The 57470-nt window shown below is 67.5% G+C and carries 50 protein-coding genes (1 of these 50 running past the window's edge); 30 read left to right on the forward strand and 20 right to left on the reverse strand.

What is annotated here, in order from left to right; genetic code table 11:
• Positions 1 to 233: 233 nt before the first annotated feature.
• From ABZ827_RS27840 to ABZ827_RS27855, 4 genes are all read right to left on the reverse strand, one after another.
• Complete coding sequence (locus ABZ827_RS27840) at positions 234 to 1583, reverse strand: HAMP domain-containing sensor histidine kinase (RefSeq protein ID WP_357242766.1); 1350 nt, start codon at positions 1581 to 1583, stop codon at positions 234 to 236.
• Entirely contained in the window at positions 1580 to 2299 is a 720-nt protein-coding gene (locus ABZ827_RS27845; protein ID WP_357242769.1) for a response regulator transcription factor, read from the reverse strand. Before ABZ827_RS27845 ends, ABZ827_RS27840 begins: the two co-directional genes overlap by 4 nt.
• Positions 2300 to 2793: 494 nt before the next feature.
• Positions 2794 to 3192: a hemophore-related protein gene (locus ABZ827_RS27850; RefSeq protein WP_357242772.1), complete on the reverse strand. Its 399-nt coding sequence runs from the start codon at positions 3190 to 3192 to the stop codon at positions 2794 to 2796.
• 95 nt (positions 3193 to 3287) lie between these two features.
• On the reverse strand, positions 3288 to 5234 hold the full coding sequence (locus ABZ827_RS27855; protein ID WP_357242775.1) for an AMP-binding protein: 1947 nt from the start codon (positions 5232 to 5234) through the stop codon (positions 3288 to 3290).
• 313 nt (positions 5235 to 5547) lie between these two features.
• Here ABZ827_RS27855 and ABZ827_RS27860 point away from each other — a divergent pair, with 313 nt between their 5' ends.
• The 5 genes from ABZ827_RS27860 to ABZ827_RS27880 all read left to right on the forward strand — a co-directional run bounded on the left by ABZ827_RS27860 (position 5548) and on the right by ABZ827_RS27880 (position 12285).
• Positions 5548 to 9324 carry an ATP-binding protein gene (locus ABZ827_RS27860; protein WP_357242778.1) on the forward strand — a complete coding sequence of 1259 codons (3777 nt, stop codon included), beginning with the start codon at positions 5548 to 5550 and terminating at the stop codon, positions 9322 to 9324.
• Positions 9321 to 9734 carry a roadblock/LC7 domain-containing protein gene (locus ABZ827_RS27865; RefSeq protein WP_030522784.1) on the forward strand — a complete coding sequence of 138 codons (414 nt, stop codon included), beginning with the start codon at positions 9321 to 9323 and terminating at the stop codon, positions 9732 to 9734. Before ABZ827_RS27860 ends, ABZ827_RS27865 begins: the two co-directional genes overlap by 4 nt.
• A gap of 7 nt (positions 9735 to 9741) precedes the next feature.
• Positions 9742 to 10116 (forward strand): DUF742 domain-containing protein, encoded by a 375-nt coding sequence (locus tag ABZ827_RS27870; RefSeq protein WP_357242781.1) that lies wholly within the window; start codon positions 9742 to 9744, stop codon positions 10114 to 10116.
• A complete protein-coding gene (locus tag ABZ827_RS27875; RefSeq protein ID WP_357242784.1) occupies positions 10097 to 10699 on the forward strand; it encodes an ATP/GTP-binding protein in 603 nt (200 codons plus the stop codon). Before ABZ827_RS27870 ends, ABZ827_RS27875 begins: the two co-directional genes overlap by 20 nt.
• Positions 10700 to 10770: 71 nt before the next feature.
• The gene (locus ABZ827_RS27880; protein WP_357242787.1) at positions 10771 to 12285 is read left to right on the forward strand and encodes a carboxyl transferase domain-containing protein; all 1515 of its coding nucleotides are present in this window, start codon (positions 10771 to 10773) and stop codon (positions 12283 to 12285) included.
• 92 nt (positions 12286 to 12377) lie between these two features.
• Here ABZ827_RS27880 and ABZ827_RS27885 read toward each other — a convergent pair whose 3' ends face one another.
• On the reverse strand, positions 12378 to 12926 hold the full coding sequence (locus ABZ827_RS27885; RefSeq protein WP_357242791.1) for a hypothetical protein: 549 nt from the start codon (positions 12924 to 12926) through the stop codon (positions 12378 to 12380).
• On the reverse strand, positions 12923 to 13201 hold the full coding sequence (locus ABZ827_RS27890) for a helix-turn-helix transcriptional regulator (protein ID WP_357242794.1): 279 nt from the start codon (positions 13199 to 13201) through the stop codon (positions 12923 to 12925). Before ABZ827_RS27890 ends, ABZ827_RS27885 begins: the two co-directional genes overlap by 4 nt.
• 100 nt (positions 13202 to 13301) lie before the next feature.
• Here ABZ827_RS27890 and ABZ827_RS27895 point away from each other — a divergent pair, with 100 nt between their 5' ends.
• From ABZ827_RS27895 to ABZ827_RS27920, 6 genes are all read left to right on the forward strand, one after another.
• The gene (locus ABZ827_RS27895; RefSeq protein ID WP_357242796.1) at positions 13302 to 14159 is read left to right on the forward strand and encodes an aldo/keto reductase; all 858 of its coding nucleotides are present in this window, start codon (positions 13302 to 13304) and stop codon (positions 14157 to 14159) included.
• A 147-nt stretch (positions 14160 to 14306) separates the two neighbouring features.
• On the forward strand, positions 14307 to 15032 hold the full coding sequence (locus ABZ827_RS27900) for an enoyl-CoA hydratase (protein ID WP_357242799.1): 726 nt from the start codon (positions 14307 to 14309) through the stop codon (positions 15030 to 15032).
• Positions 15032 to 16177 carry an MBL fold metallo-hydrolase gene (locus ABZ827_RS27905; RefSeq protein ID WP_357242802.1) on the forward strand — a complete coding sequence of 382 codons (1146 nt, stop codon included), beginning with the start codon at positions 15032 to 15034 and terminating at the stop codon, positions 16175 to 16177. The genes ABZ827_RS27900 and ABZ827_RS27905 overlap by 1 nt, the downstream gene beginning before the upstream one ends.
• Before the next feature lie 34 nt (positions 16178 to 16211).
• Complete coding sequence (locus ABZ827_RS27910) at positions 16212 to 16451, forward strand: antitoxin (RefSeq protein WP_357242805.1); 240 nt, start codon at positions 16212 to 16214, stop codon at positions 16449 to 16451.
• A gap of 50 nt (positions 16452 to 16501) precedes the next feature.
• Positions 16502 to 18721, forward strand: a complete 2220-nt coding sequence (locus ABZ827_RS27915) for an ATP-dependent DNA ligase (RefSeq protein WP_357242808.1) — start codon at positions 16502 to 16504, stop codon at positions 18719 to 18721.
• A gap of 86 nt (positions 18722 to 18807) precedes the next feature.
• On the forward strand, positions 18808 to 18990 hold the full coding sequence (locus ABZ827_RS27920) for an antitoxin (RefSeq protein WP_357242811.1): 183 nt from the start codon (positions 18808 to 18810) through the stop codon (positions 18988 to 18990).
• Between the two features lie 4 nt (positions 18991 to 18994).
• Here the strand turns inward: ABZ827_RS27920 and ABZ827_RS27925 are convergent, their stop codons facing one another.
• Complete coding sequence (locus ABZ827_RS27925; protein WP_357242814.1) at positions 18995 to 19729, reverse strand: energy-coupling factor transporter transmembrane protein EcfT; 735 nt, start codon at positions 19727 to 19729, stop codon at positions 18995 to 18997.
• The gene (locus ABZ827_RS27930; protein ID WP_357242974.1) at positions 19726 to 21840 is read right to left on the reverse strand and encodes an ATP-binding cassette domain-containing protein; all 2115 of its coding nucleotides are present in this window, start codon (positions 21838 to 21840) and stop codon (positions 19726 to 19728) included. The genes ABZ827_RS27925 and ABZ827_RS27930 overlap by 4 nt, the downstream gene beginning before the upstream one ends.
• Positions 21841 to 21965: 125 nt before the next feature.
• Between ABZ827_RS27930 and ABZ827_RS27935 the strand changes: the two genes are divergently transcribed.
• Together ABZ827_RS27935 and ABZ827_RS27940 are read left to right on the forward strand one after the other, a co-directional pair.
• Entirely contained in the window at positions 21966 to 22907 is a 942-nt protein-coding gene (locus tag ABZ827_RS27935) for a cation diffusion facilitator family transporter (protein WP_357242816.1), read from the forward strand.
• 41 nt (positions 22908 to 22948) lie between these two features.
• Entirely contained in the window at positions 22949 to 24001 is a 1053-nt protein-coding gene (locus tag ABZ827_RS27940) for an AraC family transcriptional regulator (protein ID WP_357242819.1), read from the forward strand.
• Positions 24002 to 24005: 4 nt separating this feature from the next.
• Here ABZ827_RS27940 and ABZ827_RS27945 read toward each other — a convergent pair whose 3' ends face one another.
• Both ABZ827_RS27945 and ABZ827_RS27950 read right to left on the reverse strand, forming a co-directional pair.
• Positions 24006 to 24782, reverse strand: coding sequence for a metallophosphoesterase (locus ABZ827_RS27945; protein WP_357242822.1), 777 nt, complete (start codon positions 24780 to 24782; stop codon positions 24006 to 24008).
• Positions 24783 to 24902: 120 nt separating this feature from the next.
• Entirely contained in the window at positions 24903 to 25643 is a 741-nt protein-coding gene (locus tag ABZ827_RS27950; RefSeq protein WP_357242825.1) for an RNA pseudouridine synthase, read from the reverse strand.
• Positions 25644 to 26005: 362 nt separating this feature from the next.
• Here ABZ827_RS27950 and ABZ827_RS27955 point away from each other — a divergent pair, with 362 nt between their 5' ends.
• The 6 genes from ABZ827_RS27955 to ABZ827_RS27980 all read left to right on the forward strand — a co-directional run bounded on the left by ABZ827_RS27955 (position 26006) and on the right by ABZ827_RS27980 (position 34589).
• Positions 26006 to 27256, forward strand: coding sequence for a NarK/NasA family nitrate transporter (locus ABZ827_RS27955; protein WP_357242828.1), 1251 nt, complete (start codon positions 26006 to 26008; stop codon positions 27254 to 27256).
• On the forward strand, positions 27249 to 30941 hold the full coding sequence (locus ABZ827_RS27960; RefSeq protein WP_357242976.1) for a nitrate reductase subunit alpha: 3693 nt from the start codon (positions 27249 to 27251) through the stop codon (positions 30939 to 30941). Before ABZ827_RS27955 ends, ABZ827_RS27960 begins: the two co-directional genes overlap by 8 nt.
• Positions 30941 to 32626: a nitrate reductase subunit beta gene (narH, locus tag ABZ827_RS27965; protein ID WP_357242831.1), complete on the forward strand. Its 1686-nt coding sequence runs from the start codon at positions 30941 to 30943 to the stop codon at positions 32624 to 32626. The genes ABZ827_RS27960 and narH overlap by 1 nt, the downstream gene beginning before the upstream one ends.
• Entirely contained in the window at positions 32623 to 33465 is an 843-nt protein-coding gene (gene narJ, locus ABZ827_RS27970) for a nitrate reductase molybdenum cofactor assembly chaperone (protein WP_357242834.1), read from the forward strand. The genes narH and narJ overlap by 4 nt, the downstream gene beginning before the upstream one ends.
• Positions 33462 to 34223 (forward strand): respiratory nitrate reductase subunit gamma, encoded by a 762-nt coding sequence (narI, locus tag ABZ827_RS27975; protein WP_357242837.1) that lies wholly within the window; start codon positions 33462 to 33464, stop codon positions 34221 to 34223. Before narJ ends, narI begins: the two co-directional genes overlap by 4 nt.
• Positions 34224 to 34367: 144 nt before the next feature.
• Complete coding sequence (locus ABZ827_RS27980) at positions 34368 to 34589, forward strand: hypothetical protein (protein ID WP_357242840.1); 222 nt, start codon at positions 34368 to 34370, stop codon at positions 34587 to 34589.
• 106 nt (positions 34590 to 34695) lie between these two features.
• Here the strand turns inward: ABZ827_RS27980 and ABZ827_RS27985 are convergent, their stop codons facing one another.
• A complete protein-coding gene (locus ABZ827_RS27985) occupies positions 34696 to 35163 on the reverse strand; it encodes a DinB family protein (RefSeq protein ID WP_357242979.1) in 468 nt (155 codons plus the stop codon).
• 106 nt (positions 35164 to 35269) lie between these two features.
• Here ABZ827_RS27985 and ABZ827_RS27990 point away from each other — a divergent pair, with 106 nt between their 5' ends.
• The 3 genes from ABZ827_RS27990 to ABZ827_RS28000 all read left to right on the forward strand — a co-directional run bounded on the left by ABZ827_RS27990 (position 35270) and on the right by ABZ827_RS28000 (position 38478).
• The gene (locus ABZ827_RS27990) at positions 35270 to 36001 is read left to right on the forward strand and encodes a GNAT family N-acetyltransferase (RefSeq protein ID WP_357242843.1); all 732 of its coding nucleotides are present in this window, start codon (positions 35270 to 35272) and stop codon (positions 35999 to 36001) included.
• A gap of 218 nt (positions 36002 to 36219) precedes the next feature.
• Positions 36220 to 37116, forward strand: a complete 897-nt coding sequence (locus tag ABZ827_RS27995) for an SDR family oxidoreductase (protein WP_357242846.1) — start codon at positions 36220 to 36222, stop codon at positions 37114 to 37116.
• Between the two features lie 195 nt (positions 37117 to 37311).
• Positions 37312 to 38478, forward strand: a complete 1167-nt coding sequence (locus tag ABZ827_RS28000) for a thiolase family protein (protein WP_357242849.1) — start codon at positions 37312 to 37314, stop codon at positions 38476 to 38478.
• A 122-nt stretch (positions 38479 to 38600) separates the two neighbouring features.
• On the opposite strand, the gene ABZ827_RS28005 is transcribed toward ABZ827_RS28000, so the two are convergent.
• Together ABZ827_RS28005 and ABZ827_RS28010 are read right to left on the reverse strand one after the other, a co-directional pair.
• Positions 38601 to 39116 (reverse strand): C40 family peptidase, encoded by a 516-nt coding sequence (locus tag ABZ827_RS28005; RefSeq protein WP_357242852.1) that lies wholly within the window; start codon positions 39114 to 39116, stop codon positions 38601 to 38603.
• 277 nt (positions 39117 to 39393) lie between these two features.
• A complete protein-coding gene (locus ABZ827_RS28010) occupies positions 39394 to 39975 on the reverse strand; it encodes a helix-turn-helix transcriptional regulator (RefSeq protein WP_357242855.1) in 582 nt (193 codons plus the stop codon).
• Positions 39976 to 40065: 90 nt separating this feature from the next.
• On the opposite strand from ABZ827_RS28010, the gene ABZ827_RS28015 reads away from it, so the two are divergent.
• From ABZ827_RS28015 to ABZ827_RS28035, 5 genes are all read left to right on the forward strand, one after another.
• On the forward strand, positions 40066 to 40656 hold the full coding sequence (locus tag ABZ827_RS28015) for a methyltransferase domain-containing protein (protein WP_357242858.1): 591 nt from the start codon (positions 40066 to 40068) through the stop codon (positions 40654 to 40656).
• Positions 40657 to 40809: 153 nt separating this feature from the next.
• Positions 40810 to 43266, forward strand: coding sequence for a CocE/NonD family hydrolase (locus ABZ827_RS28020; protein ID WP_357242860.1), 2457 nt, complete (start codon positions 40810 to 40812; stop codon positions 43264 to 43266).
• 104 nt (positions 43267 to 43370) lie between these two features.
• On the forward strand, positions 43371 to 44381 hold the full coding sequence (locus tag ABZ827_RS28025) for an adenylate/guanylate cyclase domain-containing protein (RefSeq protein WP_357242862.1): 1011 nt from the start codon (positions 43371 to 43373) through the stop codon (positions 44379 to 44381).
• Positions 44382 to 44506: 125 nt separating this feature from the next.
• Positions 44507 to 44794 carry a DUF1330 domain-containing protein gene (locus ABZ827_RS28030; RefSeq protein WP_357242865.1) on the forward strand — a complete coding sequence of 96 codons (288 nt, stop codon included), beginning with the start codon at positions 44507 to 44509 and terminating at the stop codon, positions 44792 to 44794.
• Positions 44795 to 44985: 191 nt separating this feature from the next.
• Complete coding sequence (locus tag ABZ827_RS28035) at positions 44986 to 45399, forward strand: hypothetical protein (protein ID WP_357242867.1); 414 nt, start codon at positions 44986 to 44988, stop codon at positions 45397 to 45399.
• Between the two features lie 78 nt (positions 45400 to 45477).
• Here ABZ827_RS28035 and ABZ827_RS28040 read toward each other — a convergent pair whose 3' ends face one another.
• The 4 genes from ABZ827_RS28040 to ABZ827_RS28055 all read right to left on the reverse strand — a co-directional run bounded on the left by ABZ827_RS28040 (position 45478) and on the right by ABZ827_RS28055 (position 50459).
• A complete protein-coding gene (locus tag ABZ827_RS28040; RefSeq protein WP_357242870.1) occupies positions 45478 to 46644 on the reverse strand; it encodes a BTAD domain-containing putative transcriptional regulator in 1167 nt (388 codons plus the stop codon).
• Between the two features lie 111 nt (positions 46645 to 46755).
• Positions 46756 to 47199 (reverse strand): hypothetical protein, encoded by a 444-nt coding sequence (locus tag ABZ827_RS28045; protein ID WP_357242873.1) that lies wholly within the window; start codon positions 47197 to 47199, stop codon positions 46756 to 46758.
• 123 nt (positions 47200 to 47322) lie between these two features.
• Positions 47323 to 50145 carry a CHAT domain-containing protein gene (locus ABZ827_RS28050; protein WP_357242876.1) on the reverse strand — a complete coding sequence of 941 codons (2823 nt, stop codon included), beginning with the start codon at positions 50143 to 50145 and terminating at the stop codon, positions 47323 to 47325.
• Positions 50142 to 50459 carry a tetratricopeptide repeat protein gene (locus ABZ827_RS28055; RefSeq protein WP_357242879.1) on the reverse strand — a complete coding sequence of 106 codons (318 nt, stop codon included), beginning with the start codon at positions 50457 to 50459 and terminating at the stop codon, positions 50142 to 50144. Before ABZ827_RS28055 ends, ABZ827_RS28050 begins: the two co-directional genes overlap by 4 nt.
• Before the next feature lie 266 nt (positions 50460 to 50725).
• Between ABZ827_RS28055 and ABZ827_RS28060 the strand changes: the two genes are divergently transcribed.
• Together ABZ827_RS28060 and ABZ827_RS28065 are read left to right on the forward strand one after the other, a co-directional pair.
• A complete protein-coding gene (locus ABZ827_RS28060) occupies positions 50726 to 51649 on the forward strand; it encodes an aldose 1-epimerase family protein (protein ID WP_357242881.1) in 924 nt (307 codons plus the stop codon).
• 188 nt (positions 51650 to 51837) lie between these two features.
• On the forward strand, positions 51838 to 52125 hold the full coding sequence (locus tag ABZ827_RS28065; RefSeq protein ID WP_357242884.1) for a hypothetical protein: 288 nt from the start codon (positions 51838 to 51840) through the stop codon (positions 52123 to 52125).
• Between the two features lie 71 nt (positions 52126 to 52196).
• On the opposite strand, the gene ABZ827_RS28070 is transcribed toward ABZ827_RS28065, so the two are convergent.
• The 3 genes from ABZ827_RS28070 to ABZ827_RS28080 form a co-directional block, all read right to left on the reverse strand.
• Positions 52197 to 52724 carry a hypothetical protein gene (locus ABZ827_RS28070; protein WP_357242887.1) on the reverse strand — a complete coding sequence of 176 codons (528 nt, stop codon included), beginning with the start codon at positions 52722 to 52724 and terminating at the stop codon, positions 52197 to 52199.
• A gap of 84 nt (positions 52725 to 52808) precedes the next feature.
• Complete coding sequence (locus tag ABZ827_RS28075) at positions 52809 to 54086, reverse strand: cytochrome P450 (protein WP_357242890.1); 1278 nt, start codon at positions 54084 to 54086, stop codon at positions 52809 to 52811.
• Positions 54083 to 54367 (reverse strand): ferredoxin, encoded by a 285-nt coding sequence (locus tag ABZ827_RS28080; protein ID WP_357242893.1) that lies wholly within the window; start codon positions 54365 to 54367, stop codon positions 54083 to 54085. The genes ABZ827_RS28075 and ABZ827_RS28080 overlap by 4 nt, the downstream gene beginning before the upstream one ends.
• A 147-nt stretch (positions 54368 to 54514) precedes the next feature.
• Between ABZ827_RS28080 and ABZ827_RS28085 the strand changes: the two genes are divergently transcribed.
• Positions 54515 to 57470 carry the 5' portion of a BTAD domain-containing putative transcriptional regulator gene (locus tag ABZ827_RS28085; RefSeq protein WP_357242896.1) on the forward strand. The gene runs 215 nt beyond the window's last position, so the window shows 2956 of its 3171 coding nt (coding positions 1-2956); its start codon is at positions 54515 to 54517; its stop codon lies beyond the right edge, outside the window.

A 57470-nucleotide genomic window follows, 5' to 3' on the forward strand; every position in this document is an offset into this window, starting at 1 on the left:
CGCGGGGGGGTCGCCCCCAACCACCCCCCCCCCCCGTTCCCCCGTCTTGGTTGGTTGTTTTTGGGGGGTGGGGGGCCCGTTGGTTTTGGGCCCCCCCCGCCCCCCCGGCGCCCCCCCGCGCCGAGTCGTCAGCCGAGTCGTCGAGGGCCCCGCGAAAGGGCCGAGCGGCAGTGCCTCGCGCGGCGAGCCCTCGAGCTGTCCGGCCCCACGACCCAATGCCTTGCCTCTGGAAATCAGCCGCCCGGCAGAACGAGAACCAGCCGCACGCCACCGAGGGTGCCGTCGTCGAAGTACGCCCGCCCGCCGTGTAGCTGAGCCTGTTGCGCGACCAGCGCCAGACCCAGTCCCGACCCACCTTTGTGGGCGCCGCTACCGCGGGCGAACCGGGCGAATACCGATTCCCGCTCGTCGAGTGGCAGGCCGCGGCCGTTGTCGTCGACCGAGATGACGATCGTTTTGTCGGGATGGCGGTGTGCCGAGAGCAATGCCTCCGTAGCCTCGCCGTGCTTCACCGAGTTCTTCAGAGCGTTGTCCACCGCCAGCCGCAGACCCGCGGGCAGGCCCCGGGTGACCAGTTCCGCGTCCGTATCTATGCGGACCGTGAGGCCGGGGTAGTGGCGCATGGCGTCGTGAGCGGCCTGATCGCAGAGTTCGGCGATATCGGTGTCGATGTGGTCGCGTTCGGAGGTCAGATCGCCCGACGCCAGCCGTTCCAGCGCGGCGAGCGTTGTTTCCACCCGCTCCTGACTGCGCTGTAGGTCGCCGAGGATTTCGGTGCGTTGTTCCTCGTTCAGGTCGAGGGTCGCCAGAACTTCGAGGTCGGTCCGCATGGCGGTGAGCGGTGTGCGCAGTTCGTGCGCCGAGACTGCGGCGAAATCCCGCGCCGTCTCGAGCGCGGCCGCCGTATCGGACTGTGCCTGGTCGACCCGGCGCAACATGGTGTTGACCGCGTCCGCCAGTTGTTCGGCCTCCAGGACCCCGGAGCTGTCGACCGGTTCGGGGGCGGCGTCGCGATATCCGGTGCGGGCCCCGACCTGACGGGTCAGTACGGCGATGGGCCGGACCGCCCGGCCGCCGAACAACCAGCCCAGTGCCGCCGACGCGGCGATCGCCGCCAATCCGCCGAACAGTACCCACCGCTGTTGTTCGGCCGTTGCCTTCGCGGCCTCGGTAGCCGGGATACCCAGCGATACCGTCCGGTCCGCGGGCTGGTTCTCGGTGGTGGTCAGTACCCGATACGGTGTGCCGCCCACAGCTACCGTTCGTGAACCGGGATCCAGTTCCGGTAATTCGGTGCCGCTGGATGCCGTGACCCGGCCGTCGTCGCGAACCGTCAGGGCCATCTCGCTGTCTGGGCCCACCAGGTTCACGACCCCGACGGCGATCACCGGGTCGATGACGACCAGCCGGGAGGCGATCCGTAGCTGTTGATCGGCCTGTTGTACGTTGTTGCGCTCGATGGCCGGTACCGCGATAGCGCTCACCAGCATGACGATCAGCACCGACCCGGCGGCCGCCGCCCCGGCGACCCGGGTGCGCAGCGAATACGACCTGCGCCGCCGGTGGGGAGCGTCGTCGCTCACTTCGTATCCCGCAGCACGAACCCGACGCCGCGGATCGTGTGCAGCAGCCTGGGCGTGCCGTCGGATTCCAGCTTGCGGCGCAGATAGCCGACAAAAACATCCACGACGTTCGTATCGGCGGCGAAATCGTAGCCCCACACCAGTTCCAGCAGCCGCTCGCGGCTCAGCACCACCCCCGCGTTGCGCGCCAGCGTGGAGAGCAGTTCGAACTCTCGTTTGGTCAGCTCGATCTCCTGACCGTTCAGCAGGGCCCGATACCCGGCCGTATCGACCTGGAGTGGACCGACCGAGATGGTGTCGGGCGCGCCCGCCGGCGCCGTATCGGTCCGCCGGCGCAGCAGGGCCTTGATCCGGGCCACCAGCTCCGCGAGTACGAAGGGTTTGATCAGGTAATCGTCCGCCCCCGACTCCAGCCCCGCGATCCGGTCACCCACCGAACTCCGCGCACTCAGCACACAGATCGGCACCTCGTTGCCCATCGCCCGCAGCGCCGTGACCACCCCCGCCCCGTCGAGCACGGGCATATTCATATCCAGCACGATCGCATCGGGCGCTTGTTCCGACACCGCCCGCAGCGCCGCCGCCCCGTCCCGAGCGATACTCACCAGGAACCCGGACAGCCGAAGCCCCCTTTCGACGGACGCGAGCACGTCCTCGTCGTCGTCGACAACCAGAACCGCCGGCTTGCTCCGTTCCGCCACATCGCCATTATTCATGGCAGACACCTCCCCAGGCGATCACCCGAGCCCGGCCATGGATTCGGCCGACATGCCCCTGAAGCTTTCAGCCCCACACCCGACCGAACGTCCAACGGTGGCGCCGGGTCCCACAAAGCCCCTCCCAGAGCCTCGCTGAACCCGGCACCCCCTTGGGCAGGTTCGGCCCGACGTGGGCCGAACCTGCCATGGTTCGCTGTCCTCGCCGTCGCCCCCGGGCGCGTTTGATTCCCCTACCGCCAGTCCGTCCGCATCCGATCCTCACCCCCCGTTTCCCGCATGCGACCGGTCAGCGTTGGTGGTTCGGGGCCCGTCTCGTTCTGGAGCGACCAGAGCGAAGGAGCGCAGCGACTGAGCGCCGGGAGTGAAGAACGAGACCAAGGGGGCCCCGAACCCGCGACGCCGGAGGCGGCGCCAAAAAACACAGCACCTTCACCCACCGGCCTGCTTCCCACCTCCACGAACTGCCCCGCTTCCCACCCCCGCACCGAAACTCAGTAGCTGTGACAGCTATCCGCCACACCTTGCAGCGTCGCCTGCAACTGCTGCGCCTGCGGATCGTTCTGCGCCTGCTGCGCCGCCTGCGGGTTCTGGTCCAGGTAGGCCTGCAGTTCCGCACGCCGCTGTTCGACCGGCTGATCGAACTTCGACTGCAGTTGCGCCTTCATATCCGGGTTGTTGTCCAGCATCGCCGCCAGGTCCGGGGCCTGCTCGTGCAGTGCGGCGTCGACCTGGGCGAAAGAGCAATCACTGGTCAGCAGCGGTTCCGCCATTTCCAGCGGTCCCGCCGAGGCGACAGCGGGGCTGAGGAAGGCGGTCGCGGCCGCTGCCGCACCGACGGTCAGTGTCGCGAAGCCGAGCTTGCCGAACCGTCGGTTCGTGGGGTGTGCCATGGGGATTACTGCCTCCTACCGTGTCGAGTCGAGCCGGAAGGCTCGTGGACTCCTCAGACCGTATTGGGCAGGGTTGGCCCGGCTCTGTGGTTTTCTTAAGAGGAGTTTGTGCTTTGTGGCGGTTCGATGATCCGGACCAGTTCGTCGAGGACCGTGAGATCTTCGATGGTGGAGGGTATTTCGTAGGTTTCGCCTGCCGTCATCTGCCGGAGCGTCTTGCGCAGAATCTTGCCGGATCGAGTTTTCGGCAGGGCGGGTACCACGACCGCGTCGTACAGTCCCGCCACGGGCCCGATATATGTCCGCACCCGTTCGCTGAGTTCGTCGCGCAGAGTTTCGATATCGATCCGGGAATCGGATTTCAGTACGACATAAGCGATCGGCCGCTGTCCTTTGAGTTCGTCCGGGAGTCCGATCACCGCACATTCCGCTACCGCCTCGTGCCCGGCGACGGCCGCTTCGATACTGCCCGCGGAAAGGCGATGCCCGGCCATATTGATCACGTCGTCGCTCCGGCCGAGAACGAAGAGGTAACCGTCCTCGTCGAAATAGCCGGAGTCGCCGGTGAGAAAGTGACCGGGGTAGGCGGATAGATAGGAGCGCTGGAAGCGCTCGTCGTCATGCCACAGACCGGCGAGTGCACCGGGGGGCAAGGGGAGACCGATGACGATATTGCCTTCGATATTCGCCGCGACCGGGTTGCCCGAGGAATCCAGCACCCGCAGGCGGTAACCGGGAACCGGCACCGAGGCCGAGCCCGGTTTGATCGGTAGTTGTTGCAACCCGAGCGGGTTGGCGCAGATCGGCCAGCCGGTTTCGGTCTGCCACCAGTGGTCGACGACGGGGCAGTCGTCCCGCCCGGCCAGCAGGGTGTGTGCCGCCCACTCATAGGTCGCGGGGTCGAGTCGTTCACCCGCGCAGAACAGAGAGCGCAGCGAGGAGAGGTCCTGGTCGTGGGCGAGTTCGGCGGCCGGGTCGGCGCGGCGGATGGCCCGGAGCGCGGTGGGGGCCGTGAAGAGGGTGTGCACCCGGTGCCGCGCCACCATCCGCCAGTACACGCCGGCATCGGGGGTGCCGACCGGTTTGCCCTCGTAGAGCAGCGTTGTCGCGCCGACCAGCAGCGGCGCGTAGACGATATACGAATGGCCGACCACCCAGCCCACATCGGATGCGGTCCACATCACCTGTCCGGGGCCGACGTCGTAGATATTGCGCATGGACCAGGTCAAGGCGACGGCATGGCCGCCGTTGTCCCGCACCACGCCCTTCGGTTTCCCGGTTGTACCCGAGGTGTAGAGCACGTACAGCGGGTCGGTCGCGGCCACCGAGACCGGGTCCGCGGGTTCGGCGTGACGTACCGCGACGTCCCAGTCGATCCAGCGAGCGGAGGCCGTATCGGCGGCAGCGGCGCCGAAATCGTGCTCGGGAAATCCGGAACGCTGTTTCACCAGTATGGTGCGCGGTGCCGCGGTTTCGGCCAGGTCGAGGGCCCGGCGGACGATAGGGGGGTAATCGATTGTGCGGTTCGGTTCCAGCCCACCGGAGGCCGTCACGATCAACACCGGTTCGGCGTCGTCGATCCGGGCCGCCAGTTCCGGAGCCGCGAAACCACCGAACACCACCGAGTGCACGGCCCCGATCCGGGCGCAGGCCAGCATCGCCACCACGGCCTCGGGAATCATCGGCAGGTAGATAACGACCCGGTCGCCGACGGTCACGCCCAGTTCACGCATGGCGCCGGCGAACAGGGCGACCCGGTCGAGGAGTTCGGCGTAGCTGTAAACGCTGCTTTCGCCGGTCATCGCCGATTCGTAGATCAGGGCGGATTGCTCGCCCAGTCCAGCGGCCACATGCCGGTCGAGTGCGTTGTAACAGGTGTTCAGGCGAGCGCCGGGAAACCACCGAGAGACGGGTCGTGCGGTATCGATGGCCTGGTCGGGCGGTGTATCCCAATCGATCTCGGCGGCAGCCCGGGTCCAGAACTCGGCGGGATCGACCAGGCTGGTCTGATAGACCGGTCGATACTCGTTCCTCGTGTTCACCCGTGCTCCCTAGCGTCGCAGCAATCCTCGCCTCGATAGATCAGCACGATTGTGGCAGACTTCACGCGACCCCCCGTCGGGTGTCGCGACCATGGCTTATGTCTGTAAAAGGCTGGTCAATGTGCGTAAACCCGGGCTGAGTACACCAAGAAGTTATTGATCCGTTAGAATCTGATGACACGAATTCGGTCCGTCGTAGACGCAATTTCTCGGCCAGCCGCGACCCACGGGCAGCTCCACCCGTCGAGCCACTATGCGAGTGTGGAGTTCTGCTGTGGTGCATGGCTGGGGCCAGGTTGGAAAGTGAGTGGGAATGCGTGACGCCGCTAGGTCCGGCACGAAGCGCTGGGCGCTGAGTAACTGGGACCTTCGCTGGAAGGTTACGGCCGTACTGGCTGTGCCATTGGCGGTCGCGGTCGGACTCGGTGTATCCAGGATATCGGCGGAATGGGGTGAGGCGAACCGCCTGGGCTCCGCCGCCGAGAACGTCAGTCTCGTGCCGGCGGTGCTCGATCTCAGTTCCGCCACGTCGACGGTCGCGGGCTCGCAGGCCATCGCGATCGCACCGAACCGGTCCATGGTCACCGACGACAATCTGAAAACCCTCGATCAGACAATTTCGGCGGCCGAGAGCGCGCTGGCCGATCTCGACGATCTGCCCGGCGCGCACCAGGCATTGTCGGAGATGATCGACCAGGCGAAACAGGTGCGGACCGGCGGTCTGGCGCCGTCCGCTTCGCCGGACGAAGCCGTCGCGGTACTCGAGAAGGCCCGTAACGCGGGCGTGCGCACGGTCGAGGAGATCGTCGGCGAAATCGGCGACCCGTCGATCGACCCGGACAAACTCCGCCTCGTCGACGCACTCAACCTGCGCTCCACCATGGTCGGTGAGATCACCGCGGCCGCCGAACTGCTGCGCAACCAAGAGGCCGGCGAGAAGTCGTATCAGGCAGCGACGAATACCGAACTCGCACTGCTGAACATTCTGAGCCAGCGCTACAACGCCGAAGACACCGATATCGAGATCCTTCGCACAGGTGTCCAGAACCGTCAGGCCATGCTCGAATCGCCGGAGGCGCAGGCGGGCCGGCTGCCGCTGGGCGAAGCCCGTGCGTCGCTGCTGGACAGCACCGGGACCACCGACAAACTGATCGGCGAGGCCACCACTTCGATCGACAACGGTGTGCAGAGGATGGCCGATAAGGCTCTGCGCGATGCCGTCGTCTACTCGATCGTCGTACTGCTGACCATCCTGGCCGCGCTGCTGCTCGCCGTCTTCGTGGCCCGCTCGATGATCGTGCCGCTGCACCGGCTGCGCTTGGCGGCGCTGCGCGTGGCCGAAAGCGACCTGCCCGACGAGGTGGCCCAGCTCCGTACAGGTGCCGCGCCGGAAGAAGTCCCGCTCGAGCCGATGCCCATCCGGTCCGAGGAGGAGATCGGCCAGCTGGCCCGCGCGATCGACGATATCCACGGTCAGGCGCTACGTCTGGCCAGTGATCAGGCGCAGATGCGGTCCCAGGTCAACGATATGTTCGAGACCCTGGCCCGGCGCAGTAAATCGCTGGTCGACCATCAGCTCAGCCTGATCGAGGCGATGGAGTACGACGAGAAGGATCCGCGCCTGCTGGAGAACCTCTTCCGGCTGGACCATCTCGCGGCCCGTATGCGCCGAAACGGCGACAACCTGCTGATTCTCGCCGGTACCAAACAGCGCCGCGCGAAATCGGCGCCGGTCGAGATCGCCGATGTGCTGCGGGCCGCGATCTCCGAGGTCGAGGACTACGAACGCGTCAAGCTGGGTGCCACCCCGCGTGGTGCACTGATCGAACCGGCCGCCTCCGATATGGCGCATCTGTTCGCCGAGCTGCTGGATAACGCCCTGCGGGCCTCGCCGCCGGAAACCGATGTGAAGTTCACCTTCGCGCAGGCGCACGACCAGGGGCTGCTGATCGAGGTCGCCGACCGCGGTATCGGTATGCCGCCGAGTGAGATGGCCGAGATCAACCGTCGGCTCGAGAACACCGCCGAGCCCGGCCCGGACACCGCCCGCCATATGGGTCTGTTCGTTGTCGGCCGGCTGGCCGAACGGCACGGTCTCAATGTCCGGCTGCGGCCGACGTTCGATACCGCGCGCGACCCGGGTGTCACGGTGACCGTGCATGTTCCGATGAGCCTGATCGTCGCCGGGGAGACTCAGATCCTGCCGTTGGCGACAGGTTCGGTCCCGCAGGCGCCGGCTCCCGGCGATGCCGCGAAGAAGGGGAAGCCCGAGGAGTCGGCGGACGAGGCCGCGGCGTCCGCGCTGCGCAATGCCGGGACGTCGGCCATGCAGACCCGCGGTATCAGCCGTACCGCCGACGGCAACGTGATGGTCACCGTCGATCCGGGGATGAGCGGTCCGCTGCCGGCCGTCGAACGTCCCAAACCGCCGGAGCGGCCGTCCGGCCCGCCGCCCGCGGGGCCGGGTGGGCTGCCACAACGGCAGCCCGGTACCGCGATGCCCGGTGGTATGCGCGACGGTGAACAAGGCACCACCAGCCTCCGGCAGGCGAGTGCGGGCAGTGCGCCGCAACGCGGCAAACTGGCCGCGGCCAACCTGCCCAAACGTAACCTCGGTCCCGGTGGCGGCGGTGCCACCCCGACCCTCCCGCCACGCACCCCGGGCGGCGACTCGTCCGCGGGAAGCCCGCCCGCCCGGCCCACCGAAACGGGCTCGACCGGTCTGCCACAGCGGCAGCCGGGTGCCGGTGGTGCGTCGCAGCCGGGGCCGGGTGGATTACCGCAGCGCAGGCCCGGCTCCAACGGAGCACCCGGGGGTTCCCGGGACGCGAGCGGGTCGCAACCGGAAACCGAGCGGCCTACCGAAACCGCGTCGGAGACCTCCGCACCCCCGCGGCCATCCGGGCCTGTGCCGCCCCGCCGCCCGGCCCAGCCGGGGCCGAACGGTCTCCCGCAGCGGGAGCCCGGGGCCGGCAGTGCCCGCGAATCCGGTATCCCGGGTCTGCCGCAGCGTCGTCCCACCGCCGGTGAATCGGGTGGGCGTGAGCAGGAACCGCCACAACCGGCCGATACCACATCCGGTGGCCTGCCCCGGCGGGAACCGACGCGTAACGGTATGCCGGGCCGGGACCATCCCTCCGGTGATCTTCCGGCGCAGCGTGGTCCGGCCGACAGTCCACCGTCGCGGGAATCCTCCGGAGAACTTCCCACCCAGCGCGGCCCGGTCGCGGGCGGCGGTGTGCCGCCCCGGCACGAGGCACCGGAGGGCGGGCTTCCGCAGCGGGGCGCGCGCGGTAATGGTCTCCCGCAGCGGGCTCCCGCCGAGAACGGGTTGCCGCAGCGGTCTCCGGCCGAGAACGGGTTGCCGCAGCGCAGGCCGGTCGAAGATGGTTTGCCGCAGCGCCGGCCGGCCGCGGACGGCCTACCCCAGCGCGGTCCGGGCGAGAACGGGTTGCCACGGCGCGGCGCGGCCGATAACGGTCTGCCGCAGCGGGACAGCGCCGCTCCGCCGCGCCGGTCCCGTCCCGAGGAATCGGGTGGATTGCCGCAGCGGCAGCCGGGCGGATACACCCCCGAGCGGTTCGACAACCCGCCGGGTGTCGCATTGCCCCGGGAAACGGAACGTGCCGAGGATTCCGCCGCGCCGACCCGCGAACCGGGGCGGCACAGCTACAAGTCCAATCCCGCGAAGGCGGCTTCCTTCTTCCAGACCCGGCTGCAGCCGGCGGAGGAGAACGACAGCGTGATGGGCGGTACGCCTATTTTCGCGGAGATGATGTCGGCATGGCTGTCGGATTCGGATACCGATCGCTCCCAGGCCGTCGCGTCCTTCGATTCACCGGGTGACGAGGGCTGGACGGCGGCCCGGAAGGCCAGCGAAGCCGAGCCCGAGACCCGTACGGCGGCCGGTCTGCCACAGCGTAATCCGGGCGGCCGGCTGGTTCCGGGCGCTGTCAACGGCGCCCAGGAACGTACGCCGAGTCGCAATCCCGAGACGATCCGGTCTAGTTTGAGTCGGCACCAGCAAGGTGTTCGGGATGGCCGCGCAATGAGAGCAATGAACCTAACCGGAGACAAAGGAGACCGATGAACCCCGAACTAGGTGGTACGAACCGTCAGTTGGATTGGCTGGTTTCGAACTTCGCAGGCGAGGTTCCTGGCGTAGCCCATGCCGTCCTGGTCTCGGCCGACGGCCTGCTGATGGCGGCGAGTGCCCAGCTACCGGTCGATCGGGCCGAACAGCTCTCGGCTGTGACAGCCGGTCTGGCCAGTCTCTCGGTGGGTGTGTCCAACCTGTTCGAGGGCGGGACCGTTCTGCAGTCCGTCGTCGAAATGGAGCACGGTTACCTGCTGCTGATGGCGGTGGGCGACGGGTCATACCTCGCAGTCCTGACCAATACGTCCTGTGATATCGGACAGGTCGGATACGAGATGGCTTTGTTGGTGGAACGCGTGGGCCAGACAGTTCAGGCCACTCCGCGCGTCACGATGGGTTCCTGATGGTGGGATGGACATAGAAGATCACCGCGTGGGAGGCTCCGAGCCCAGTCTCGTGCGTCCGTACTCGCTGACCGCAGGTCGTACCAGACCCAAGGTGGAGTTGGCGCTCGAGGCTCTCGTCGCGTCCCATCCCATATCGCTCGAACACCAGTACGAACTGAGCAATATCGAGAATTCGATAGTCGAGTTGTGCAGGGAGTCGCCGTCGGTCGCCGAACTAGCGGCGCGACTGGGTATACCGATCGGGGTGGCGCGAGTACTTGTAGCGGACCTGATCGAAGCCGGGCATGTCCGCGTTTCGGCGACTTTGAAAGACGATTCCAGCGACGATGAACGTCGCGAGCTGATCGAAAGGGTTCTCAGTGGACTCCGGCGTATATGATTCGACGGCGCAGGTCGATACCCGTGGCAGCAAACCGACTTCGGCGAAGATCGTGGTTGCGGGCGGGTTCGGCGTGGGCAAAACGACGCTGGTGGGGGCAGTTTCGGAAATCGTCCCGTTGAGAACCGAGGCTCTGGTGACCAATGCCAGTGCCGGGATCGATAGTCTCGCGGGTATCGAGAGTAAATCCACCACCACGGTGGCGATGGACTTCGGCCGGATCAGCCTGGCCGATGATCTGGTGCTGTATCTGTTCGGTACTCCGGGCCAGTATCGGTTCTGGTTCATGTGGGACGACCTGATCCGCGGCGCCATCGGGGCGGTTGTGCTGATCGATACGCGGCGGCTGGAGGACAGCTTCGCCGCGGTCGATTACTTCGAGGCCCGTAACCTGCCGTTCCTCGTCGCGCTCAACCAGTTCGACGACGCCCCGCAGTATCCGATCGAGGATATTCGCCAGGCGCTGGCCGTTCCCGCCGATGTGCCGATCATGCCGATCGACGCCCGGCGCCGGGAACCGGCCAAGGAGGCACTGGTCCGGCTCACCGAGTACGCGTTGCAGAAGGTCACCCGCGGCTACTGATCCGTGCCCGTCATACTGATCTGCGTGCCGGTGTGGACAGTGGTGCCGGGCGTCGGCCCGGTGCGGTTCGGATGACAGGCGTACCCCGGCGGGTCGGCGCCCGGGAACTGCTGGACGCGTTGCTCGACCCGGGTACGTTCGTGAGCTGGGACGCCACACCCGTTCCGGTGGCGCGGACCGGTTCGTACCGGTCCGCGCTGACCGCGGCGGCCGCCGCGGCAGGCACCGACGAAGCGGTCCTGACCGGTGAGGGTCTGCTCCGGGGGCGGCGAATCGCTGTTATCGCGTGCGAATTCTCGTTCCTGGCCGGTTCGATCGGGGTCGCCGCGGCCGAGCGGATAGTCACCGCGGTGGAGCGGGCTACCGCGGCGGGGCTGCCGCTGATCGCGTCGCCGACCTCGGGCGGTACCAGGATGCAGGAGGGCACGCTCGCCTTCGTGCAGATGGTGAAGATCGCGGGTGCGGTCGCCGCCCATAAATCGGCCGGTCATCCTTACCTGGTATATCTGCGTAATCCGACCATGGGTGGTGTTTTCGCCTCCTGGGGGTCGCTCGGGCATATCACCTTCGCCGAGCCGGGGGCGCTCATCGGTTTCCTCGGGCCACGGGTCTACGAGGCGTTGTACGGGCGGCCGTTCCCGGCCGGGGTGCAGACCGCGGAGAATCTGTATCGCACCGGAGTGATCGACGGGGTGGTCGAGATCCGGGTGTTCGGGCGGATCGCCCACCGCGCGCTGAGCGTATTCAGTGGGGTGCCGGACGAGTCGAAGATGACGGTTACCGCTGTTCCTGCGGTAACCGGCCCACATGCCGACCCGGCCGAGGCGTGGGATTCGGTGCGCCGGTCCCGGCGTCCGGACCGGCCGGGTATGCGTGAACTGCTGCGGCAGGCCACTCAGCGGGTGCCGCTCAGTGGTACGGGCCAGGGGGAAAGCGACCGGACGACCGTGCTCGCCCTGGCTCGCTTCCGGGGCCGTCCGTGCGTGGTCTTCGGACACGATCGTGCGAATCAGGGACCTGAGCACACCATGGGCCCGGCCGCTTTGCGCGAAGCGCGGCGCAGTATGCAATTGGCCGGCGAGCTGCGGTTACCTCTGGTCCTGGTTATCGATACGCTCGGGGCCGCCTTGTCGAAGGAAGCCGAGGAGCGTGGCCTGGCACCCGAGATCGCGCGCTGTATCGCCGATCTGGTGACCCTGCGGACACCGACGCTCTCGGTGCTGCTGGGGCAGGGGACCGGTGGCGGTGCGCTGGCACTGCTCCCCGCGGATCGGGTGCTGGCGGCCACCCACGGCTGGCTCGCGCCGCTGCCGCCGGAGGGGGCCAGCGCGATTGTCCACCGCGATACCGAGCATGCCGCGGAATCGGCCGCGCGACAGCGGATTCGGTCGGCGGATCTGCTCGCGGACGGGATCGTGGACCGTATCGTGCCGGAACGCCCCGACGCCGCCGACGAACCGGTCGAGTTCTCGCGCCGCATGGTCACCGCCATCGCCGAGGAGCTCACCGCACTGTGTGCGCGGTCTCCGGAGGATCTACGCGAGATCCGGCACGACCGATACCGTCGCCTCGGGCTTCCGGGCTGAGTACCCGGCCATCGGTACGCCGAATTTCTACAAGGGTATTTGTGCCGGTAGCCGCGGGTGTCGCGAAGCCCCGCGGCTACCGGCGCGTCGGCTCAGTTCTCCGATTCCGGGTCCGCTTTGGACCAGGCCAGGATCATGGCGGGCGAGCAACCGCCGGCCAGGAGTGTCGCCAGGACCATGACCCCGCCCGCGTAGGCAGTCCGGAAGGCGTCGGCCTCCGGGAAGATCGCGCCGCTCCACACCAGATACATCATGGGGAACACACAGAGTGTCTGGGTGACGGTGAGGCCGATCGAGCGGGCGGTCTCGCGCTGGGCGATCTCCAATTCGTCCAGGGTTTCGGCGGGGGCGTTGTCCTGGGCCTGGGAGACGATACGCAGCATCGTCCAGGTCGGCAGGAAGATCAGAGCGCTGAGCCCGGCGAACAACGCGGCCCATTCGAGTCCGAAGGCGCACAGCACGCCGGTGACGAACAGGACGGTGAGCGCGGCCGCGACGGTGATCACCAGTGCGCGCCGGCGTCTCCGGGTGCGCCAGCCGGGCAGCATTCCGGCGAGCTGCTTCTCCCGGGCCAGCCAGCGCCGGACGCGATAGGCCTGATAGCGATCGAGCAGGGTGGACGGTCCGGTGGCTGCGGTCATGGCAGCTGTCCTTTCTCGCGTGGGTAGACCTCGGCCGACAGTGGCGTGAATTCGGTGCGGGAGAACACGGCCTCCACCGGCAGTGCGAACACCTCGCATATCCGCAGAGCGAGGTCCAGGCTCGGATAGTGGTTGCCGCGTTCGAGCGCGCCGATCGTCTGCGGATTGACGTTCACCGCTTCCGCCAACGCGGCTCGCGACATTCGATGTTCCGCGCGCAGTACCGCGATGCGGTTGAAGATCGGTAAGGTTTCCCCTCGTCTTACTGGGCTCACGCAACTAATTGTTGTAAAAACCCAACGATCTGTCAAGTCTGTTCGGACACGGGGCGACTGCTCGTTGACCTCCCGTCGAACCGCTCCTACCGTCGATGCGGTGACCACTAGACGCGAGATCGGTGTAGTCCCTCCCATCGTGTTGAATGACGGGAGCCTGATCCCGCAGCTCGGTTTCGGGGTGTTCCAGGTTCCGCCGGACGAGGTGTTCGATACCGTCACCGCCGCGCTGCGTGCCGGGTACCGCAGTATCGATACCGCTGCGGTGTACGAGAACGAAGAGGGCACCGGCCGCGCCATCCGGCAATTCGGGCTGCCCCGTGACGAGGTCTTCGTCACGACGAAACTGTGGAACGCCGACCAGGGCTACGACTCCACCCTGCGAGCCTGCGAAGCGAGCCTGGACCGGATGGGGCTGGATTACCTCGATCTGTACCTGATCCACTGGCCCGTACCCGCCGCGGACAAATTCGTCGACACCTTCCGCGCCCTCCAGCGGTTGAAGGCCGACGGCCGGGTGCGGTCCATCGGAGTCTCGAACTTCCGCATCACCGACCTGGACCGGGTCATCGCCGAAACCGGGGAGACACCCTCGGTGAACCAGATCGAGTTGCACCCCAAGCTCGTTCAGCGGGAGCTGCGCGAATATCACGCCGAACACGCCATCGCCACCGAGGCGTGGAGTCCGCTGGGGAAGGGCTCCGTCCTCGATGACCCCGTGATCACCCGGATCGCGGGGGAGGTGGATCGCACCCCGGCCCAGGTGATCATCCGGTGGCATCTGCAGCTGGGCAATATCGTCATCCCGAAGTCGGTGACCCCGGAGCGGATCGTGCAGAACTTCGACGTCTTCGGGTTCGAACTCGCCGCCGAACAGATGCGGGCGATCTCCGCATTGGACGCCGGGATCAGGACCGGACCGGATCCGGATACCTTCTCGGCCGGTCTCGACACCTGAGTCGGCGGGCCGCACCGTCCCCGCGGTCCGGCGGCAATGAGCCACGTCGCGTTTCCGTGGGCCCGCCCCCGTGCTGTGGCAGAGTGGGCAGTAGCGCATCGTTATTGGCTGTCGGTTCTGTATTCGTTTCAGCGGGGAAGGACACACATGCTCGGGGTCAGCCGCGACGGCGACGTCACCACTATCGAACTACAGCGCGAAGAGCGGCGTAACGCGCTGAACCTGGATCTGGTCATCGCGCTTCGCGAGGCCTTCTCACACGCGCGGCTCGACGCCCGGGCCATCGTGATCACGGGCCGCGGACCGGTGTTCAGCGCGGGCGCCGATCTGGACGGCGTGTACTCCACCGAATTCCTCGATGCCCTGCTGGAGATGCTGCACGAAGTCGAGGCCATGCCGGTGCCGGTGATCGCGGCCTTGAACGGGCCCGCGCTGGGTGCCGGTGTGCAGTTGGCCATGGCCGCGGATCTGCGGGTGATGGCGCCCGATTCCTATCTGGCGATCCCCGCGGCGAAACTCGGTATCTCCGTGGATCGCTGGACCACCCGCCGGCTGGTCTCGCTGCTCGGTGGCGGTCCGGCCCGGACCGTTCTGCTCGGTGCCGAACCGATATCGGCCGCGGACGCGTACACCTTCGGCTTCGCCAACCGCCTCGGTACGGCGGCCGACGCGCAGAGTTGGGCGAAATCGGTCGCCGAACTCGCGCCACTGTCATTGCGTCATCTGAAGTTGGAGCTCAATGACGACGGCACCCGTGAGCCGGCGCCCCATGAGCAGCACGCAGCCTTGGAGGCAGCATGGAAGAGCGAGGACGCCGAGGAAGGCAGGCAGGCCCGCAAGGAGAAGCGCACCGCGAAGTTCGTGGGGCGGTGATGCGACCCCGGGTACTCTCCGCCGCGGTCGCCGGGCTCGCGGGAATGACCGCACTGGGCTGGGTGCTACGCGCGCTGGACGGACTGCCCGCGGCGCTCGGCGCATCCGTTTCGGCGATCGCGCCCACCGCGGCCGGGGCACGCACCTACCGCAATCGGCAGTTCCACAACACCGAACCCGCTTCGCCGATCGTCGTCGCGGACAACCCCGCCGGGTTGCTGTCGATGGTGACCGCCATGCGGGCGGGACGGCCGAAGGGCGCTGTGCCGCTGGCCGAACCGGAACAGCCGCCGGTGGCCGCGGATCTCGCCGTCACCTGGTACGGGCATGCCAGTGCGTTGATCGAGATCGACGGATTCCGGGTGCTCACCGATCCGGTGTGGAGCGAGCGGGTTTCGCCCTCGCGGCTGGTCGGGCCGAGCCGGATCCATCCGGTGCCGGTGGCGTTGGCGGATCTGCCGCCGGTGGACGCGGTGGTGATCTCTCACGACCATTACGACCATCTCGATGCCGATACCGTCGCGACTCTGGTGGCCACCCAGCAGGCCGTTTTCGTGGTGCCGCTCGGGGTCGGGGCGCATCTGCGGCATTGGGGGGTGCCCGAGGCCAGGATAGTCGAATTGGACTGGGGTGGTTCGTATTCGCTGTCGTCTGTGGACGCCGCGAGTGGTGAACTGACGATCTCCTGCGCCGAGGCGCGCCATTTCTCCGGTCGCGGACTGGTCCGCAACACCACGCTGTGGGCGGGCTGGGCGCTGGCCGGTCCGGCACATCGCGTGTATTTCGGCGGTGATACCGGGTTCACCAAGGCCTTCGCGGAGACGGGCGCGCAATACGGCCCCTTCGATCTGACCCTGCTGCCCATCGGGGCCTACAACCAGCACTGGGCCGATATCCATATGAACCCCGAGGAGGCGGTGCGCGCGCACGCCGACCTCTGCGGCGGCGATCCGGCCCACGGTGTGCTGCTCCCGATCCACTGGGCGACCTTCAATCTGGCGCCGCATCCCTGGGACGAGCCGGTGCGGCGGCTGGTGGCCGCGGCCACCGCCGCCGGTACCGAGATCGTGGTGCCGGTCCCCGGGCAACGGCTCGATATCGGTGATCTCCCGCCGGGGCGTTCCTGGTGGGAGGATATGGGGTGAACACTTCCGCACGGCGACAGGAAGGGATCCGGCAATGAGCTTGATGGACAACCTGAAGAACCTGGTCGGCAAGGGCCAGGAAGTTGCGGCAAAGAACTCCGACAAGATCAATCAAGGGGTCGACAAGGCCGGGGATTTTCTCGACCAGAAGACCAAGGGCAAATACTCGGACAAGATCCAGAAGGGTAAGGAAGCCGCCCGCAAGGTGGTCCCACCCGATCAGCAGGGCGGTCCGGGACAGCCCGGCGAGCCGGGGACGGGCCCGCGGCCGTGAGCCGCGGCCGGATACCGGACGGGGTCGACCGCTCGCAGCGGTGAGCCGGCGTGGCCCGGGCATTCGGCGGTGAACCCGGTCAGCCGGATATCGAGGTGCGGCTGAGCAACCTCGACAAGGTGCTCTATCCGGCGACCGGCACCACAAAAGGCGAGGTGATCGAGTACTACGCCGAGATCGCCCCGGCCATGCTGCCGCATATCGCGGGCCGTCCGGTCACCCGGAAACGCTGGCCCAACGGGGTGGCCGAATCCGCTTTTTTCGAGAAGAACCTCGGCGCGGGTACCCCGTCGTGGGTGCCGCGCCGCGCCCAGAAACATTCCGATCGCACCGCGTATTACCCGGTGATCTCCTCGCAGGCCGGGTTGGTCTGGCTGGGGCAGCAGGCCGCTCTGGAGATCCATGTACCGCAGTGGCGCTTCGACGGGGACGCCCGGGGCCCGGCGACACGGCTGGTATTCGATCTGGACCCCGGCCCGGGTGCGGGCCTGGCCGAATGCGCCCGGGTGGCGCTCGGAGTGCGGGATATGGTCGCCGAGATCGGTATGCGCGCGTATCCGTTGACCAGCGGAAGCAAGGGCATCCATCTCTATGTCCCGCTGGACCGGGCGCTGAGCCCGGGCGGCGCGTCCACGGTGGCCAAACAGGTGGCCACGAATCTGGAGAAAATGCTTCCCGACCTGGTCACCGCCACGATGGCCAAGAAGGTCCGGGCCGGGAAGGTATTCCTGGACTGGAGTCAGAACAACCCGTCGAAAACAACTATCGCGCCCTATTCGCTGCGTGGCCGCGACGAGCCGAACGCCGCCGCGCCGCGTAGCTGGGCGGAGATCGAGGACGCGCGCGAACTACGGCAACTGCGGTTCGACGAGGTTCTGCGGCGGTACCGGTCCGAGGGGGATCTGCTGGCCGAACTGGATCCCGCGCTCGACGACGCGCTGACGAAGTACCGGTCCATGCGCGATCCGGGCCGCACCCCGGAACCGGTCCCCGCGCGATCCCCCCGCCCGGGGCCCGGAAACCGCTACGTTGTCCACGAACACCACGCCCGCCGGTTGCATTGGGATGTGCGGCTGGAACGCGACGGGGTCCTGGTGTCCTGGGCGGTACCCAAAGGCCCGCCGGACAGTCCGCGGCAGAATCGCCTGGCCGTGCATACGGAGGACCATCCGCTGGAATACCTGGATTTCCGGGGGACGATCCCGGCCGGCGAGTACGGGGCCGGTGAGATGTCGGTCTGGGACACCGGCACCTACCGCACCGAGAAATGGCGCGACGACGAGGTGATCGTCGTACTGCGCGGCGATCGCCTGGCGGGCCGGTACGCGTTCATCCGCACCGAAGGCGACCAGTGGCTGATGCATCTGATGAAGGATCAGCCTTCGACCGCCGACCTGCCGCGCGGCCTCAGCCCGATGCTGGCCACCAGCGGGGAGGTGGCCGGACTGCCGGAATCGGAATGGGCGTTCGAACGGAAATGGGACGGGTTCCGGCTGATCGTGGAAATCGATGCCGGTGAACTGCGGTTGCGCAGCCGGGCGGGGAACGATGTCACCACGCGCTATCCGCAGCTGGCGGTACTGGCCGAGGAATTATCGGATCACCAGGCGGTACTCGACGGGGAGATCATCGTCCGGGGTCCGGAGGGCGAAGTGAATATCGCGCTGCTGAACGCGAATCCGCGGCGGGCCGAGTTCCTCGCCTTCGATCTGCTGTACCTCGACGGCACTTCGCTGCTGCGCAAACGCTACCGGGACCGCCGCCAGGTGCTGGAGGCACTCGCCGCGACGACCGGCGAACTGCGGGTGCCGCCGCGCTACGAGGGCAGCGGCGCGGAGGCCTTGCGGCACAGCCGGGACGAGGGAGCCGAGGGGGTGGTCGCCAAACGGCTGGATTCGGTCTATCTGCCCGGCACCCGCGGACATTCCTGGGTGAAACAGCGGAACTGGCGCACCCAGGAGGTGGTGATCGGTGGAATGCGACGTAGTAAGGCGCGGCCGTTCGCCTCACTGCTGGTCGGGATCCCGGCCGAGGACGGCCTGGTGTACGCGGGCCGGGTCGGCACCGGATTCGGCGAGGCACGAATGAACGACCTGGCCACCCGCCTGCGCCGGCTGGAGCGCAAAACGACTCCGTTCACCAACGAGATGTCGCCCGATGAGATCCGGGACGCGATCTGGGTGACACCGAAGATCAAAGGCACTGTGCGTTATATGGATTGGACCGACGGCGGCCGATTCTGGCATCCGGCGTGGCTGGGCGAAGTGTGACAACCGTCCGCACAGCCGTCACTGCTCGGTCGACGACCTCGCTGGGTATTGTTATCGCCGTAGCGAGTTCGAGCGAGGAGCGCACCATGGATTTCAAAGGGCTGGCGAACAAAGCGCTGGGGTTGGCGCGTAAGAACGCCGACAAGGTGGACCCGCTGATCGAGAAGGTCGGCGACGCGGTGGACAAGAAGACGGGCGGTAAGTACGCCGGACAGGTCGACAAGGCGCAGGATGCGGCTCGTAAGGCGGTGCGTGACCAGAAGAAGTAAAGGGTCAGAGCAGTAGCTCCACGGCGAGCGCCCCGGCGCATACGACGACCACCACGGCGAGGGCGACGGCGTCGTTGCGGCCGGGTGTGGCCGGTCGCGCGGTGAGCCGGCCGGTACCGCCGCGGGCGGTGATGGCCTCACCCAGTTCACCGGCCCGGCGGGTCGATACCGCCATCGCGGCGGTGAGGATATCGATCAGCGGGTCGGTGGTGCGGTGCAGCAGATCGGGTTTGGGGCGTAACCGGCGTGCCGCGCGCAGAATCCGGATCTCCTCCAGCAGAAGTGGCAGCCCGCGCAGCGCGAGTGCCACTACCACCGCCAGTTCGTCGACTGGTACCCGCAGTTTGCGCAGTGGGCGGCCGAGAGTTGCCAGGGCCGGCGCGATATCGCTCATCGGTGTGGTCCAGGCGATCATCATCGACGCCGCCAGCACGATCAGACCGAACACCACGATCTGCGCGTAGCGCAGTAGCGCGGCGCCGCCCACCGGCGCGCTGAACAACGCGCCGACTCCGATCAGCAGCCAGATCATCCAGGGCAGCCGGGGCAGTACGCCCAGCGGTAGCCGCGCCACGACCCCGGTCGCGATCAGGAACACGATCATGATGCCGAGGATGGGCCAGGTCGGCAGGATCATCAACAGCAGGCTTATCAGGAAGACGCCGATCATCTTGGTTCCGGCCCACAGCCGGTGCACCGGGCTGGATACCGGAACCCGGCGCAGCAGTACCGTGCTCATCGGGCGCCTCCGTGGTCGATTCCGTGGGCGTCGCCGCGCAGACGCCATGCGGTGCCGGGGGCCGGTTGGTGGACCGGTCCGGGCGGGCGGATCGGCGGTATCGGCGCGGTATCGTCCTCCCGTTCCGGAACCGGTACCTGCGCGGTCTCGGTTTCCGGGATCCGTCCGGCCCGCAGATGGACCGTGCGGTCGCAGATGGCCGAGACATCCTCGACATCGTGCGAGATGACGATCAAGGTGAGACCGGAATCGCGGAGCCGGGCCAGCAGGTCGACGATATCCGCGCGGCCTTCCGGGTCCAGTCCCGCCAGCGGTTCGTCCAGCACCACCACCTGCGGATGGGCGGCGACGATGGCGGCCAGTACGACTCGTTTCGCCTGACCGCCGCTGAGTTCCTCGATGGAACGTGTGGTCATGGATCGGTCCAGGCCGACGGCGTCGAGGGCCTTGCCGACAGTGCCCGATCCGGTGCCCTCCCCGCCCCAGTCGGTGATCTCCTCACCGACGGTGTGCCGCTGGAGCTGTAGGCGGGAATGTTGGAAGGCCAGTTCGACGCGGCCGATCTGTTTGCTGACCGGTTTTCCGGCGAGTTCGCAACGGCCGATACTGGGCGCGATGAGCCCGGCCATGATCCAGGCCAGGGTCGATTTCCCGGACCCGTTCCCGCCGACCACCAGGAGTGCCTCCCCACGGCGCACCGACAGGTCGACCCCGTGCAGGGCGGGCGCCTCCCAGGGTGTGCCGCGGTTGTAGGTGTGCCGGACGCCACGCAGCTCCAGGATCGGATCGCCCATGGGGCGGCGGCGTTGCGTCCGGGCCGGTTTCGGCCAGGCGGGCAGGTGGCCGACCATCCGGCCGTCTGCCAGGTGCACCACCCGGTCGGCGGCGGCCGCGTCGGCTTCGTGATGGGTGACCAGCACCACCGCCATCCGATGGTGTTTCGGGAGTCCGGCGAGCAACGTCACCAGCTCGCGGCGGCCGTCCGGGTCGATCATGGAGGTCGCCTCGTCGGCGATGAGCAGCGCGGGCCGCCGGGCGAGGGCAGCCGCGACTGCGAGCCGTTGCTGCTGACCACCGGACAGGGTCGCGGTTTCCCGGCCGCCCATCCCGTCCAATCCGACCTCGTGGAGCAGGTCGTCGATCTGTACCTCGGCGGCGAGCTCGGTCGGCAGACCCCAGACGACATCGTCGGCGACCAGGACGCCCAGGGTCTGGCTTTCCGGTCGCTGGAGAACGAGGGCGGTGCCACCGAGATGGCCCAGACCCGCGGAGCCGGGGCGATCCACCGTGCCCGTACTCGGTGGCAGCCCGGCCAGCAGCCGGGTGAGGGTGGATTTGCCGGACCCGTTGTGCCCGACCACCGCGACGAATTCGCCGACCTCGACGCGCAGGTCGATATCGGCCAGGGCGGGATCGGGGACGCCCGGGTAGCTGTATCCCGCCGCTCGCATCGTCACGGGCAGTGGCGCGATCGGGCGGTTGTCGGCCGGTGCGTCGAGCCGGTCGGTGCCGGGGAGCCAGGTCAGCCGGTCCAGGACGGAACCCAGTACGAACCAGGAGACCATGGCGGTGACCACGGTTCCGGCCGCGACGGTCCCGCCGATGTAGATCCACCACCAGTCGAGGACGGTCTCGGCCAGGTCCAGGACACCGCGGCCCAGGGGCTCCAGCTGGGATTGCCGGGAGGTGAGGTCGGCCAGGCCGGTCGCGCTGTTGCGGATATTGTCGAAGACCAGATCGCGGGTGGCGGAGAAGAACAGCAGGAATCCGATCGCGAACGCGCCCCAGGCGATACCCGCGACGATCGACAGCCCGGTGACTGTGATCAGGCCGCCGTGGCGGCGTTTGACCGTCCCGACGATTCCGCCGATCGTCGCGGTGGCGACCATGGCGATGGCGGCGTTGAGACCGCCGGCGACGAAGGTCACCAGGGCCGCCGATACCGAGGCGATGAACAGGGCGCGGAAGCGGTATCGATGGGCCAGCAGGCCCATCGGGACGGCCGCGACGAGTTGGAGCGCTGCCGCGAACGGCACCACGGAGCCGACGGTGACGAGCCCGACGGTGGCGCCGCCGAGAACGGCGCCGGTGGCGAGTTCGATCGGCCGCAATGCCGCGCCTCGCGGTTCGCCGGCGGGCCGGTCCGGTTCGCCGGGCCGGGTGGTAGCGGGCTGGTCACTCACGATCTCAAGTCTGCCAGCCCGGCGGCGGTGTGCGAATCGAAGGTGTTGCAAGCATGCGCATTGACGCATATGTTGTCTGCGTGGGACATGATCATACGCATCGCGTATCACCCGAGAGCGCGTCCGGGAAGTACATCGGTCGCCTCGCGCTCGCGCTCGCCATCGGCGCCGGATTCATGCTCATCGAACTGGTGGTCGCGCTGGCCACCGGCTCGCTGGCGCTACTGTCCGATGCCGCGCATATGCTCACCGATGTCGTGGGCATCGGCCTGGCGCTCTCGGCGATCATGCTGGCCCGCAACACCCGGCCCAGCTACACGCGCACCTTCGGCTACTACCGGGCCGAAGTGATCGCGGCGCTGGCCAACGCGGTCCTGCTGTTCGGGGTCGCCGGTTATGTACTCGTCGAGGCGGTGCGCCGCTTCGGTGAACCGCCCGAGGTGCCCGGCGGACCGGTACTCATCGCCGGTGCGATCGGTCTCGTCGCCAATATCGCGGCCTTCCTGCTGTTGCGCCGAGGTGCCGCGGAGAGCCTGAACGTGCGCGGCGCCTACCTGGAGGTTCTCGCCGATATGGTGGGGTCGTTCGGGGTGCTGGCCTCGGCGGCGATAACCCTGACGACCGGGTGGTTCTACGCCGATATGGTCGTCGGCGTCGCGATCGGTGTGTGGGTACTGCCCCGGACCTATCTGCTGGCCCGGCGCTCGCTGCGGATCCTGTTCCAGCACAGTCCGGAAGAGCTCGACGTCGAGAAAGTTGCGGCCGAACTGGCCGCGGTTCCCGGGGTCTGCGATGTGCACGATCTGCACGTCTGGACACTTACCTCCGGAATGGAGGTCGCGTCGGCGCATATCACCACCTCCGGCGCGGACGCGGGCGACGAAATCCTGCGGGCCGCCCAGGAACTACTCGCGCAGCGTTACCACATCCAGCACGCGACCCTGCAGATCGAGACCACCGATACCGCCCGCCGCTGCGCCGAGCTGTCCTGGTAGCCGCCGCCCGGCCGATCGAGATATCCGGCCATAATGTCGGCATGGTGCAGCGTCCATCGGTCCGGGACTGGGATTTTCCGCGTGGTATCGCCAGCGTCGCGCTGATGGCGGGGTACGGGACCGAGCACGGGATTCCCGCCGCGGCCCTGCTGCGCGGCACCGATCTCACCGAGGCCCGCCTGCACGACCCCGACGCCCAGATCGATGCGCATATAGAACTCGCGGTGGTACGCAACCTGGTGCGGCAACTGGATCGCCCCGGGATGGGTATCGAGGTGGGCCGCCGCTATCGGATCACCACATTCGGGATCTTCGGTTTCGCCTGTATCAGCAGTCCCACGCTGGCCGAAGCGATCGACTTCGCCCTGCGCTATATGGAACTGAGTTTCACCTTCTGTCTGCCGGTGACACAGTGGGAGAACGGCGAGTTCGTCGGCCGCATCGACGACGGATCCGTTCCGGCCGATGTGCGGCAGTTCCTGGTGGAACGCGATGTGATCGCCATGCATCAGGTGATGAGCGATCTTCTGGGCCGGCCCGTGGAACTGGTGCGGGCGGAATTCCGCTTCCCCGAACCGCCGTACGCCGACCGGATCGCGGCCGTCACGGCAGCCCAGCCGAGGTTCGGCCGGCCGGAGAATCTCGTCGCCCTCGACCCGGCCATCCTGGACCAGCCGCTCCCGCAGGCCAATGAGCACACGCTGGCGATCTGCCTGGCGCAATGCCGTGATCTGGTGCACCGGCGCCGCGCCCGGACCGGTATCGCCGCCGAGGTCCGGGCCCGGCTGGTGCCCAGAGGCGGGCTGGACGGTTTCACCGCACCGCCGGGTATCGATACCGTCGCCGCCGACCTGAACATGAGCACCCGGACACTGCGCCGGCATCTCGACGCCGCCGGCACCAGCTACCGCGCACTGCTGGACGAGGTACGCCAGGCGCTGGCCGAGGAGATGCTGACCACGACACCGCTGTCGGTGAGCGATGTGGCCATCCGGCTGGGCTACGCGGAGGCCTCCACCTTCATCTACGCCTTCAAACGCTGGACCAGCGCGACCCCCGCCGCCTATCGCCGCGCTCGCGCCGGGCGGTATTGACCGGTCAGTACGGGTTCGCGATCCAGCCGCCCATCGGGACACTGCGGAAATGCGTGATCAGCCGATGGTCGTCGTCGATGACATGCAGGGCGACCGAGGGATCCGGCCCGTAGTCCATCACTCGCTCGGGCGGCTCCAACTCCCATTCGCCACCCAGTACCGAGGCGGTGCTGGGACCGATGAGCAGCGGCCGTCCGGCGAAAGTACTCGCTCCGGCGGTATGTGCGTGACCGGTCAGGGTCCCGATGACGCGCGGATCACCGGCGATCACCTCGGCCAGCCGCTCCGGCTCCGCCAGCGCGATCGTGTCCACGATCGGGCTGTGCAGAAAGACCGGCGGGTGGTGCAAGGCCAGCAGGACGGCGTCGTCGGCGGGGGTCGCGGCGAGCATCTCGCGCAACCAGTCGTAGGTCTCGTCGGCCAGCCGGCCACCGGACTGGCCCGGCACGCTGGAATCCAGCAGGATCAGCGTCAGATCGCCGATCCGGTGCGCCTGGTTCACCGGATCGTCCGACGGCGGGGCGGCCAGCAGCACCTCACGGAAGGCGATGCGTTCGTCGTGGTTCCCGGGAATCGCGAATACCGGCAGATCGGCCTGCAGGGACATCCGGGCCTCGGCATACTGCTCGGGTTTACCGGAATCGGTGATATCGCCGGTCACCACGATCACGTCGGGGCGCCGGCGCAGCTCCGCCAGATAGGCCATGACCCGCTGCGCGCGCTCGGTGTTGCGAGTACCGAGATCGAAATGCGTATCGCTGACCTGAGCCACCAGGATCACCCTGTCAGCTTAGGGGAGATATCCAGCGGAAACACCGGCGGTATGAGGTAGCACACCATGGGCGTCGGTGTGCATGACTCCGGGCAGGCGAGCTGAGGACGGGGCCGACGGCCGGTGAGGTCAGGCGGGCAGGGTTTCCGGTGGGTGGGGGAGTGGGGTCCAGAAGGTGTCGCCCGGCGGGGCTTCCAGGTCGAGCCGGCCGTCGGGGCGCCAGTCGGCGGTGAGGCGCAGTCGCCAGGAGTGCAGGTGGGTGCGGGGCCGGGTGCCGGTGCGGTCGAACAATGGGTCGCCGACGATGGGGTGGCCGATCCAGGCGAGGTGCACCCGTAGCTGGTGCCGGCGTCCGCTGACCGGGTGCAGCGCGATGACCGTGTGCTCGGGGTGGCGGGCAACAACGGTGAACTCGGTACGGGACGGGTAGTTCTTCGTGTCCAGTAGATCGGTTTCTGCGACGAACCAGCGGTCACCGGTGTGCTGGATGGTTTCCCGGGGAGCCGCGACCCGCACCCGGTTCTTCCGGCCGACACTCAGCGGGAGGTCGATGACCCCGCTGCCGGGCAGTGGTTCCGTTCCGGCGGCGACGATCGCCAGATACGTCTTGCGGACGGTTTGTTTGTTGAACTGGCGGGTGAGCTGTCCGTGTGCCGGAAGTTGTTTAGCCAGTAACACCAGGCCCGACGTGACCTTGTCGATGCGGTGCACCGGATACAGTTTCTCGCCCGTGTCCTCGGCCGCGGCGACGATATCGGTGTCGTGCCGCTCCCCGGTCACCGAGATACCGGCGGGTTTGTTCAGAGCCAGGATCGCCTCGTCCTCGGTGATCCGGCAGCGGGCGCGCAGCTCGGGCCAGTCGATATCCACCGGTCGAGCGTAGGAGTGCCGGTCGCGCCGGAATCGGTCAGGTACCGGAGGACGGCGGGCAGTCCGCGGATATCGCGAAACTCCCGGGTTCGCGGATGGCTGCACAACTCGACCTTCGTAGAGGCAGAATGAGCCTGCCTTCACCTTCGCTCGGACAATGTGCGGGCGGGGAAGGGCTTCGCCCGGCGGTGCCCGTCGGGCAACAGAACGGCCGTGAGTCACCGATAGCGCAGCACAGCGGCGGGGCGTGGATTGTCGTCCCGGCCGCGTTCGATCACCGAAATCGCCCGTCGAGCGGTTTTTAGTGCACTGCCGCTCCACCGGCGCAGAGAGTTTGCCGGACGACTTCCCTGGGAGCAAAGGTGGCCTCTTCGATTCCGCTGAACGCCGGCCGGGCCGTGACCGGCGACCACACCATGACCGGCGGGCGCACCCTGATGCTGGTTCTGGCGACGGTGGGGTTCGTCATCAACTTCTGGGCGTGGGCCCTGCTCAGCCCGCTGGCGCCGCGGTTGCGTGAGCATCTCGGGCTGAATTCCTTCGAGGAATCGCTGGTGGTCGCGGTGCCCGTGATCGTGGGGTCGCTCGGGCGCATTCCGGTGGGTGCGCTGGCCGACCGATACGGCGGGCGAGTGATGTTCCCGGTGGTCTCGTTGATCACCGTGGTGCCCGTGCTCTTTCTGGGGCTGGCCGGCGATACGGGGCTGGTGGCGCTGCTGATCGGCGGGTTCTTCCTCGGCGTCGGTGGCACGGTGTTCGCGGTCGGGGTGCCGTTCGTCAGCCGCTGGTTCCCGCCGGAGCAGCAGGGGCTGGCGATCGGGGTGTACGGGATGGGCATGGGCGGTACCGCCATCAGCGCGCTGACAACGGTGCAACTGGTGGATATGGGCAGTACCGCGACCCCGTTCCTGCTGTGCGCGGTTGCCCTGGCGGTGTACGCGGTGGTCTCCTGGTTCCTGTTGCGCGACGCTCCCGGCCGGACCGCGCCCGCCGAGTCCATGACGACCCGGTTGAAGCAGACCGTGCGACTGCCCGCCACCTGGGAGGCTTCGGCACTGTACGCGGTCGCTTTCGGCGGGTTCGTCGCGTTCTCGGTGTATCTGCCGTCGTATCTGCGCACCGCCTACGACCTCTCGCAGGCGGACGCGGCCAACCGGATGGCCGGGTTCGTACTGCTCGCGGTGATCATGCGGCCGGTCGGTGGCTGGCTGGTCGACCGATTCAACGGGCCGGTCGTTCTCGCGGTCACACTGGGTTTCGTCGTCGCCGCGGCCGTGGTCCAGTCCGCTACCCCCGACTTGATGCCGGTCGGCACTATCGCGTTCCTCGTACTCGCCGCGGCGCTCGGTGCGGGCAGCGGTGCCACGTTCGGTCTGGTCGCGTTGATCGCGCCGCCGGGCAAGGTCGGTGCGATCACCGGGTTCGTGGGTGCGGCCGGTGGGCTGGGCGGTTTCGTGCCCCCGCTGGTGATGGGAGCCATCTACGAATCGACCTCCGACTACGGGCCGGGTCTGCTGGCGCTGGCCGCTGTCGCGCTTGCCGCGCTCGTGTTCACCCTGACGGTCGTGCGCCGCGAAGTGGCACGTCAGGGCGGGAGGTTCGATGATGCATAAGCGAAGTGGCTCCGGTCGCGCGCGGCTCGACGACGAGCTCACCGGCGCGCTGGTGGGTACCCGGCGGTTCTTCACCCGGGCCGAGGTTTCCGCGGATCGGCGGTCGATGTACGAAACAGGTGGTCGCCAGGCCGACGAGTTCTACCGGGACCGCTGGAGTCACGACAAGGTGGTGCGGTCCACGCACGGGGTCAACTGCACCGGATCGTGTTCCTGGAAGATCTACGTCAAGGACGGGATCATCACCTGGGAAACCCAGCAGACCGACTATCCGTCGGTGGGACCCGACAAACCGGAATACGAACCGCGCGGCTGCCCCCGCGGCGCCGCGTTCTCCTGGTACACCTATTCGCCGACGCGCGTGCGCTACCCCTATGTCCGGGGTGTTCTGCTGGAGATGTACCGGGCGGCGAAGAACGCCATCGGCGACCCGGTTCGCGCCTGGGCCTCGATCGTCGAGGATCCCGAGGCGGCGGCGCGGTACAAATCGGCGCGCGGTAAGGGCGGGCTGGTCCGCGCGACCTGGGACGAGGCGACCGAGATGATCGCGGCCGCCCATGTGCACACCATCGAACGGTACGGCCCCGACCGGATCGCCGGGTTCTCGCCGATTCCGGCGATGTCCATGGTGTCGCATGCCTCGGGCGCCCGGTTCGTCTCGCTGATCGGCGGGGCGATGCTGTCGTTCTACGACTGGTACGCCGACCTCCCGGTCGCGTCCCCGCAGGTGTTCGGCGATCAGACCGATGTGCCGGAATCGGGGGACTGGTGGGACGCCGGCTATCTGATCATGTGGGGGTCGAATCTCCCGGTGACCCGCACCCCGGACGCGCACTGGATGGCCGAGGCCCGCTACCGCGGTCAGAAGGTCGTCGCGGTATCCCCGGATTACGCCGACAATGTGAAATTCGCCGACGAATGGCTGGCCCCGCATCCAGGTACCGATGGGGCGCTGGCCATGGCGATGGGGCATGTGGTGCTGCGGGAATTCTTCGTCGAGCGGGAAGTCCCGTATTTCACCAGCTATATCCGGCAGTTCACGGATCTGCCGTTCCTGGTCCGGCTGGACGAGACCGACGGCGGGTATCTACCGGGAAAGTTCCTGACGGCCGCGGATCTCGACGAGTACATCGGCACCGAGAACGCGGCGTTCAAAACGGTGGTGCTCGATGCCGAGGGCATGCCGGTGGTGCCCAACGGCTCGCTCGGCTACCGGTTCGGCGAAACCGGTAACGGTCGCTGGAATCTCGATCTCGAAGGAGCGCTACCGCGGCTCACGATGCTGGGCGGGGACGCGGCGACAGTACTGCTGCCGCGGTTCGACACCACCGGTGGCGGCGGTGCGACCGTGCAACGCGGTGTGCCCGTGCGCCGGGTGAACGGACACCTGGTGACCACCGTTTTCGATCTGCTGCTGGCGCAGTACGGGGTGCATCGCGAGGGTATGCCGGGACTGTGGCCGGTCGATTACGACGATCCCGCGCAGCCCTACACCCCGGCCTGGCAGGAATCGATCACCGGTGTCCCGGCGGCGGCTGTGCTGCGGATCGCGCGGGAATTCGCGGCCAATGCCGAGGAGAGTCACGGCCGCTCGATGATCGTCATGGGCGCCGGGACCAACCACTGGTTCCATTCCGACACGATCTACCGGGCCTTCCTCACCCTGACCACGATCACCGGATGCCAAGGGGTCAACGGTGGTGGCTGGGCGCACTATGTGGGTCAGGAGAAATGCCGGCCGGTCACCGGGTGGACGCAGCTGGCGTCGGCGCTGGACTGGTCGCGGCCGCCGCGGCAGATGATCCAGACCGCGTTCTGGTACCTGCATTCCGATCAGTTCCGCTATGACTGGTTCGGTGCGGACACCCTGTCGGCCGCGCGCGGCGGCGGCCGGCTGGCCGGGATGACCACCGCCGATGTGATCGCGCAGGCGTCCCGTCTGGGCTGGATGCCGTCGTATCCGACCTTCGATCGCAACCCCCTGGATCTGGTCGACGCCGCCGAAAACGACGGCGGATCGCTGGCCGGATACGTGGTTTCGGAACTGCGGTCCGGACGGATGCGTTTCGCCTGCGAGGACCCCGACGCACCGGAGAACTATCCGCGGATCCTCAGTGTGTGGCGGGCCAATCTCCTGGGTTCTTCGGCCAAGGGCAACGAGTATTTCCTCGAGCATCTGCTGGGTACGCAGTCCTCGCTGCGGGCCTCGCCGACCCCGGCCGGCGCCCGGCCACGCGATGTGGTGTGGCGGCCGGAGGCGCCGCGCGGCAAACTCGATCTGCTGCTGACCCTGGACTTTCGGATGACCAGCACCACGCTGTTCTCCGATGTCGTACTGCCCGCCGCCACCTGGTACGAGAAACACGATCTGAACACCACCGATATGCACCCGTTCGTGCATTCGTTCAACCCGGCGATCGCGCCGCCTTGGCAGACCCGCACCGACTGGGATGCCTTTCAGACGATCGCCGAGAAGTTCAGCGAGCTGGCGGGTCCGCGGCTGGGGGTCCGCAAGGATGTGGTCGCGGTACCGCTGTTGCACGACACCCCGGACGAGCTCGCCACCCCGCACGGGCGGGTGGCGGATTGGAAGCACGGGGAAGCCGAACCGGTACCGGGGATCACCATGCCGAAACTCGTGGTGGTGGAACGCGATTACGGCGCGATCGGCGCGAAGATGCGTGCACTGGGCCCGCTGGCGGAAAAGCTCGGGGCCACGACCAAAGGCGTAACCTTCGATCTCGCGCCCGAGGTCGACTATCTGCGGCACAAGAACGGCATGATCCGCGGCGGCCCGGCCGACGGCAGACCGTCGCTACAGCGCGGAATACAGGCCGCGGAAGCGATACTCGCGCTGTCGGGTACCACCAACGGCCGCCTGGCGACCGAGGGCTTCCGCGCCCTGGAACAGCGCACCGGCGTGCGGCTGGCGGATCTGGCCGCCGAAAACGAGGGCAAACGCATCACCTTCGCCGATACGCAGGCCGCGCCGGTTCCGGTGATCACCTCCCCGGAATGGTCCGGCTCGGAGACCGGCGGCCGCCGGTACTCGCCGTTCACCATCAATATCGAACGCCGCAAACCCTGGCATACCCTCACCGGCCGCCAGCATTTCTATCTCGACCACGACTGGATGGCCGAACTAGGTGAGTGGCTCCCGGTCTACCGGCCACCGCTGAATATGTCCGCCCTGTTCGGCGAACCCGGGCTGGGGTCGACGGGCGAACTCGGGGTCACCGTCCGCTATCTCACCCCGCACAGCAAGTGGTCGATCCATTCCGAATACCAGGACAACCTGTTCATGCTGAGCCTGTCGCGGGGTGGTCCGACGATCTGGATGGCGCCGCGGGACGCCGCGAAGATCGGGGTCGCCGATAACGAATGGGTCGAGGCGGTCAACCGTAACGGGGTGGTGGTGGCGCGGGCCGTGGTCTCGCACCGCATGCCGGAAGGCACGGTGTACATGTATCACGCCCAGGACCGGCTGATCGACGTTCCGATCAGCGAAACCTCCGGGCAGCGCGGCGGTATCCACAATTCGCTGACCCGCCTGCTCATCAAACCCAGCCACCTCATCGGCGGCTACGCGCAGCTCAGCTTCGCGTTCAACTATCTCGGACCCACCGGAAATCAACGCGACGAGGTGACGGTGATCCGTCGCCGCGGTCAGGAGGTGAGTTACTGATGCGGGTCATGGCGCAGATGGCAATGGTGATGAACCTGGACAAATGTATCGGCTGCCATACCTGTTCGGTGACGTGCAAACAGGCGTGGACGAACCGGTCCGGTGTCGAATACGTCTGGTTCAACAATGTGGAAACCCGTCCCGGACAAGGATATCCGCGAACCTACGAAGATCAGGACAAATGGCGGGGCGGCTGGGAGCTGAACCGCAAGGGCAACCTGAAGCTCAAGGGCGGTGGGCGGTTCCGGAAATTGTTCACTATTTTCAGCAACCCGATAATGCCCGAGCTGAGCGACTACTACGAGCCGTGGACCTACGACTACGAGAACCTCACCACCGCTCCCGCCCAGCAGCACACCCCGGTCGCCCGGCCGAAATCGCTGATCACCGGAAAAGATACGAAAATCGAATGGTCCGCGAACTGGGACGACGACCTCGGCGGCGCCACCGATTACGGCGACCGTGACCCGCTGCTGAGCAAACTCGCCGAGAAGGTCCGTTTCGAATTCGAGCAGACCTTCATGTTCTATCTGCCCCGGATCTGCGAGCACTGCCTGAACCCGTCCTGCGCGGCCTCGTGCCCGTCCGGTGCCATCTACAAACGCAGTGAGGACGGGATCGTCCTGGTCGACCAGGACCGCTGCCGGGGCTGGCGTATGTGTGTTTCCGGCTGCCCGTACAAGAAGGTGTATTTCAACCACCGCACCGGAAAAGCGGAGAAATGCACCTTCTGTTTTCCGCGGGTGGAGGTCGGCCTGCCGACCGTCTGCGCGGAGACCTGCGTGGGCCGGTTGCGCTATATCGGCCTGGTGCTCTACGACGCGGACAAGGTCCTCGAAGCCGCGGCCACCCCCGACGAACACGACCTCTACCAGGCGCAGCGCGATGTTTTCCTGGACCCGGCCGATCCCGAGGTGCGGCGCGAAGCCGAACGTGCCGGCATCCCGTGGGATTGGGTCGAGGCCGCCGACCGTTCACCGATCTACGCGCTCATCAACACCTACCAGGTCGCGCTGCCGCTGCATCCGGAATACCGCACCCTGCCGATGGTCTGGTACATCCCGCCGCTGTCGCCGGTGGTCGATATCGTCCGCGATACCGGTCACGATGCCGAGGACTACGGCAATCTGTTCGCCGCCATCGAGGCCCTGCGCATCCCGGTGGACTATCTCGCCCAATTGTTCACCGCCGGAGATCCCGCACCGGTTACCGAGGTATTGCGCCGCATCGCCGCCATGCGCAGCTATATGCGCGATATCAATTTCGGCCGTGAGCCCCAGGAGCGGGTCGCCGAAGCTGTCGGTATGACCGGTGAACAGCTCTACGATATGTTCCGCCTGCTCGCCCTGGCCAAATACGATGAGCGCTACGTTATTCCACCCGCGCACGCCGAACAGGCACACGGTCTGGAAGAGCTCGCCACCGAATGCAGCCTGGATTACGAAGGCGGCCCGGGAATGACAGGTTCGGGGCCGTTCGGGGAGAGCTCGGGCGGGGTGTCGCCTATCGCCGTGGAGAACTTCCGGATGCTGCGCAATCGGCAGACCGCGGACACCGCCGCCTCGGTCGGCGGGCAGGGTCGTGCGAACCTGCTCAATTGGGACGGGAAAGCCCCCGACGGTCTCTTTCCACCGGCCGGGGAAAGTAGCGCGAGTTCCGGCGCCGATTCGGAGCCGCAGCGATGAAATCCGCGACGAAACTCGATCCCGCCACCCGTGCCGCCGCGTGGCAGGCGCAATCACTGCTGCTCGGCTACCCGGACGAAACCCTGCGCCGCAATCTGGAACTTCTCGGCGCGGTAGCGGCGACCCTGCCATTGCCGGTCGGGGATCCACTCGCCCGGTTCCTCGCCCACGTTCAGGCGTGCTCGCCGTTCGAACTCGCCGCCGACTATGTCGCGACCTTCGACCACCGCAAACGCTTCAGCCCCTACCTCACCTATTTCGCGTACGGCGACACCCGCAAACGCGGTGTCGCACTCCTGCGTTTCAAACAGGCGTATCAGGCGGCCGGTATGCGGTTGAGCGAGGACGAACTACCCGACCACCTTTCCGTAGTCCTCGAATTCGCCGCATCCGGTCACGCCGAGACCGGCTTGCGATTACTCACCGAGCACCGCGCCGGCCTGGAGCTGATGCGCCGCGGCCTGCACGACACCGGTTCGCCCTGGGCCGACATACTCGACTCCGTCGTCGCGACCCTCCCCACCCTGGCCGGCCGCGAAGAGGACGCCATCGCCCGCCTCATCGCGGAAGGCCCCCCGGAAGAAGCCGTCGGCCTAGCACCCTTCACCCCACCCCAATACCTCCCCGCCCCCGCAGCTCATCCCCCCACCCCCGCAGTCCATCTCCCCACCCCCACATTCCCCACACGGTCCACCTTTGCGGTCGGGGCCCGCCCCGGCTCTGCAGCGACAGAGCGAAGGAGCGCAGCGACTGAGCGCCGGAGTGAAGAGCCGGGGTTAATAGGGCCCCGACCCCGCGACGCCGGAGGCGGCGCCATAGATAGAGAGGTGCGTCGATGAATTCCACATTTCACGCCGCCGCAGGCCAAGAACTCACCGCGGTCGACATTCTGCTGTGGGTGGCCCTGCCCTACGCCGCGATCGCGATCTTCCTGGTCGGCCACTACTGGCGCTACCGCTACGACAAGTTCGGCTGGACCACCCGCTCCTCCCAGCTCTACGAGAACCGCCTGCTCCGCCTGGGCAGCCCCCTTTTCCACTACGGAATCCTCTTGGTGATCCTGGGCCATATCGTCGGCCTGCTCATCCCCGAGGGCTGGACCGAATCGATCGGTGTCAGCGAACCCGTCTACCACGCGCTGTCCGTCGGTCTGGGCGTGCTCGCCGGTATCGCGACCCTGATCGGCGCCGCGATCCTGATCTACCGCCGCCGCACCACAGGTCCGGTGTTCTCCGCGACCACCCGTAACGACAAGATCATGTACATCCTGTTGATCGGCACACTGCTCCTCGGATTCGGTACCACGGTGATCAGCAACGCCACCGGCAATCCGCACGACTACCGCCAGACCGTATCCCCGTGGTTCCGCTCGATCCTCTCCTTCCGCCCCGACACCGACCTGATCCTGGCCGCCCCGATCGGTTTCCAACTCCACGTGATCGCCGCCTGGCTCCTGTTCGCCTTCTGGCCCTTCACCCGCCTGGTGCACGTGTTCTCCATGCCGATCGGTTACCTGACCAGGCCGTACATCGTCTACCGCAGTCGCGATGTGGAACTGGGGTCGCGCCGGGAGCGGCGGGGCTGGGAACGGGTGTAGTAGACGGCTCCGTTCGGCCGCCCGTATCCAGCGGGTGCACACGGTGTGCGCTGGACCGGTCACTGAAGCACGCGGGCCCTGATTCTTCGCCAGATCGCCCTGTGCCAGTCCGTCCTCACTGACACCTATCGAAGGTGACACCATATGCATATGCCCTTCGAGTGGATCACCGTCGACGTCGACGCTGATGACCTGGCCACAATCAAGGAAGCGGCGGTGCGCACGCAGACGAGTGAGGCCGAAATCATCAGGGAAGGTATTCACTTGGCGGCCCTGCGGGTACGGCGACGCTCCTCCGAGCCGCTACATCTGCGTTGGTTCGCCAGCGGAGACGCCACTCTGGCGGGCCGTGTAGCGGAGCTCTGAGGCTCCGGCTCCGGCACGGGACGGGCAGAACCGCGGGCCGGCGCGACCGAGCGCAGCTCCGACAGCGTCCGTGTCGATTCGGTCGAAGCCGACGTCGAAGTACGCTTCAGTCGGCGATCGACCCGGTCGCGAGGATCTGCTCGACCAAGATGTCGGCATGTCCAGCATGGCGGGCGAGTTCCTCGATCATATGTGCGCAGATCCAGGCGAAGCTGACTGCTCCGCGTCGGTAATGCACGAAGATATCGCCGTCCGCTGCGGTTCGCGCGATCTCCCGCGACCTAGCAGCGGCAGCCTCGTATTCGGCGATCACCTGGTCCAAGGTCTGTTCGGGCGGGACAGCCCAGCCCTCATCATCGCCTCGGGCGTAGCCGTCGCACTGGGATTCTGTGAGTCCGCCGACCGTACGCTGAAACCAGACGCGCTCGGCGGCGGCGCAATGTTTGACCAGCCCGATCGGTGTGGTCAGTGATGGGACGAGCCGTCGGCGACTCTGTTCGTCGGTAAGGGATCCCACAGCTCGAATCAGTGCGGCACGATTGGAGTCGAGCACTGCTTCCCATTCCCTGCGCATCACACCAGTCAGGCTAGGCGGACCGGGAGATGCCCTGCCGATCCCCTCGGTGCCGGGTTCGTGCACCGGAACTGCCGACGCGGTACGGCCGATGCATACTCACGAAGTGGCGAACGACGAGAGATGTGGGACAGCGCTCGACCTCGATGACGGTGTGCTCGACGACCCGGTGGGCGAATCGCTGCGGGGGAGTCACGCGCATCTGGCCCGCAGGCTCGGCGGGGCCGCGACCTACCTGCCGGGAATCGCGACCTTCGCAACGGTCGGCCGCGACCCGGGCCCGGGGGAGTGGGCCGATCTGGCTCGATTGCTCGGTGCGGGTGAAGTCGCCGATATGTTCAGCTGCGCGGCGCAACCACCGCCGGAGTGGGAGCCGGTTCTCGTGCTGGAGGGCCGGCAGATGATCTGGTCCGGTACCGGCGGGCCCGACCGGCTGGATGCCACCGCCGACTCCGAGGTGGTCGAATTGGGCGCGGACAGCGCATCCGAGATGCTCGACCTCGTCGCACGTACCCGGCCGGGACCGTTCTGGCCGCGTACGCACGAACTCGGGACCTATCTCGGGATCCGCGACAACGGCGCGTTGGTGGCGATGGCGGGTGAACGGCTCCGGCCGCCGGGATGGACCGAGGTCAGTGCGGTCTGCACCGCTCCCGAGGCGCGCGGGCGAGGTCACGCCAGCCGCCTGATCCTCGAGCTCGTGTCTCGTATCGTGGCTCGCGGTGAACGTCCTTTCCTCCATTCGGCCGAGGCGAACACCGGCGCCATCGCCCTGTACGAGCGGCTCGGCTTCCGGACTCGGAAACACGTGACCTTCAGGGCGTTCCGCGCGCCATAGCTGTCGCGTCTATCGGATGATGTCTGCTCGATCGCCGGCGTCCGATTCCCGGCGGCGGCCCTGGAGGTGGCCCGGACGCCGGCGACGCTGACCGATCCGTACGCGACTCGATAGACCGTGTTCCCGCCGACACCGATGGTCACGACGTGCTCACAAGGCGCGAACGCCTGCCACTGCCCTCTTTCGGGAGCGTGATCAGCGGGTTTATCGTCAGTTCCATGACCGCCTTCACCGGCAAGGTCGCACTTGTCACCGGCGGCGCCCGCGGTATCGGTGCGGAGGTCGCCCGGCGGTTGCGTGCGCGGGGTGCGCGGTTGGTGCTCATCGATAACGATTCGGCGCCGTTGCGGGAGCTCGCCGTGGAATTGGGCGGCGAAGAGCATGTTGTGGCGGTTTCTGCCGATGTGTGTGATCTCGCCGCGGTGGAGAACGCGGTGGCGCGCGGGGTCGAGCGGTTCGGTGGCATCGATATCGTCGTGGCGAACGCGGGTATCAGCAGCTACGGGTCGGTCCTCACGGTGGATCCCGCCGCTTTCCGGCGGGTGGTCGAGGTCAACCTCATCGGCAGTTTCCACACTGTCCGTGCCGCTTTGCCGTCGATTGCCGAGCGGCGGGGCTACGTGCTGATCGTCTCCTCCATTGCTGCCTATGTGGCGATGCCGGGGCTGGCGGCCTACGACGCCACCAAAGCCGGAGTAGAGCAGTTCGCGAATGCGTTACGGCTCGAAGTCGCGCACCTCGGTGTCGGGGTCGGTTCCGCGCATATGTCGTGGATCGACACATCGCTGGTGCGGGAAGCGCACGCCGACGTTCCTGCTTCCGTGCGAGCACGCGCCACGATGCCGCGACCGCTCCGTAAAGCGATCCCGGTGCGGGAATGCGCCGCGAGGTTCGAACGGGGGATCGAGCGGCGTGCCGAACGGATCAACGTCCCGGCCTGGGCCGGTGTGCTGCGCTGGCTCCGGCCGCTGCTACACACGCCGTTGGTCGAACGCGTGAGCGGCCGGGCCGTTCCGACCTGGCTGTCGGATATGGATGCCGAGGTCGTCGGGCTCGGACGTTCGCTGAGTGCCCGCGTGCAGGCGCTCGGCAAGAGTAGGCCGGCGTCGGAATAGCTGTCCGGGGACGCATCGGTGAACCGTCCGCAGTGCGAAATCGTGCCGCTTGTACGGCGAGTGTGCCCCTTCCGGATCGCCGTGCAGGTGCGCCGGGTGAGATTTCGGATCTGGTCTCCTGATGCGAATAGGTGTTAACTTATCCTTGAACGGCCGCTAACTTGGCGACCGTAACGAGCAGCTCAGGAGGGGCCCATGCAGTCCGCCGTCATCGTCGATGTGGTTCGCACGCCGTCCGGGAAAGGCAAGATGGGCGGGGGTTTGTCGGGGGTACATCCCGCGACCCTGCTGGCCGGGGTCCTCGAGAAACTGATCGAACGCAACGACCTGGATCCCGCGCTGGTCGACGATGTGGTGGGCGGATGTGTCACCCAGAGTGGCGAGCAGGCGTTCAATATCTCCCGGACCGCGGTGCTCGCGGCCGGATTCCCCGACTCGGTTCCGGCGACCACCGTCGACCGGCAGTGCGGGTCCAGCCAGCAGGCCGCGCATTTCGCGGCGCAGGGTGTGCTGGCGGGTGCCTACGATATCGCGACCGCCTGCGGTGTGGAGTCGATGAGCCGGGTGCCCATGTTCTCCAACGCGCAGGGGCAGGACGCCAACCGCGGGCCCATCGCGCACCGATACCCGGAGGGGCTGGTGCAGCAGGGGATCGCGGCCGAGATCCTGGCCGCGCGGTGGAAGTTCGACCGTGCGACCCTCGACGACTTCGCGGCGCGCTCGCATCGGCTGGCGGCCGAGACCGCGGCGGCGGGCGGGTTCGATCGGGAACTGGTCGCCGCCGGTGAGCTGACCGCCGACGAAACCATCCGGGCCGGGTCCACCCCGGAAAAGCTCGCCGGCCTGAAACCGGCATTCACCGACGAGCAGTACGCGCAGCGCTTTCCGGAGATCAACTGGTCCATCACGCCGGGTAACTCCTCGCCGCTCACCGACGGTGCGTCCGCGGCGCTCATCATGAGCGAGCAGATGGCGGCGAAGCTGGGGCTCACGCCGCGGGCCCGCTTCCACTCGTTCGCGGTAATGGGCGACGACCCGCTGCTCATGCTGACCGCACCCGTACCGGCATCGAAGAAGGTACTGGACCGGGCCGGTCTGACAATCGACGATATCGACGCCTACGAGGTGAACGAGGCCTTCGCGCCGGTGCCGCTGGTGTGGCAGCACGAACTGAACGCCGATCCGGAGAAGCTGAACCCGCGTGGCGGGGCGATCGCGCTGGGGCATCCGCTGGGTGCCTCGGGTGTGCGGATCCTCGCCACCATGGTCAATCATCTGGAGCAGACCGGTGGCCGGTACGCCCTGCAGACCATGTGCGAGGCGGGCGGGCTGGCGAACGCCACGATTATCGAACGTCTCTGATTTCCATCGGACCGCTTTCCCCGGGCCGGTGCCCGGGGAAAGCGGTCCGTGTGGTGCGCCGTGGGCCGGGGCTGTGGTTCGGGCTTGCCGCCGGATCGAGGGGCCACGGCACGGGCCGCGGGTCAGAAGCGGCGTGCTCCGACCACGGGCGAATACGACATGGGCGATATCTCCACCGTGGTGGTCGCGGCGTGGATCACGTTGCCGTCGCCGGCGTACAGCGCGGAATGTCCGCCGCCGCTGTAGGAGATCACATCACCGACACGTAGTTGGTCGAGAGATACCGGGGTGCCGGCGGAGAGCTGTGACCAGCTCGTGCGCGGTACGTCCACTCCGGCCTGCTGGTAGGCCCATTTCACGAGCCCCGAGCAGTCGAAGGTGTTCGGACCGGTGCCGCCGGTGACGTACGGGGCGCCGAGCTTGCTGCGCGCCGCCTGCACCGCGATATCACCCACAGGTGGGGCGGGTGCGAATTGGGGCGCGGGAGTTCCGATACCGGGGATTCCGGTCGGTAGGGGGATCTGATCGGGGACTTCGAAGCTGCCGAAACCGGGCACTTCGACCGGTCGTGCTTCGGCGGGGGCGGCTGTGCAGAGGATGGTGCCGGCCGCGGCGGCGAGGATGGCCATAACGGCCATGCGTTTTCGGACTAGCGGTACTGACTCCATAATTGCGGTCCTCCGTGCTCAGGTCGAGAGCCGGTGGATCGCAAAAACTTTCACCGCACATGCGCGGCGAGAACATTCACCGACTGCTCGAACAGCGTTGGAAATACACCACAGCTATATGTCGGTCCTGCAAACCCGGGGAGTCATATTTCGCCGTCCGTCGCTCATGCTTCGGAAACGACACGGACAAGATGCCTAACGAAACGGTAACTATATGTGTTCGCCCAGCGTATGAGGTATATCGAAATTACGACGGGCGATACCGCGCCTTGATATGGAACCGTTCGCCCTGCGGTCCGTAGATGCTCAGATATTCGACCGGATGTTCGTCGGCGTTGCCGAACCAGTGGGGGAGATGGGTATCGAATTCCGCGACCTCACCGGGGGTCAGCACCATATCCCTGTCGCCGAGAATCAGACGCAGTTTTCCGTTGAGGACATAGAGCCAGTGATATCCCTCGTGGGTGCGCGGATCGGGTTCGGCGGCGGCGCGGCCGGACAGGATCTGCTTATAGGCCTGCAGGCCGCCGGGCTTGCGGGTGAGCGGGATGAAGGTCTGGCCGTGCCGGGTCACCGGGCGGATGTTCACGCGCGGGTCGCCGGTCTCCGGGGCGTCGACGAGTTCGTCCAATGGGACATGATGGGCCTTGGCCAGGGGTAGGAGCAGTTCGAGGCTGGGTTTGCGCTGTCCGGATTCCAGCCGCGACAGGGTGCTGACCGGAATGCCGGTGACCTCGGATAGCGCGGACAGGGTGGTGCCGTTGCGTCGCCGCAGCTCACGCAACCGCGGGCCGATCGCGTTGATGACATCGCCGAACTCCTCGAACATGAGACTATTGCAGTTCTGGCAAATAAATTTGTCAAGTTGCCGGTTTGCCCGGATGCTGGTGGCAACCCCCGAGGAGAGCAGGAGATATCGATGGACCAGCAGTTCTGGGACGATATGTACGGCGAGACCGAGCAGCGCTTCAGCGGTCTGCCGAACGACGCGCTGGTCACGGAGGTGACCGGTATGTCACCCGGACGGGCGGTGGACCTCGGCTGCGGCGAGGGTGCGGATGCCTACTGGCTGGCCGAACAGGGCTGGCAGGTGACCGCGGTGGATATCTCGAAGGTGGCGATCGACCGCGCGTCGGCCGGGCATCCGGAGATCTCGTGGCAGCAGGCCGATATCGCGGTCACACCGCTACCGGCCGGATCGTTCGATCTGGTGTCGGCGCATTACTTCCCGATCGAGATCGAACCCGGGCACGCCACGATGCGCGGCCTGCTCGAGGCTGTCGCGCCGGGGGGCACCCTGTTGTTCGTCAGCCACGATCCGACCGAATTCCCGGAGCCGGAGGATCATCCGCACAAGTTCGATCCCTACGCCTACTACCAGCCCGCCGATATCGTCACGCTCCTCGACGACAGGTGGACCGTGGAGGTGAACGATCTGCGTGACCGCAATCGTCCGGCAGCCGGTCACCAGGTCAAGGACCTCGTCCTGCGTTTGCGGCGCGTGCGCTGATCGCGGCCGGACGGCCCCCTCCGGAAACCTTGCCGCCGAGGGTGCGTGAACATCCCGGACCTCCGCGCGTCGATACCGCTCATATGAGAGCTGATTGCTATCGTCTGCGGCATCTGTGCGCGGAAACCGGAACCATCAGGTGGAGGGTTGTTCATGCGGCTGTACCGGGTGCACGTGCTCGCGGCCGCGGCGGCCGTCACCGCGGTCGTACTGGCCGCGATCCTGGTGGTGGTGCAGGCCGTCCGGCAGCCGGTCCACCAGGACACCTCGCCCGCCGTCTCCCCGGCGGAGCTCGCCCAGCAATGGACGGGCACCCATGACGGACCGCAGCCCTACTCCGACGCGCATATCGACAAAGACGTGCACATCACCATGAGCGACGGCGTGACGCTGAAAGCCGATGTGTACCGGCCCGCGCAGGCCGGCGATCAGGTGGAGACCCGGCCGCTGCCCACAATCGTCACCATGACGCCGTACTCGAAAATGATGAACAGCCTGATCGATTCGGCGATCAACAACCCCGAGGCGCAGCGGTTCACCATGGACCTGGTGCGCCGGATCAACCTGTCCGGCACCCCGATCAGCGGTTTCGAGGATCTGCTGCATGCCCTCGACGGCGGCACCGTCGCCACCGTGCTCGGGCTGGACAGCAAACTGGTGCGGGCCGGCTACACCGTGGTCTCGGTGGATGTGCGCGGCACGGGGCAGTCGCAGGGATTGTGGGACACCCTCGGGGAGCGCGAACAACTCGATACCCGTGAGGTGATCGAATGGTCGGCGGCGCAGCCGTGGTCCAACGGGCGGGTCGCGATGAGTGGTGGCTCTTATTCGGGGATCAATCAGTTGCGCGCGGCCGAGAACGCACCGAAACCGTTGCAGGCCATCTTCCCGGTGGAACCGGGCAGCGATCTCATGCGCGATGTGGTGGCGCCCGGCGGCGGCGTGGGCGTGACCTTCCTGCCGCTGTGGCTCACCCAGGTGAACCGGGCCAAGCTCATGCCGGATGTCAAGGCCATGCTCAACGGTGACTTCGACTGGCAGTGGCTTTCCGACCGGCTGGCCGACCCCGCGACCAACTACGACCTGCTCGCGCAGGCGCTGCTCACCCCGTCGCTGCAGGATATGCCGCCCACTCTGGCCGCGGCACTCGACGAGAACAGTCCGTTCCGGGAAGGCATCACGGGCCATCCGGAGAAGATCACCGTTCCGACCTTCGTCTACGGCGGCTGGCACGATATTTTCGCCAACAGTGCCACCAAGCTCTACAACGATATCCCGCTGCCGCCGGGCCGCAAACAACTCATCGTCGGCGACACCTATCACGCGAATCCCGGCGCCGGAACCGGAAGGCCGGGCGCCCCACCACGTTTGGATGTGCTGCAGCGGGCCTGGTTCGACCACTGGCTCAAGGATATCGACAACGGTATCGCCGAATACGGCCCGGTGATCGTCTGGCAGCAGGGCGGCGGCTGGGAAGTGCTCGACCAGTTCCCGCAGCCCGGGATGACGCATCGGCGGGTGTATCTTTCGGCCACCCCCAGCGGTACCACCAGTGAGAGCGTGCACGACGGATCACTGATCGGACAGCCGGGGGACAAGGCGCAGCTGACGGTGGCTCCAGGGCTGAGCACGGTCTGCTCACGGGATGCGGCGCAGGGGTCGGCGGGGATCGCCTCGGCGTTCGACGCATGCGCCAAGGACTCCCGGATCGCCGAACACGGCGCGCTCACTTTCACCAGCGCGGAGGTCGCCGAGCGGACCACGGTATCCGGCCCGATCAATGTGCACCTGAACACCGTCCACGATGCCACCGACGGCTATTGGAGTGTGACGGTGAACGATGTATCGCCCGACGGCACCTCGCGGGTGCTGAGCACCGGGCAACTCACCGCCTCGCTGCGGGCCATCGACGAGTCGCGCAGCACCCGCTCGCCGAACGGTGATCTCACCGCACCCTTCAACCCGATCACTCTGGACAGCGTGCAGCCGGTGACACCCGGTGAACCGGTCGCGCTGGATATCGCGGTCATCCCGACCCAGGCGGTGCTCGAACCCGGCCACCGGCTCCGGCTCGACGTTTTCGCCGCGAACGCGCCCAAAGCGCTGGCCTTCCGGCCGATGCTCAACGACACCGAACTCAAACCCCAGCATCTGGCGCTGGACCCGTCGGCGCCGAGCTTCGTCAACTTCCCCACCGACCGCCCCCTGCCCGATGCGTCGGGCCGGCCGGCCGCCGTTCCGAAGTCCGCTGCGGTTCAGCCCGCACCCGCGGCCCCGAGCTCATCCGCGGCACCGACCCGGCAGGCGGCCCCCACTTCGGGTCCGGCGCAGGCGCCGAGGTCCGCGGTAGTCCCCACCTCGCCCGCCGCGCCGGCCTCATCAGTCGCCCCCTCCACCCCGGCGCAGCCTGCCACCCCGTCCGCGCAAGCTTCTCGACCCGCAGATGCTCCGCAACCCTATGAGGCCCCGGTACGCCGGGATTCTCCGCAGTCCGAGCCTGCCGCGCCGGGGGCCGGATCGCCGGAGCCCACGCAACCTCCGTCGCCGGCGACTGCGACCACGACGGTCCCGCAGTACACCTCCCCGCGGTCCGCGACACCGCCGTCCTAGGCGGACGCCACCTCCGCGGTCACGTCTCTCGACCATGATGCAGATCACCGTCCTATTCGCCCGGTCCGCCCGCGGGGTCGCTACCACGTCGTAAGGTTTCGCCCATGGTGTCGCAGGAGAGGTCCGAACTGGTTCGGTCGGCGGCGGAGACGAGCCTGCTCGCCGGCAGCCGGCGTTACAACCGCCGGGAAGTGGCGGAGAAAGCCGGGGTAGCACCGGAGCTGGCACGTCGGCTGTGGGTATCGCTGGGTTTCCCGGCCAGCGCGGACGACAGCGCGCCGGATTACACCGATTCCGATATCGCGGCCATCCACCGTCTCCGTGAGGTCGGCGTTCTGGCCGACGCCGATACCCGGCAGCAGGCCGGCACCGCCCGCACCATCGGGCAGGCCATGGCGCGGCTGGCCGAATGGCAGGTCGATCTGGTGCTCGACGAGATCGACCGCCGGGTCGCCGCGGCCGGTCCCGGAGCCGATCCGGACCTGGTCACCCGCGCCGCCACCGCGGAAACAGTGGAGCTGCTGGAGAGTCTGCTGTCCTATGCCTGGCGGCGGCATCTGGACGCGGCACTCACCCGCCATCTGGAGGAGACCGGCCCCACCCAGGATTCGACCAGGACCCTGGCCGTCGGCTTCGCCGATATGGTCGGCTACACCCGCCTCACCCGGCACCTGCACCCCGACGAATTGTCCACGCTGCTGGAGGCGTTCGAATCGACCACCACGGCGGCGATCGCCGAGAACGGCGGCTGGGTGGTCAAGAACGTCGGAGACGAAGTGATGTTCGCCGCGGAATCCCCGCTGGCCGCGGCGCGGATCGCGGTGGCCGTCCAGGAATCCACGATGACCGTGGGCACGACGCCGGAACTGCGGGTCGCGGTGGCCTACGGTCCGGTGCTGCAACGCTTCGGCGACCTGTACGGGTCGGTGGTGAATATCGCGGCCCGGCTCACCGGTGTGGCCCGGCCGGGCACGATCCTGATCGACGACGGTGCCGCGGCGGAGCTCGACGGGGAACGGGAGTTCGCCATCCGGCATCTGCGCAGTGTCCGGGTCCGCGGATTCAACCGCCTGCGCCCTCATCTGCTCCGGCGAAACGGCAAGTCCGCGGACTGATCGCAGGGTCCCGTTCGGCGGGACCCCGCATTTCACGATATGGGATTCTCGCTATCGGAAATGGCGTTATGGGTATGGTCGGCGGAGGAGTCGATCATGGCTCATACGTGGAAAAGGAGACCAGGATGGCCAAGGGCTATGTCATCGTGACCGAGTCGATCAAGGATCCGGCGGGTATGGCCGAATACGGCAAGGCGGCCGCGAAAGCGATGGCCAAAGGTGTCACCGTCCTCGCGGTGGACACCAAGCCCCAGGTCCTCGAGGGGGAGTGGCCCGCCACTCAGACGGTGGTACTGGAATTCGAATCCCCGGAGGCCGCCCGCGCCTGGTACGAATCCGAGGAATACCAGGCCGCGATCCCCCTGCGGCAGGCCGCGGCGGACTGTAATGCCGTGATCATCAACGGCCTGTAAGGGGCCGAGTCACCTTCCGAAGACCGTGGGCCGAGGCTGGTAAGCCGCCGGAAAGGGCCCCGGTAAGAGCGGGTTGCGAACCTGAAAGCACGGTGCGAAGACGCACTCCGGACAGTTCGGACGCGGTACGACATGCGCCACAGTGGGCGTCCGAACCTGTTCGTGCTGACAGGTTTCGGGAGGAGACAGACATGATGAAGTCCAGGATCGGCCGGATGGGTGCGCTGCTCAGCGGACTCGCGCTGGCAGGGGCGTCAGCTCTGGGGGCGGCAGGAACAGCGTCGGCGTCGACCGACGGTGGGTGTGGGGACACCTCGTACGCCCACGCGTGCATCAGCATGGAGGACGGCGTCGTCCATTACAGCGGGTACACCGATTTCGCCAAGGGCTCCGGCAAGGTTCACCTGATGCTCTGGGATTACACGGAGGTGCCGGGTGGTGTCGTGGTGTTCACGACCGATTTCCCGGTCGCTACCGGACCACACCACTACCGGCCCGGCGGCCTGGCCAACCCGGCTCGCGGGCACGATTACAAAGCGGAGATGCGAGTGGACTGGGGTGTGGGCAAGGACGATGTCTACCTGAGCCCCGATCTGTTCGCTTGATCCGGAGGACCGGGATCGCGGCTCGATTCGGCGGGTGCGCTACTGCCCGATCCCTTTCTCGGGGATCGGGCAGTTCCATTACTCCGTTGTACTCGAGTCTTCTGCCGGACGTGCTTCGATCCTGGTGAAAATCATTGTTGTGGAGCCGATCTGGATAGTGTCGGCGTCCTCGAGTGCCACTGCCCGGTCGATACGGTCACCGTTGACGGCGACACCGTTCTTCGAATCGAGATCGTGGATGATCGGGCCGACCGAGTTCTGGAAAATCCGGGCATGGAAGCGGCTGACCTCGACGTCGTCGAGTACGAGATCGTTATCGGCTCGGCGGCCGATCTTCAGGCCGGCCGGGCCGATGGGAATCAGCCGGCCGTCGTCGAGCCGGAGTCGTCCGGTGGGCCTTTTGGCGTCACGGGCCACGGTGGGTGCCGCGCGAAGTGCGTCGGTCAGCGGTGGCGGTTGCGGGCGCGGGCCCGCCGGCTCCTGGTTGAGGATCTTGCGTTCGAGTTCGATCAAGGCCGGGCCCGGGGGTACCCCCAGTTCGTCGTCGAGGATCCGGCGCACTCGCCGGAGGGTTTCCAGAGCGTCCGCCTGCCTGTCCCGCTGGTACTGCGCGGTGGCCAGCTGTGCCCACAGCGGCTCGCGGAGGCGGAGTGCGTTGTCGTGTGTGAGGCCGGTGAGTTCACCGATGAGGTCCGCACTCGATCCGCGCGCCAGATCCGCGTTGATGCGGGCCTCCAGGCAGTTCCAGCGGATCTCGTCGAGGACCACGCCGGCATTGTCGGCGAATTCGAATCCACGCAGATTCGACAGCGGCGCTCCGCGCCATTCGGCCAGCGCCACGCGATACATCCGCGCGGCATGGGCATGGTTACCGGTGGCGTACGCGGCAGCGGCAGCGGCCCTGCTCGATTCGAAACGCGCCAGATCACAACAGGCGTCATCGATGGTCAGCCGGTAGCCGGCCGCCGCCGAGCCGACCACGGCAGTGTCGTCCACAGACTGATTTCGCAACCGTTTGCGCAATTTCGAGACCAGCACATGCAATCGCGCCGACGCGGTCTCCGGCGCGTCGGCTCCCCAGATCCCCCGGATGATCTCATCGGACCGGACGACTCGATCGCGATTCAGCACCAGCAGGGCGAGCATGGCCAATGGATTACGACCCCCGACCGCGGCAGCCGAATCGCCGACCCGTAGCTCCACCGGGCCCAGCACACGCAGGTCGATCCGCACACCCCCGCGCAACCCGAGTACCTCCTTGCGATTTCCTCCGTGATCGTACAGCGGCCGCAACGGCCTGAGAACGACTGGGCGAGACTGCAGGTCCACGGTCTGATCGAGGTCCCGTTCGGTGTCCTACTCGAGATCCTGGGCAGGGTGCGGAGGTTCGTCGCATTCCTCGGTGAGCCACCGTGTGCGGCGCGCGTCCCAGCGGATGAGGATCCAGGCTGTGCGCTGCTCGGGCAGGCGAACCTGATCCAGCTGAACTGCCATGGTGGGCGTGATCGTCCGTGGTAGCTGCAGGGCGACCCTGGTGGCCGGGTCGGCCAGGGTGACGACTCCGGTCCGGCGCAGGTCGGCACGCGCCGCCCGGCGGCGTGTCCAGCGGGTGAACACGCTCCGGATCAGCTGGTACGCGTCCTCGCCGGCCTTGGTGGTGATCGCCTGGACAAACGGGAGGAGGGCTGACCCCGCCAGCGCGCCCAGCAGGATCTCGCCGGCCGCCCGGGTGTCGCCGAGATGATCGGTGCTGTCCGAGCGCCCATTCTCGTGTGGTGATCGGCCCGATAGTTCGGTCACAGTCCCTCCCTGAGGTCGGTGTTCCCCGGGTACCGCCGTCCGGCGATACCTGCGGTCCGGCATCGTCCGTACGTCGTCCGATATTGGAATCGTAGGGATATCACCGGCTTCCGGCGACAGGGTTCACGGACCCACGTGAAAGTACTGCGCCCACAGAGCGGGCCGGTTCGGATTCTCGTCCCGGATACGCCGGACGGCGGCGTGCAAGGCGAAAGCCGCGTGGGCGCTGTCGAAACCGGTCGGTTCGAGTGCCGCGTAGAAGTGGTCGGCCAGGTCGACGGCCACCGCATCACGTACCGTCCACAATGTACCGATCACATGGCGGAAGCCGGCCATATTGCAGGCCCCGGCGATATGGAACGCCTCGTCGTGCAGGCCGTCGGACGCTATGCCCGTCGAACACGCGGACAGATAGGCGAGTTCGGCAGTGTGCAGCTGCAGCCGAGCGATATCGGTGACAGTCAGTGGCGCCGACGAATGGTCGTCGAGTGCGAGGTAACCGGGTGTGGGGCCATCGGCCGAGCTGACGGCGTGACATGCGAAATGCACCCAGCTGTGGTGCGGCAGAGCGTCCAGGACGGCGCGGCGGACGGCGTGCTCGCCGGTGAGCACGAGACTGTCCGGTCGCCGCCCGCGGAGCTGGGAAACCTCGGTCGCCGCACCGGGGAGGTCGCCGAGTCCAGGGGTGGTGGGGAGGGCGACCGCGAGTAATCGCGGCGGTCGCGGGCCGGGGTCCTCGGTACGCCGCGCGGTGCGCAGGGCCCGGACGGTCGGAGCATACGAGGACACGACCTGGTCCAGCACCGAGATATCCGGTGTGGACGTGCGGCCCGCGGCGTGCAACGGCAGCAGGGTCAGGGGTCCGGTGGGTATCCACCACAGCCTTGACGGCAGTCCGCCCGCCGGGTCGCGCAGTGCCCCCGACCTGAGTACGGGTTCGGCCACCGTGTCCCACAGCCACTCCAGGGTTCGCGTTATCGTCTGGTTCGCGGCCGCGGACTCGGCCGGTGGCAGCTGGTGCGCGTAGCCGGTTTTCGCCGTCGCCGAACGGAACGCGCCGGCCCGTTCGACGAGTTCGTCATGGCGCAGACCGGGCAGCGGTACGACCTCGAGTTCGCCCGATACCAGCAACAGCGCATCGCACCGCAGCGGACTGACATTGACGATGACGACCGGCCCCTCCGGCGGGAGGCCTTCGATGAGATCGCCGGCCTGTGGCGAGCGCAGGAAATCTTCGAACCCGGGTAGCCGGCGGACAGTGTCCACCAGCTCGTCCCATTCGCCCGCCAGCAGATGCCGCTCTTCACCGCCGAGGAGTCCGCCGGGAGCTGTGGCGGAGCCGGTGCTGAAACCGGAATCGTCGGGACGGTTCAGGCCCGACCGTACGCGTTCGAAGCGCTCGGCCAGGTCGGGATGCAGGCGCTGGAGTTCGGCTGTGTCGGTGCGGCGGTCGAGCGCGTGGGCGAACAGGATGCCGCGCCCGTGTTCGAGCAGTTCGAGCGCACGGTGCGGGCGGCCGTCGTGCAGTGCGCAGGCGGCCGCGTCGCGGGCGAGGCCGGCGAAATTGCCGAGGGATTGTTCGCGATCTGCGGAGGTAACGCGCTGCGGGGCCGTTCTGGGGAGTAACTCCACCGCGAGTTCCAGCGGTGCGCAGGCCGCGCTCGGATCCTCGGTGCGGAGGAGGGTCGCCGCCCATCGCCAGGCGGCCGCGATCCGTATTTCCGTCGGTGCGGCGGGATCGTAGGCCAACCGGCGAAAGGTGTTCTGCGCGCGCTGCCACGTCCGCGCGTTGCGCTCCGCCGAAGCCTCGGTCGCCAGGGCCGTACCCAGGCCGAGCAGCATCGGTGACCGCAAGACATGTCCCGCGGGTACGCCGGCGAGCGCGGCCGCGGCCCTTTTCGTCAGTTTCCGCAGCGCCCGGCGTTCCGGGCGGCCGGGCGCCGGTCCGGTGGCGGCGAGCCAGGCCAGTGGAGTCCGGGGACTCAGCGCGGCCGGTGCGGTAACCGGCCTGCCCCGGCGGCGCGGACCACGGTAGAAGAGGGCCAGGCTCGCTTCGATTGTGGACAGCCGATGTAGTCGTTCGGGGCGATTGGGGTGGCCCGCTGGTGTCGCGCGCAATGCCTTGCCGGCGAGGGCGACGGCCTCGGTGAGGTCGCCGGGGTTACCCACGGCCGCGAACCGATCGTGCAGGACCGAGGCGAGGTTGGCTTGGAAACGTGGCCGGAGCAGGCGGTTGTGTTCGACGGCTGCCAGCGCGATTCGCGCATGCCGGGCGGCCGCGTCCAAGTCGGCGGGTCCACGGCTGATGGGGGAGTGGTACCGGATACGCAGTGTTTCCGCCAGATTCGAATACGCCGTCGCGCCGTTGGCCGGGTCGCCGGGGGCGTAGCCGACGGCCTGCTCGCCGCTGGTCACCGCTTCCGACAATGCGGAGGAGTCGCCCCGGTGTACATACAGCGCGCAGAGCGCACTGGACAGGCCGTTGAGCCGGCCGGTCAGTCGCGGGCTCGTGATCACGGTCGATTCGACTGCTGCCCGGAAATGGGTCACCGACTCGGTCAAATCGGTCTCCGCGGAGGTGATCCGCCAGCGCATCTGGAGCACCGCGCCCAGGTTGGCGTGGACCGCGGGACCTTCCAGGGTGGTCTCATTCGGGTAATCGGCCAGTGCTCCGCGGAACAACTCGATCGCACGGTCGAGATCTTCCGGCCGACCATAGCGTTCGAAGCGGGACCATATCGCGGTCCCCAGGCCATTGGTGGCGGCAAAGCGGATATCGATATCCCGCGCCGCGTCGAGCACGAGTTCGAATCCCTCGATCGCGAGTCGCAGATCCTCTTCGCGCCCGCTGACCTCGTATTCCTGATGGATCGCGACAGCGCGTAAACAGGTCGAGTTCAGCAGGAAATACCCGGGTGTCCCCCACGCGTCGAGCGGTTCGTTCATCGAGCCCGGTGGTTTTCCGCGGCATCGGGGCCCCCGTCACCCTGCTCGAGCAGCGCCTCGGCGAATGCCTCGCCCAGTGGTCCGCCGGCGCGCCGGAACCACTCGGCTGCCTCCCGGTTACGGCCTTCGCCCATCAAGTAGGTCGCCAGATTGGCCATGGCGTCGGCATTTCCCGCTTCGGCGGACCGCCGGAACCACTGTGCCGCTTCCTCGTGTCGGCCCTTGACTTTCAGAAGACAGCCCAGACGATTCATCGCGGCAGGTGATTTCGTATCTGCCGCCCTGCGGGCCGCTGTCTCCGAATGCACGGTCATGTAGGTGCTCGTCGGCTCGGAGCCGGGACCTCCGGCGGTTCCAGCAGACCGCCGCCGTCGACGACGAAATATCATTGGCGCCATCCGAGTTGGGGATCCGGACAAGCTCAGTGTCGCACAGGTGGTAGCCACGCGGACCGGGATCCGGGAACGCGTTCAGCGGCTCCCGGTGCAGGTAGTCGAACCGGACATACCCGCCGGCCCCTGGACTCACCGTAGCCTTCGCGCGGCACCGATCCGGCGGGCCGGGAATCTAGGCTGGTGGTGTGACCGCAGCCGACCCCACCCCGACCGGACGTTCGATCACGCTCGAAGCGGAAGGTGTCCGCGCCGAACTGGGTACGGTCGCCGCCGTGCTGCGCGGCCTCACCGTGCACGGGATCGCGGTGACCGAACCGCTGCCCGCCGACTCCACTCCGCCGATGGCGGCCGGAATCGTGCTGGCGCCGTGGCCGAACCGCGTACGCGATGCGGCCTGGACTCTCGACGGGGATCGTCAGCAGCTCGATATCACCGAAGTGTCACGCTCGAACGCGATCCACGGGCTCCTGCGCAACACCGATTACGAGGTGCGTGCGCAGTCGCCGGACGCGGTGACCCTCGGTGCGCTCATACCGTCCCAGCACGGCTGGCCGTTCCTGCTCGACACCTGGGTGCGCTACGAACTGCGCCCCGACGGGCTGGCGGTGACCCACGGGGTGGCCAACCATTCCGGCCGGCCGGCGCCGCACGCGGTAGGTGCGCATCCGTACTTCCGGATCGGTGCGACGCCCGTCGAACAGCTTCGGCTCACCGTTTCCGCGAGCACCTATTACGAGGTCGACGACAGGATGAATCCCCTCGCCGAGCACCCCGTCGAGGGCACTGCGTACGACCTGCGAGCCGGAGTCCCGCTGGCAGACCTGGCCCTCGACACCCCCTTCGGCGGGGTGGCGCCCGGTATCGCGGCACAGCTCACCGCCCCGGACGGGGCGAGAGTGGAACTGCTCCACGACGCCGACTGGCGCTACCTCCAGGTATTCACCGCCCGGGAGTTCCCGCGGCCGGCGGGCCGCGGCCTCGCGGTCGCGCTGGAACCGATGACCGCGGCTCCCGATGCCCTGAATTCCGGGGACGGTCTGCGCTGGCTCGGATCGGGCGAGCGCTGGGAGGGCGGCTGGGCTGTGCGTTACGTCCCCGGCCCGCGATAACCTCGTAATGGCTGTTGAAGCCGTTGCCGCGACGAGGAACCCGCCCAACCCGTTCGAAGGGCCGGGCCTCGTGAAACGCGGCTGCTTCCGCGCACGGTACGGATATTCGGCCGACGGAATGCGGCTCCCGGCTCTATCCTCGAGGAAGATCCGGCCGGATGAGGCCGCGCGGGCAGTTGAGGAGCGGTATGGACGTCGACGAGGCGCGCCGGTTCGCTGCGGAAATATGGCGGCGCCAGGATATGAACGGGGCCGAACGGCTGGCGGCCGTGAAAGCGGACTCGCACGCGCGAGGTAAGGAACCCTTCGATCTCGACCGGCTCGAAGCACTGTGCGATACCAGTGACGGAGGTCGTATCGACCCGGTGCAGTGGCGCAAACGCCGGTTCGAGTTGGTGTACTACAGCCATCCGGAGATGATGACCATCGAAGATCTGGCGGAATACGTCATCTCGGCGCAGGGCTGGATGTACTGAACCGCGCGGCCCGAGCCCGGCCGGCTCCGCGGGCGCGGATTCGGAATCGGCCACACACCGGTCGCGCCCGGCTACCACCGCAGCATCGGTAGCGGGCGCCGCGGGTGCGACAGTGCATAGGGTCCGATACGACCCGCCAGGAACCGGTGGAATCCGGCGTAGGGGAACTCGGCCACCACCCGCGAAACCGCGGCTGCGGACAGCCCGCCGCGGATTCGCCCGCAGGATACGTCGATACGGTCGGCCTGCCGGAAGGTTTCGACGAGTTCATCGCGCACCGGTCTGATCCGGTGGTGGTCGAGTACCAGGGTGGCAACGACTTCGGCGTCGTCGATATCGAGGCAGTCGCACCATTGCTCGGCCAGCGCGGCGGAAGGTTCGAGATAGTCCACTGTCTCCTCGGTCCAGATGCCGAGGTCGTGCACGGCCCAGGCCAGCGCCGCGGTATCGGGGATTTCACCGAACAGCATGCGCTGGTAGTTCAGGCATCGGTAGACGTGGTTGCGATACAGCACTTCCTGCGAACCCAGCGCCGGACGGTAGTGGTCGAGCACGACGTCGACGATCGGATGGGAAACGGTCACCTCGGCAGGGGGCACGATGGCTCCTGGGACGTGTGGGCAGGGGCGTCTCAGTGTAGTGAGCTCCGCGGCGAGGAGATCCAGATCCGGACGAGGCCCGGGTCAGCCCGGTGTGTGCGCTGTCTGTTCCGCCGAGATTCGGCTGTTCGGTGGGCTATCGGTGGTTTCGGTCCAGGCGACCGGTAATTCGTGGACGCCGTAGATATTCATATCGGTCCGGAGCCTCACCTCGCCGGCGGGAACGGCGAGCCGCAGGGTCGGGAAGCGCCGCAGCAGTCCCGCGAAGCCGGCGCGCATCTCCACCCGGCCCAGCTGCTGGCCGAGGCATTGATGGACGCCGTGGCCGAAGGACACATGCCCGCGGGCTTTTCGGTGGATATCGAGGGAATCGGGGTTGTCGAAGCGCCGCGGGTCGTGGTTGGCGGCCAGCAGCGAGATAACAACGGTTGATCCGGCACCGATCGTTTCGCCGCCGAGTTCGATGTCCTCGGTGGCGTAGCGGTAGAAGATATCGGCGACCGACAGGTAGCGCATGAGTTCCTCGACCGCGTCCTGCATCAGATCCGGATCGGCGCGCAGCGTGGCCATCTGCCCGGGGTTCTCCAGCAGCGCGAAAGTGCCCAGGGCCAGCATGTTCGCTGTGGTTTCGTGACCGGCGAGCAGCAGCAGGAAGGAGATGCCGGTCAGTTCCTCGACGGAGAGGTCCTCGTCGCGGGCCAGATCGGACAGGATGTCCTCGCCGGGCTCGGCACGTTTGGCCGTGACCAGTTCGGCCAGGTAGCCCATCATCGCCCCGTACGCGCCCATCTTCTCCTCCAGCGGCTGGTCCTTGATCAGGAACTTGGCGGAGTTGGTCTGGAAGGTGTCCCGGTCGGTGTAAGGGACGCCGAGGAGTTCGCAGATCACCAGCGAGGGCACCGGCAGGGCGAACGCTTTCACCAGGTCGACCGGTGGGGTCATCTTGGCCATCTCGTCGAGCTGGCGTTCGACGACATCGGCGATGTGCTCTTCGAGCTGCTTCATGCGCCGGACGGTGAAGGCGCCGATCAGCTTGCGCCGCAGGCGGGTGTGATCGGGCGGATCCATCGCGATGAACAGGCCCGGGATCTGCGGGGACGGTTCGGTCTGCACGGGCATATCGGGGTCGGCGTCCAGCGCGTGGAGAACACCGATGTCCAGGCGGGAGCTGAACCGTGTGTCGGTGAGCAGGGTACGGACCGCCTCGTATCCGGTGACGAGCCAGCCTTCGTGACCGTCGGGGAAGATCAGCGGACTGACCGGACGGGCTTCCCGCAGCCGGGTGATCGCGCGGGGCGGGTCGAAAGGACCAGCGTCACGGTCGGTGGGGAGGCCGTGGGGGACGGGGACGATATCGCTCATCGGGTTTCCTGTTCGTGGTAGTCGTTCGAAAGGGTGATCGCCGCCGCCGGGCAGCTGTGGGCGGCCTCGCGGGTCGCCGGGTGGTGTGGAGCCGGGGGTGCGGGGTCGAGGAGCAGCACGCGGCCATCCGCGTCGTCCTGGTCGAATACCGCCGGAGCGATCAGCGCGCACATACCCGAGCCGATGCAGCGCTCCCGGTCGGCCCTGAGTTCCATCGGGTTTCCCTCCGGTCCGGCGACCGGGCCGATCGGCCGGGGAGTCGCGATTGCTGACCTGTTCATACGAGAACTGTCGCCGGGCGGCCTGATACCGGCCTGATACCGCGCTGACATGTCCCCTGATACGGCGTTATGCCTGGTCAGCGTCGTGGTAGGCAACCGCGGAGCGGTTTCCGGCAGGCCGTCGACCGGGTGCGGCAGAATGGTCCGGTGCAGATCGCGTTGCTCGGACCGCTCGAGATCCGGCGAGACGACGGTGGATCGATCGAGATACCAGGCGCGCGGTTGCGGGCGTTGCTGATCGCCCTCGCCCTCGAACCCGGACGCGCTGTCGCGAAAACGACACTGGTCGACTGGATCTGGGGCGAGCGGCCGCCCGCCGATGCCGCGAACGCCCTCCAGGCGCTGGTCTCCCGGTTGCGCCGATTGCTACCGGATGGATCGCTCGTCGGGGAGGCGGGCGGCTACCGGCTGGCGGTGCGGCCCGACGAGGTCGACGCGGTGCGGTTCGAACAGCTGCTCGACCGGGCCCGCGGCGGTGACGACGCGGCCCGGGCCCGGTCGCTGCGCGAAGCCCTCGACCTGTGGCGCGGTGCCCCGATGCAGGGCGTCGAGGTACCGGACAGCGAGGCTTTCGACGCCGTGCTCACCCGGTTCGAGGGCCTGCGTCTTTCCGCGGCGGAGGATCTGTACGAAGCGGAGATCCGCCTCGGCAGGGGCCCGGAGCAGATCGGCGAACTGTCCGAGCTGGTGGCCCGGAATCCGGTGCGGGAGAGGCTCGCCGGCGCGCTGATGCGGGCGCTCGGCGCCGCGGGTCGCGGTGCCGAGGCATTGGCCGTGTACCAGCATGCCCGGGAGTCACTCGCCGACACTCTGGGCGTGGATCCGTCACCGGAGCTCTCCGACCTGCACGTCGCGCTGCTGCGTGGTGAAGTGCGCGCACGGGACAGTGACCGCAACACGAATCTGCGGGCCGAGCTGACCGAATACATCGGCAAGTACGCCGATATCGCGGCGGTGCGCGAACTCCTCTCCGGCCATCGGCTCACCACCCTGACCGGGCCCGGCGGATCGGGCAAGACCAGGCTGGCGCTGGAAACCACGCGCACTCTGCTCGACGACCTACCGGACGGGGCGTGGCTGGTGGAGTTGGCGTCCGTCGCCGCGGGCGGTGATGTGGCGCAATCGGCGGTCGCCGCACTGGGTCTGCGGGATGCTCTGCTCGGCAGCGCCCCGAACGCGGAACCGATCGATCGGCTCGTCGCCGCGATCCGTGACCGCGAAACCTTGTTGATCCTGGACAACTGTGAGCATGTGATCGAATCGGTGGCGCTGTTCGCCCACCGGGTGCTCGGCGAGTGTCCGCGGCTTCGGATCCTGGCCACGAGCCGGGAACCACTCGGTATCACCGGTGAGGCGTTGTGGCGGGTCGAGCCGCTGGCACTACCGGCCGGGGACGCCGGCCCCGGCGAGATCGAATCCTCCCCGGCCGTTCAGTTGTTGCGAGACCGGGCCCGCGCCGTGCGCAAGGATCTCACCACCGAACCGGGCACCCTGGCGACCATGTCCCGCGTCTGCCGGGCGCTCGACGGAATACCCCTGGCGATCGAACTTGCCGCGGCCCGGCTGCGCACCATGACCCTCGGCCAACTCGCCGACCGCCTCGACGATCGGTTCCGCCTGCTGACCGGCGGCAGCCGTACCGCGATCCCGCAGCACCGGACGTTACGCGCGGTGGTCGACTGGAGCTGGGAGCTGCTCACCGACGCCGAACGGCTCGTTCTACGCAGGCTCGCCGTATTCGCCGGCGGTGCGAGTCTGGCGGCGGCGGAGCAGGTCTGCGCGTCTACGGGAGACGGACAGAGCACGGGAGTCGAGCAATGGGAGGTGCTCGAATTGCTGACCGCGCTGACCGAGAAATCGCTGCTGCTCGTATCGGGGGAGACCGAGCCGCGATATCGGATGCTCGACACGATCCGGCAGTACGCACGTGACCGGCTGGTGGAGTCCGGAGAGGCGGAGCCCGCGCGCCGAGCGCATCTCGCGTACTTCACCGGCCTCGCTGCCACCGCGGAACCCCATCTGCGCCGCGCCGAACAGCTGGAGTGGCTCGTCACACTCGGAGCCGAGCACGACAACATCGCGGCGGCGATGCGCACCGCTCTCGCGGCCGGCGACTCGACCGGTGCGCTGCGGCTCGCCGCGGCCGCGGGCTGGTACTGGTGGCTCGGCGGATACAAGGCCGAGGGCCAGGAGTTCGTCACCGCGGTCGCCGACGCACCCGGCGAGGTGGACGACGGAACCCGGGCCCTGGTGTACGCGCTGGTGGTTCATTTCATGAGCTCCGGCCGCAATGACGCCAACCAGGTGGGGGATTGGATCCGCAAGGCGTACCGGTTCAGCCGGGGTGTCCGGGCCGGCCACCCGGCGCTGGCGTTCATCGACGCGCTGGACAGTGTGTTGCAGGGTCCGGAAGCGATGCCGTCGGCGTTCGAACCGCTGCTCACCGACGACGACCCCTGGGTCCGTGCCCTGGCCCGGCTGCAGATGGGCAAGATGCGGATCGTGCTCGGGCGAGACGGACCGGATGTGGACGGGTACCTCGAGCGGGCATTGGCCGAGTTCCGGGAGCTCGGCGAGCGATGGGGGATATCGTTCGCGCTGACAGAGCTGGCGAACCGGCGCGCCATCCGTGGCGAGTTCGCTTCTGCCTGCGAGCTCTTCGAACAGGCAGTCGCGGTGGTCACCGAGATCGGCGCCGGCGAGGACATTGTCGGATTGCGGTCGCGTCAGGCTCAGTTGTATTGGCTGGCGGGCGATACCGAGGCGAGTGCGGCCGCCGTAGCCGAGGCGCAGCGGTGCGCGGATCGCGTGGCCTGGCCGGTCGCACTGGCCGAACTGGCCCTTGCGAAAGCCGAGCTGGCCCGGTGGAGCGGCGATACCGGGGAGGCGGCCGAGCAGATCGGTATCGCGAAAACCGTATTGGGCGGTGCGGCCGACACCCCGCAACTCGCCGCGGCGATCCACACCCTGCTCGGTTACCTCGCAACCGATCTCGAGGAGGCCCGTGAGCACCATCTCGCGGCCTTCCGGGCCGCAACCGAGGCGGGGCACGCGATCCTGGTCGCCCAGGTGATCCTCGGGATCGCGGATCTGGCGCTGCGCG

The sequence above is a fragment of the Nocardia sp. NPDC019395 genome (assembly GCF_040632335.1).
Taxonomy (GTDB): Bacteria; Actinomycetota; Actinomycetes; order Mycobacteriales; family Mycobacteriaceae; genus Nocardia.

Bases quoted from the DNA above. Each gene is read 5' to 3' on its own strand.
- ABZ827_RS27845 (WP_357242769.1), bottom strand. From the start codon at position 2,299: ATGAATAATGGCGATGTGGCGGAACGGAGCAAGCCGGCGGTTCTGGTT.
- ABZ827_RS27850 (WP_357242772.1), bottom strand. From the start codon at position 3,192: ATGGCACACCCCACGAACCGACGGTTCGGCAAGCTCGGCTTCGCGACA.
- ABZ827_RS27860 (WP_357242778.1), top strand. From the start codon at position 5,548: ATGCGTGACGCCGCTAGGTCCGGCACGAAGCGCTGGGCGCTGAGTAAC.
- ABZ827_RS27865 (WP_030522784.1), top strand. From the start codon at position 9,321: ATGAACCCCGAACTAGGTGGTACGAACCGTCAGTTGGATTGGCTGGTT.
- ABZ827_RS27870 (WP_357242781.1), top strand. From the start codon at position 9,742: ATGGACATAGAAGATCACCGCGTGGGAGGCTCCGAGCCCAGTCTCGTG.
- ABZ827_RS27880 (WP_357242787.1), top strand. From the start codon at position 10,771: ATGACAGGCGTACCCCGGCGGGTCGGCGCCCGGGAACTGCTGGACGCG.
- ABZ827_RS27885 (WP_357242791.1), bottom strand. From the start codon at position 12,926: ATGACCGCAGCCACCGGACCGTCCACCCTGCTCGATCGCTATCAGGCC.
- ABZ827_RS27900 (WP_357242799.1), top strand. From the start codon at position 14,307: ATGCTCGGGGTCAGCCGCGACGGCGACGTCACCACTATCGAACTACAG.
- ABZ827_RS27905 (WP_357242802.1), top strand. From the start codon at position 15,032: ATGCGACCCCGGGTACTCTCCGCCGCGGTCGCCGGGCTCGCGGGAATG.
- ABZ827_RS27910 (WP_357242805.1), top strand. From the start codon at position 16,212: ATGAGCTTGATGGACAACCTGAAGAACCTGGTCGGCAAGGGCCAGGAA.
- ABZ827_RS27920 (WP_357242811.1), top strand. From the start codon at position 18,808: ATGGATTTCAAAGGGCTGGCGAACAAAGCGCTGGGGTTGGCGCGTAAG.
- ABZ827_RS27925 (WP_357242814.1), bottom strand. From the start codon at position 19,729: ATGAGCACGGTACTGCTGCGCCGGGTTCCGGTATCCAGCCCGGTGCAC.
- ABZ827_RS27935 (WP_357242816.1), top strand. From the start codon at position 21,966: ATGCGCATTGACGCATATGTTGTCTGCGTGGGACATGATCATACGCAT.
- ABZ827_RS27940 (WP_357242819.1), top strand. From the start codon at position 22,949: ATGGTGCAGCGTCCATCGGTCCGGGACTGGGATTTTCCGCGTGGTATC.
- ABZ827_RS27960 (WP_357242976.1), top strand. From the start codon at position 27,249: ATGCATAAGCGAAGTGGCTCCGGTCGCGCGCGGCTCGACGACGAGCTC.
- narH (WP_357242831.1), top strand. From the start codon at position 30,941: ATGCGGGTCATGGCGCAGATGGCAATGGTGATGAACCTGGACAAATGT.
- narJ (WP_357242834.1), top strand. From the start codon at position 32,623: ATGAAATCCGCGACGAAACTCGATCCCGCCACCCGTGCCGCCGCGTGG.
- narI (WP_357242837.1), top strand. From the start codon at position 33,462: ATGAATTCCACATTTCACGCCGCCGCAGGCCAAGAACTCACCGCGGTC.
- ABZ827_RS27980 (WP_357242840.1), top strand. From the start codon at position 34,368: ATGCATATGCCCTTCGAGTGGATCACCGTCGACGTCGACGCTGATGAC.
- ABZ827_RS27985 (WP_357242979.1), bottom strand. From the start codon at position 35,163: ATGCGCAGGGAATGGGAAGCAGTGCTCGACTCCAATCGTGCCGCACTG.
- ABZ827_RS27995 (WP_357242846.1), top strand. From the start codon at position 36,220: ATGACCGCCTTCACCGGCAAGGTCGCACTTGTCACCGGCGGCGCCCGC.
- ABZ827_RS28000 (WP_357242849.1), top strand. From the start codon at position 37,312: ATGCAGTCCGCCGTCATCGTCGATGTGGTTCGCACGCCGTCCGGGAAA.
- ABZ827_RS28005 (WP_357242852.1), bottom strand. From the start codon at position 39,116: ATGGCCGTTATGGCCATCCTCGCCGCCGCGGCCGGCACCATCCTCTGC.
- ABZ827_RS28010 (WP_357242855.1), bottom strand. From the start codon at position 39,975: ATGTTCGAGGAGTTCGGCGATGTCATCAACGCGATCGGCCCGCGGTTG.
- ABZ827_RS28015 (WP_357242858.1), top strand. From the start codon at position 40,066: ATGGACCAGCAGTTCTGGGACGATATGTACGGCGAGACCGAGCAGCGC.
- ABZ827_RS28020 (WP_357242860.1), top strand. From the start codon at position 40,810: ATGCGGCTGTACCGGGTGCACGTGCTCGCGGCCGCGGCGGCCGTCACC.
- ABZ827_RS28025 (WP_357242862.1), top strand. From the start codon at position 43,371: ATGGTGTCGCAGGAGAGGTCCGAACTGGTTCGGTCGGCGGCGGAGACG.
- ABZ827_RS28030 (WP_357242865.1), top strand. From the start codon at position 44,507: ATGGCCAAGGGCTATGTCATCGTGACCGAGTCGATCAAGGATCCGGCG.
- ABZ827_RS28035 (WP_357242867.1), top strand. From the start codon at position 44,986: ATGATGAAGTCCAGGATCGGCCGGATGGGTGCGCTGCTCAGCGGACTC.
- ABZ827_RS28050 (WP_357242876.1), bottom strand. From the start codon at position 50,145: ATGAACGAACCGCTCGACGCGTGGGGGACACCCGGGTATTTCCTGCTG.
- ABZ827_RS28055 (WP_357242879.1), bottom strand. From the start codon at position 50,459: ATGACCGTGCATTCGGAGACAGCGGCCCGCAGGGCGGCAGATACGAAA.
- ABZ827_RS28065 (WP_357242884.1), top strand. From the start codon at position 51,838: ATGGACGTCGACGAGGCGCGCCGGTTCGCTGCGGAAATATGGCGGCGC.
- ABZ827_RS28075 (WP_357242890.1), bottom strand. From the start codon at position 54,086: ATGAGCGATATCGTCCCCGTCCCCCACGGCCTCCCCACCGACCGTGAC.
- ABZ827_RS28080 (WP_357242893.1), bottom strand. From the start codon at position 54,367: ATGAACAGGTCAGCAATCGCGACTCCCCGGCCGATCGGCCCGGTCGCC.